Source organism: Salipiger sp. ABN3_019 (assembly GCF_056158605.1).
Map to the genome: position 1 here is coordinate 792,084 of NZ_JBSWTP010000010.1, position 55,634 is coordinate 847,717.

Annotated in this window: 52 protein-coding genes and 1 pseudogene (2 of these 53 cut by a window edge); 18 read left to right on the top strand and 35 right to left on the bottom strand. The window is 65.0% G+C overall.

Annotated features, from left to right (window positions below; translation table 11 throughout):
* From ACXAD2_RS25705 to glpD, 10 genes are all read right to left on the bottom strand, one after another.
* Window positions 1–1,708, bottom strand: the 5' portion of a protein-coding gene (locus ACXAD2_RS25705; protein ID WP_475176941.1) for a FepA family TonB-dependent siderophore receptor. The gene continues 563 nt to the left of window position 1, outside the view; 1,708 of the gene's 2,271 nt are visible here — the first part of the coding sequence; its start codon is at window positions 1,706–1,708; its stop codon lies off the left edge, out of view.
* A 199-nt stretch (window positions 1,709–1,907) separates the two neighbouring features.
* Complete coding sequence (gene glpK, locus ACXAD2_RS25710; protein WP_475176944.1) at window positions 1,908–3,437, bottom strand: glycerol kinase GlpK; 1,530 nt, start codon at window positions 3,435–3,437, stop codon at window positions 1,908–1,910.
* Between the two features lie 366 nt (window positions 3,438–3,803).
* Complete coding sequence (locus ACXAD2_RS25715; RefSeq protein WP_475176948.1) at window positions 3,804–5,507, bottom strand: ABC transporter substrate-binding protein; 1,704 nt, start codon at window positions 5,505–5,507, stop codon at window positions 3,804–3,806.
* Window positions 5,508–5,598: 91 nt separating this feature from the next.
* Window positions 5,599–6,087: a class I SAM-dependent methyltransferase gene (locus tag ACXAD2_RS25720; RefSeq protein ID WP_475176951.1), complete on the bottom strand. Its 489-nt coding sequence runs from the start codon at window positions 6,085–6,087 to the stop codon at window positions 5,599–5,601.
* A 333-nt stretch (window positions 6,088–6,420) separates the two neighbouring features.
* The gene (locus ACXAD2_RS25725) at window positions 6,421–6,693 is read right to left on the bottom strand and encodes a DUF2160 domain-containing protein (protein ID WP_475176955.1); all 273 of its coding nucleotides are present in this window, start codon (window positions 6,691–6,693) and stop codon (window positions 6,421–6,423) included.
* A 12-nt stretch (window positions 6,694–6,705) separates the two neighbouring features.
* The gene (locus tag ACXAD2_RS25730; RefSeq protein ID WP_475176959.1) at window positions 6,706–7,557 is read right to left on the bottom strand and encodes a carbohydrate ABC transporter permease; all 852 of its coding nucleotides are present in this window, start codon (window positions 7,555–7,557) and stop codon (window positions 6,706–6,708) included.
* A gap of 219 nt (window positions 7,558–7,776) precedes the next feature.
* Window positions 7,777–8,646: a carbohydrate ABC transporter permease gene (locus ACXAD2_RS25735; protein ID WP_475176962.1), complete on the bottom strand. Its 870-nt coding sequence runs from the start codon at window positions 8,644–8,646 to the stop codon at window positions 7,777–7,779.
* Window positions 8,646–9,728 carry an ABC transporter ATP-binding protein gene (locus ACXAD2_RS25740; protein WP_066110059.1) on the bottom strand — a complete coding sequence of 361 codons (1,083 nt, stop codon included), beginning with the start codon at window positions 9,726–9,728 and terminating at the stop codon, window positions 8,646–8,648. The genes ACXAD2_RS25735 and ACXAD2_RS25740 overlap by 1 nt, the downstream gene beginning before the upstream one ends.
* Window positions 9,729–9,740: 12 nt before the next feature.
* The gene (locus ACXAD2_RS25745; RefSeq protein WP_475176972.1) at window positions 9,741–10,829 is read right to left on the bottom strand and encodes an ABC transporter ATP-binding protein; all 1,089 of its coding nucleotides are present in this window, start codon (window positions 10,827–10,829) and stop codon (window positions 9,741–9,743) included.
* A 36-nt stretch (window positions 10,830–10,865) separates the two neighbouring features.
* Entirely contained in the window at window positions 10,866–12,461 is a 1,596-nt protein-coding gene (gene glpD, locus ACXAD2_RS25750) for a glycerol-3-phosphate dehydrogenase (RefSeq protein ID WP_475176977.1), read from the bottom strand.
* Window positions 12,462–12,696: 235 nt separating this feature from the next.
* Here glpD and ACXAD2_RS25755 point away from each other — a divergent pair, with 235 nt between their 5' ends.
* Window positions 12,697–13,458: a DeoR/GlpR family DNA-binding transcription regulator gene (locus tag ACXAD2_RS25755; protein ID WP_475176980.1), complete on the top strand. Its 762-nt coding sequence runs from the start codon at window positions 12,697–12,699 to the stop codon at window positions 13,456–13,458.
* Between the two features lie 83 nt (window positions 13,459–13,541).
* On the opposite strand, the gene ACXAD2_RS25760 is transcribed toward ACXAD2_RS25755, so the two are convergent.
* The 4 genes from ACXAD2_RS25760 to ACXAD2_RS25775 form a co-directional block, all read right to left on the bottom strand.
* On the bottom strand, window positions 13,542–15,950 hold the full coding sequence (locus ACXAD2_RS25760; protein ID WP_475176983.1) for a membrane-bound PQQ-dependent dehydrogenase, glucose/quinate/shikimate family: 2,409 nt from the start codon (window positions 15,948–15,950) through the stop codon (window positions 13,542–13,544).
* Between the two features lie 243 nt (window positions 15,951–16,193).
* Window positions 16,194–17,279, bottom strand: coding sequence for an ABC transporter substrate-binding protein (locus ACXAD2_RS25765; RefSeq protein WP_475176987.1), 1,086 nt, complete (start codon window positions 17,277–17,279; stop codon window positions 16,194–16,196).
* On the bottom strand, window positions 17,276–18,685 hold the full coding sequence (locus ACXAD2_RS25770; protein ID WP_475176991.1) for a sensor histidine kinase N-terminal domain-containing protein: 1,410 nt from the start codon (window positions 18,683–18,685) through the stop codon (window positions 17,276–17,278). The genes ACXAD2_RS25765 and ACXAD2_RS25770 overlap by 4 nt, the downstream gene beginning before the upstream one ends.
* A complete protein-coding gene (locus ACXAD2_RS25775; protein ID WP_224904757.1) occupies window positions 18,678–19,349 on the bottom strand; it encodes a response regulator transcription factor in 672 nt (223 codons plus the stop codon). Before ACXAD2_RS25775 ends, ACXAD2_RS25770 begins: the two co-directional genes overlap by 8 nt.
* A gap of 192 nt (window positions 19,350–19,541) precedes the next feature.
* Here ACXAD2_RS25775 and ACXAD2_RS25780 point away from each other — a divergent pair, with 192 nt between their 5' ends.
* The 3 genes from ACXAD2_RS25780 to ACXAD2_RS25790 all read left to right on the top strand — a co-directional run bounded on the left by ACXAD2_RS25780 (window position 19,542) and on the right by ACXAD2_RS25790 (window position 22,604).
* Window positions 19,542–20,531, top strand: a complete 990-nt coding sequence (locus tag ACXAD2_RS25780) for a Bug family tripartite tricarboxylate transporter substrate binding protein (protein WP_066110485.1) — start codon at window positions 19,542–19,544, stop codon at window positions 20,529–20,531.
* 89 nt (window positions 20,532–20,620) lie between these two features.
* Window positions 20,621–21,052, top strand: coding sequence for a tripartite tricarboxylate transporter TctB family protein (locus ACXAD2_RS25785; RefSeq protein ID WP_066110075.1), 432 nt, complete (start codon window positions 20,621–20,623; stop codon window positions 21,050–21,052).
* A 13-nt stretch (window positions 21,053–21,065) separates the two neighbouring features.
* Window positions 21,066–22,604, top strand: coding sequence for a tripartite tricarboxylate transporter permease (locus tag ACXAD2_RS25790; RefSeq protein ID WP_475177003.1), 1,539 nt, complete (start codon window positions 21,066–21,068; stop codon window positions 22,602–22,604).
* 81 nt (window positions 22,605–22,685) lie between these two features.
* Here the strand turns inward: ACXAD2_RS25790 and ACXAD2_RS25795 are convergent, their stop codons facing one another.
* Complete coding sequence (locus tag ACXAD2_RS25795; protein ID WP_475177005.1) at window positions 22,686–23,819, bottom strand: alanine racemase; 1,134 nt, start codon at window positions 23,817–23,819, stop codon at window positions 22,686–22,688.
* Between the two features lie 235 nt (window positions 23,820–24,054).
* On the opposite strand from ACXAD2_RS25795, the gene ACXAD2_RS25800 reads away from it, so the two are divergent.
* The 4 genes and pseudogenes from ACXAD2_RS25800 (at window position 24,055) to ACXAD2_RS25815 (ending at window position 27,821) form a co-directional block, all read left to right on the top strand.
* The gene (locus ACXAD2_RS25800) at window positions 24,055–25,023 is read left to right on the top strand and encodes a TRAP transporter substrate-binding protein (protein WP_475177007.1); all 969 of its coding nucleotides are present in this window, start codon (window positions 24,055–24,057) and stop codon (window positions 25,021–25,023) included.
* A gap of 150 nt (window positions 25,024–25,173) precedes the next feature.
* A pseudogene (locus ACXAD2_RS25805) lies at window positions 25,174–25,614 on the top strand (TRAP transporter small permease); the annotation flags it as partial.
* Between the two features lie 141 nt (window positions 25,615–25,755).
* Complete coding sequence (locus ACXAD2_RS25810) at window positions 25,756–27,081, top strand: TRAP transporter large permease (protein ID WP_475178406.1); 1,326 nt, start codon at window positions 25,756–25,758, stop codon at window positions 27,079–27,081.
* A 50-nt stretch (window positions 27,082–27,131) separates the two neighbouring features.
* Entirely contained in the window at window positions 27,132–27,821 is a 690-nt protein-coding gene (locus ACXAD2_RS25815) for an aspartate/glutamate racemase family protein (protein WP_475177010.1), read from the top strand.
* A gap of 2 nt (window positions 27,822–27,823) precedes the next feature.
* Here ACXAD2_RS25815 and ACXAD2_RS25820 read toward each other — a convergent pair whose 3' ends face one another.
* Window positions 27,824–28,537, bottom strand: coding sequence for a TetR/AcrR family transcriptional regulator (locus tag ACXAD2_RS25820; protein ID WP_475177011.1), 714 nt, complete (start codon window positions 28,535–28,537; stop codon window positions 27,824–27,826).
* Window positions 28,538–28,668: 131 nt separating this feature from the next.
* On the opposite strand from ACXAD2_RS25820, the gene ACXAD2_RS25825 reads away from it, so the two are divergent.
* The 5 genes from ACXAD2_RS25825 to ACXAD2_RS25845 all read left to right on the top strand — a co-directional run bounded on the left by ACXAD2_RS25825 (window position 28,669) and on the right by ACXAD2_RS25845 (window position 34,417).
* The gene (locus ACXAD2_RS25825; RefSeq protein WP_066110085.1) at window positions 28,669–29,571 is read left to right on the top strand and encodes a shikimate dehydrogenase; all 903 of its coding nucleotides are present in this window, start codon (window positions 28,669–28,671) and stop codon (window positions 29,569–29,571) included.
* An 11-nt stretch (window positions 29,572–29,582) separates the two neighbouring features.
* Window positions 29,583–30,593 (top strand): DctP family TRAP transporter solute-binding subunit, encoded by a 1,011-nt coding sequence (locus ACXAD2_RS25830; RefSeq protein WP_066110087.1) that lies wholly within the window; start codon window positions 29,583–29,585, stop codon window positions 30,591–30,593.
* A gap of 114 nt (window positions 30,594–30,707) precedes the next feature.
* A complete protein-coding gene (locus tag ACXAD2_RS25835; protein WP_475177018.1) occupies window positions 30,708–31,235 on the top strand; it encodes a TRAP transporter small permease in 528 nt (175 codons plus the stop codon).
* Between the two features lie 4 nt (window positions 31,236–31,239).
* Window positions 31,240–32,514, top strand: coding sequence for a TRAP transporter large permease (locus tag ACXAD2_RS25840; RefSeq protein WP_475177019.1), 1,275 nt, complete (start codon window positions 31,240–31,242; stop codon window positions 32,512–32,514).
* Between the two features lie 13 nt (window positions 32,515–32,527).
* Window positions 32,528–34,417: a bifunctional sugar phosphate isomerase/epimerase/4-hydroxyphenylpyruvate dioxygenase family protein gene (locus tag ACXAD2_RS25845; RefSeq protein ID WP_475177022.1), complete on the top strand. Its 1,890-nt coding sequence runs from the start codon at window positions 32,528–32,530 to the stop codon at window positions 34,415–34,417.
* A gap of 78 nt (window positions 34,418–34,495) precedes the next feature.
* On the opposite strand, the gene ACXAD2_RS25850 is transcribed toward ACXAD2_RS25845, so the two are convergent.
* The 7 genes from ACXAD2_RS25850 to ACXAD2_RS25880 form a co-directional block, all read right to left on the bottom strand.
* Complete coding sequence (locus ACXAD2_RS25850; protein ID WP_475177024.1) at window positions 34,496–35,398, bottom strand: nucleoside hydrolase; 903 nt, start codon at window positions 35,396–35,398, stop codon at window positions 34,496–34,498.
* 114 nt (window positions 35,399–35,512) lie between these two features.
* On the bottom strand, window positions 35,513–37,000 hold the full coding sequence (locus tag ACXAD2_RS25855; protein ID WP_475177026.1) for a class I adenylate-forming enzyme family protein: 1,488 nt from the start codon (window positions 36,998–37,000) through the stop codon (window positions 35,513–35,515).
* A gap of 7 nt (window positions 37,001–37,007) precedes the next feature.
* The gene (locus ACXAD2_RS25860; protein WP_475177029.1) at window positions 37,008–37,421 is read right to left on the bottom strand and encodes a DUF3830 family protein; all 414 of its coding nucleotides are present in this window, start codon (window positions 37,419–37,421) and stop codon (window positions 37,008–37,010) included.
* 20 nt (window positions 37,422–37,441) lie between these two features.
* Window positions 37,442–38,728, bottom strand: a complete 1,287-nt coding sequence (locus ACXAD2_RS25865; RefSeq protein ID WP_475177031.1) for a TRAP transporter large permease — start codon at window positions 38,726–38,728, stop codon at window positions 37,442–37,444.
* Window positions 38,728–39,240 (bottom strand): TRAP transporter small permease, encoded by a 513-nt coding sequence (locus ACXAD2_RS25870; RefSeq protein ID WP_475177033.1) that lies wholly within the window; start codon window positions 39,238–39,240, stop codon window positions 38,728–38,730. The genes ACXAD2_RS25865 and ACXAD2_RS25870 overlap by 1 nt, the downstream gene beginning before the upstream one ends.
* Window positions 39,241–39,323: 83 nt before the next feature.
* Window positions 39,324–40,301, bottom strand: coding sequence for a TRAP transporter substrate-binding protein (locus ACXAD2_RS25875; RefSeq protein ID WP_475177036.1), 978 nt, complete (start codon window positions 40,299–40,301; stop codon window positions 39,324–39,326).
* A gap of 65 nt (window positions 40,302–40,366) precedes the next feature.
* Window positions 40,367–41,245, bottom strand: a complete 879-nt coding sequence (locus ACXAD2_RS25880) for a dihydrodipicolinate synthase family protein (protein ID WP_475177038.1) — start codon at window positions 41,243–41,245, stop codon at window positions 40,367–40,369.
* 143 nt (window positions 41,246–41,388) lie between these two features.
* Between ACXAD2_RS25880 and ACXAD2_RS25885 the strand changes: the two genes are divergently transcribed.
* The 4 genes from ACXAD2_RS25885 (at window position 41,389) to ACXAD2_RS25900 (ending at window position 44,089) form a co-directional block, all read left to right on the top strand.
* Complete coding sequence (locus ACXAD2_RS25885) at window positions 41,389–41,754, top strand: tautomerase family protein (RefSeq protein ID WP_475177040.1); 366 nt, start codon at window positions 41,389–41,391, stop codon at window positions 41,752–41,754.
* A gap of 66 nt (window positions 41,755–41,820) precedes the next feature.
* A complete protein-coding gene (locus tag ACXAD2_RS25890; protein ID WP_475177042.1) occupies window positions 41,821–42,963 on the top strand; it encodes an acyl-CoA dehydrogenase family protein in 1,143 nt (380 codons plus the stop codon).
* Window positions 42,960–43,403, top strand: a complete 444-nt coding sequence (locus ACXAD2_RS25895) for a MaoC family dehydratase (RefSeq protein WP_164180498.1) — start codon at window positions 42,960–42,962, stop codon at window positions 43,401–43,403. The genes ACXAD2_RS25890 and ACXAD2_RS25895 overlap by 4 nt, the downstream gene beginning before the upstream one ends.
* Window positions 43,404–43,417: 14 nt before the next feature.
* Window positions 43,418–44,089: a GntR family transcriptional regulator gene (locus ACXAD2_RS25900; RefSeq protein ID WP_066110114.1), complete on the top strand. Its 672-nt coding sequence runs from the start codon at window positions 43,418–43,420 to the stop codon at window positions 44,087–44,089.
* A gap of 60 nt (window positions 44,090–44,149) precedes the next feature.
* On the opposite strand, the gene ACXAD2_RS25905 is transcribed toward ACXAD2_RS25900, so the two are convergent.
* The 5 genes from ACXAD2_RS25905 to ACXAD2_RS25925 all read right to left on the bottom strand — a co-directional run bounded on the left by ACXAD2_RS25905 (window position 44,150) and on the right by ACXAD2_RS25925 (window position 49,377).
* Window positions 44,150–44,737: an outer membrane protein gene (locus tag ACXAD2_RS25905; RefSeq protein WP_224904787.1), complete on the bottom strand. Its 588-nt coding sequence runs from the start codon at window positions 44,735–44,737 to the stop codon at window positions 44,150–44,152.
* 267 nt (window positions 44,738–45,004) lie between these two features.
* Window positions 45,005–46,414 carry a dihydropyrimidinase gene (gene hydA, locus ACXAD2_RS25910; RefSeq protein ID WP_475177045.1) on the bottom strand — a complete coding sequence of 470 codons (1,410 nt, stop codon included), beginning with the start codon at window positions 46,412–46,414 and terminating at the stop codon, window positions 45,005–45,007.
* Window positions 46,415–46,490: 76 nt separating this feature from the next.
* Window positions 46,491–47,453, bottom strand: a complete 963-nt coding sequence (locus ACXAD2_RS25915; protein WP_475177047.1) for a TRAP transporter substrate-binding protein — start codon at window positions 47,451–47,453, stop codon at window positions 46,491–46,493.
* A 56-nt stretch (window positions 47,454–47,509) separates the two neighbouring features.
* Entirely contained in the window at window positions 47,510–48,787 is a 1,278-nt protein-coding gene (locus ACXAD2_RS25920; protein ID WP_164180504.1) for a TRAP transporter large permease, read from the bottom strand.
* Complete coding sequence (locus ACXAD2_RS25925; protein ID WP_475177050.1) at window positions 48,784–49,377, bottom strand: TRAP transporter small permease; 594 nt, start codon at window positions 49,375–49,377, stop codon at window positions 48,784–48,786. The genes ACXAD2_RS25920 and ACXAD2_RS25925 overlap by 4 nt, the downstream gene beginning before the upstream one ends.
* Window positions 49,378–49,643: 266 nt before the next feature.
* Here ACXAD2_RS25925 and ACXAD2_RS25930 point away from each other — a divergent pair, with 266 nt between their 5' ends.
* The gene (locus ACXAD2_RS25930) at window positions 49,644–50,381 is read left to right on the top strand and encodes an HpcH/HpaI aldolase family protein (protein WP_475177052.1); all 738 of its coding nucleotides are present in this window, start codon (window positions 49,644–49,646) and stop codon (window positions 50,379–50,381) included.
* 20 nt (window positions 50,382–50,401) lie between these two features.
* On the opposite strand, the gene ACXAD2_RS25935 is transcribed toward ACXAD2_RS25930, so the two are convergent.
* The 7 genes from ACXAD2_RS25935 to ACXAD2_RS25965 all read right to left on the bottom strand — a co-directional run.
* Window positions 50,402–51,331, bottom strand: coding sequence for a LysR family transcriptional regulator (locus tag ACXAD2_RS25935; protein WP_235952970.1), 930 nt, complete (start codon window positions 51,329–51,331; stop codon window positions 50,402–50,404).
* Window positions 51,332–51,428: 97 nt separating this feature from the next.
* Complete coding sequence (locus ACXAD2_RS25940) at window positions 51,429–51,716, bottom strand: EthD domain-containing protein (RefSeq protein WP_066110124.1); 288 nt, start codon at window positions 51,714–51,716, stop codon at window positions 51,429–51,431.
* Window positions 51,713–52,636, bottom strand: a complete 924-nt coding sequence (locus ACXAD2_RS25945; protein WP_475177055.1) for a dihydrodipicolinate synthase family protein — start codon at window positions 52,634–52,636, stop codon at window positions 51,713–51,715. Before ACXAD2_RS25945 ends, ACXAD2_RS25940 begins: the two co-directional genes overlap by 4 nt.
* Window positions 52,636–53,565, bottom strand: a complete 930-nt coding sequence (locus tag ACXAD2_RS25950; RefSeq protein ID WP_475177057.1) for a dihydrodipicolinate synthase family protein — start codon at window positions 53,563–53,565, stop codon at window positions 52,636–52,638. Before ACXAD2_RS25950 ends, ACXAD2_RS25945 begins: the two co-directional genes overlap by 1 nt.
* Window positions 53,562–53,996: a MaoC family dehydratase gene (locus ACXAD2_RS25955; RefSeq protein ID WP_475177060.1), complete on the bottom strand. Its 435-nt coding sequence runs from the start codon at window positions 53,994–53,996 to the stop codon at window positions 53,562–53,564. The genes ACXAD2_RS25950 and ACXAD2_RS25955 overlap by 4 nt, the downstream gene beginning before the upstream one ends.
* 2 nt (window positions 53,997–53,998) lie before the next feature.
* A complete protein-coding gene (locus ACXAD2_RS25960; protein ID WP_475177062.1) occupies window positions 53,999–54,397 on the bottom strand; it encodes a MaoC family dehydratase in 399 nt (132 codons plus the stop codon).
* Between the two features lie 78 nt (window positions 54,398–54,475).
* Window positions 54,476–55,634, bottom strand: partial view of an acyl-CoA dehydrogenase family protein gene (locus ACXAD2_RS25965; RefSeq protein ID WP_475177064.1) — the 3' portion only. 2 nt of this gene lie beyond the right edge of the window; only the last 1,159 of its 1,161 coding nucleotides appear in the window; only part of the start codon is in view: it crosses the right edge, with 1 base visible at window position 55,634; it ends in the stop codon at window positions 54,476–54,478.

The following is a 55,634-nucleotide window of genomic DNA, read 5'->3' on the forward strand; positions in this document are numbered from 1 at the left end:
TGTCGCGGTAGTCGTTGTGGAAATAGGTCAGCGTGGCGTTCATCCCGTTCATGCCGGTGTACTGAATACCGATTTCCTTGTTGATCGAGGTCTCGGGCTTCAGGTCCGGGTTCGACAGCACGTAGCACGGCCCGTCGCGGTAATAGGGATAGGGGCAGCCATTGCCCGAGGTTACATAGACGTAGTTGTCGGCCAGTTGGTAGAGCGTCGGCGATTTGAACGCTTTGGCCACGCCGCCTTTGATCGTCCAAGCGGAGTTGATCGCATAAGAGGCATTGAGCCCGCCCGACCAGTTGTAGCCAAAGGTGTCGGCGTAATCGAGGCGGACCGAGGGGGTCAGCGTCAGCTTGTCGGTCCACTCGATGTTGTCTTCGAGGTAGAGGCCTAGCGTCGCCTGCTCGGTGAGCTCGTCGCCGCTGGCCGGATCGAAGTCGTCGGATTCAACCGTGGCAAACGAGTTGTAGCCGCTGAGGTCCAGCGTCTCATAGCGCGCCTCGGCCCCCAGCGTCAGCGCCGACGGGCGGCCCAGCGTGCTGTGGTTGAGGTAGCTTTCATGTTTCGCCGAGAGGGCGTTCAGGGTCACGATGTCCCAGTCGCTCTGCGAGTTGATCGCGCCCTCGCTGCCGCCCGCGCCGCCTTCGGAGAGGCGCTCGTTGATCGTGCGCTCGAACTGCAGATAGCTCATCGTCTCACCCCAGCCGTAGCTGCCGTTGTGGGTGACGCCGAAGGTGTAACGCTCCATGGAGTTGGTCTCGGAGCCATCCTCGGCCAGTTCGTTCACGTCCTCGCGCGAGTTGTTGCCGATGCCATTGCCGAGCAGCGTGTCGCCCGCATAGATGTTGCCCTGACGCGACCAGCCCAGATCGACGTCGAAACGGTTGATGTCGCTGGGCTCCCAGCTGAGGCGCAGCGAGGCGTCCTTGTTGATCACGCCCTCGTTGCCGGAGTTGGAATAGCAGCTTTCCTCGCCGGTATCCTCATCCGTCGAGCACTCGGCTTCGGCCTCGTTGATGTCGGTCTCGTCGCCATCGGTCTTGTTGTAGCTGGTCGAAAAGCGCAGGCCGAGCGTGTCGGTCAGACGCTTTGCCCAGAGCAGGTTGTAGCGCTGGGTCATGCCCTCGCTGCTGCTTTCGGGCACATCGAAGAAGGTGCTGAGCTGCAGCAGATCTTCGTCGGGCTGCTTGGTGATGATGTTCACCACGCCGCCCGCCGCGCCCGAGCCGTAGCGGGCCGCCGCCGGGCCGCGGATCACCTCGATGCTTTCGACCATTTCGGCGGGCACCCAGTTGGTGTCGCCGCGGGTGTCGCGCTCGCCCGAGCGGCCCTGCTTGACCGAGGTGCGCGACAGCACCGGCTTGCCGTCGATCAGGATCAGCACGTTTTCGGGGCCCATGCCGCGGATGTCGACCTGCCGCTGGTTGCCGCGCTGGCCCGACGGCGAGGTGCCGCTGAGGTTGACGCCGGGCATCTTGCGGATGATCTCGGCCACATCGTTGACGACCGGCTGCTTCTGCAGGTCTTCCTCGGTGATGGTCGAGGTGCCCAAGGCCTGTTTGATCTGTTCTTCGGCGGTCAGAACGATTGTGCCAAGCTCATACTCGGCCTCGTCGCCGAGGGTGAAATCCTGCGCCAGCGCCGGGGTCAGCGGGACGGCGGACAGAAGAAAGACGGCTGTGCCAGAGGCCAGCCGCGCACGTACGGATGCCATAAGCGATCCTCTCCACGCGTTAAAATGTTGCGGATTTTAGGGGGACTGCTCGCGGCTAGCTGGCCACTGCGAAGAACCACGTTCCTTGCAGAGCCTCAATCGTGGCGCTGCGGTGGCGCCACGGCGTGTTACAATTACGCAACATAAAGCCGCCCCAGAGAATGCCTCCGGGGCGGGAAACCAGAACTGGTCGGCGGACTTATTCGGCGGGTGCCGTCCCCTCGCCCGGTGCGCCGAAATCCATGGTCGCCGCGACCGCGCGCCGCCATGCGGCGTATTTGCGATCGCGCAGCGCCGCCTCCATCTGCGGCTCGAACCGCGCCTCGCGCGCCCACGCCTCCGCGAAGGCTTCCATCCCCGGCATCAGCCCCGCCTTTTGCCCGGCCAGCCACGCGGCGCCCATGGCCGTGGTCTCAAGCACCGTGGGCCGTTCCACCGGCGCGTCGAGAATATCCGACAGATACTGCATGCCCCAGTCCGACGCGCTGAGCCCGCCGTCGACGCGCAGCGCCGCCATCTCCACATCGCCATGCGCCGCGCTCCAGTCGGCCTTCATCGCCTCGATCAGATCGCGGGTCTGATAGCCGACGCTTTCCAGCGCGGCGCGGGCGAACTCGGCGGGGCCCGAGTTGCGGGTGAGCCCGTAGATCGCGCCGCGGCAGTCGGCATTCCAATAAGGCGCGCCAAGGCCAGTGAAGGCGGGCACCAGCACAAGCTCCTGCGCCGGGTCTGCCGCCTCGGCCAAGGGCTGGCTTTCGGCGGCATGGCGGATCACCTGCAGCCCGTCGCGCAGCCATTGGATCACCGCGCCAGCCACGAAGATCGAGCCTTCGAGCGCATAGGTGGTCTTGCCGCCGATGCGATAGGCGATGGTGGTCAGCAGCCGGTTTTGCGAGACCACAGGCGTGTCGCCGGTGTTGAGCAAGGCAAAACAGCCGGTGCCATAGGTGGATTTGACCATGCCGGGCTGAAAGCACGCCTGCCCGATCGTCGCCGCCTGCTGATCGCCCGCAATACCGAGGATCGGGATCGGGCGCCCGAAGAGATCGGCGCGGCACTCGCCGAAGTTCGCGTCGCAATCGCGCACCTCGGGCAGCATCTTGGTGGGAATGTTTAGCCGCTTGCAGATCGCCTCGGACCAGCGGCCCTCGCGGATGTTGTAGAGCATGGTGCGGGCGGCGTTGGTGGCGTCGGTGGCATGCACCGCGCCGCCGGTCAGTTTCCACACCAGCCAGCTGTCGACCGTACCAAAGAGCAGCTCGCCCTTCTCGGCCCGTTCGCGCGCGCCTTCCACTCGGTCGAGGATCCACGCCAGTTTGGTCGCCGAGAAATAGGGGTCGAGCAGCAGGCCGGTTTTTTCGGTGACCGTCTCTTCAAAGCCCTCGTCGCGCAGCTTGCGGCACATCTCGGAGGTGCGGCGGTCCTGCCAGACGATGGCGTTGTGGATCGGCTTGCCGGTGTCCTTTTCCCACACCAGCGTGGTCTCGCGCTGGTTGGTGATGCCGATGGCCGCGATGTCATCCGCGCCGACGCCCGCTTTCTCGACCACCGCGCGGCAGGTGGCGGCGGTGGTGGACCACAGGTCGAGCGGATCATGTTCGACCCAGCCGCTTTGCGGGAAATGCTGCGGGAACTCCTCCTGTGCCGAGGCGGTGACCTGCAGCTTGTCGTCAAACAGGATCGCGCGGGTCGAGGTGGTGCCTTGGTCGATGGCGAGGATGAGGGTCATGGGGTCTGCTGGCCTTTTGTCTGCGTCTGTCCGTGACTTCGTTGGTGAGTGCCGGGTGCGTCCTGAGCCGGGCGGGCGCCTGCCCGTGGGGTGGCGCATCGTCTTCTGGGGTCTTCCTTTTATCCCGGCCAGGTCCGGACGACACCCGAGCGCCGCGCACCGGTGCAAAAGCGCCAGCCCGCCGGGACGGGCAGGCGCTCGCCCGGCGGCCTTCGGCCTTGATTCCGGGCGGGTCCGCGGCGTCGATGCACGAGCATGTCCTCCAAATCAGTCTCTTACCGAACTCGTATCGGCGATGGCGCCGCGGCGCCATGGCGAAGACGAGAAGAAGGGGGCGGGCATAGCCCCGCCCCCTTCACATCTAGGTCACTGCCACGAGGCGACGAGTTCGTCGTAGGACACCGTCTTGGGCTCCTCACGCTCGTTCTCGATCTTCGGCTTCGGCGAGCCTTCCATCGAGAGCCACTCTTCGGCGTCCTTCTCCTCGTTCATCACCGGGCCCAGATCTCCCTGAATACCGGCGCGCTCGAGGCGCTCCATCACCCGCTCCATGTCAGAGCAGAGGCTGTCGAGGGCTTCCTGCGCGGGCTTCGCACCGGACATGGCGTCGCCGATGTTCTGCCACCACAGCTGCGCCAGCTTGGGATAGTCCGGCACGTTGGTGCCCGTGGGCGACCAGCGCACGCGGTCCGGCGAGCGGTAGAACTCGACGAGGCCGCCCAGCTTCGGCGCGCGCTCGGTGAAGCTCTCGTCCTGGATCGAGCTTTCGCGGATGAAGGTCAGGCCAACGTGGCTCTTCTTCACGTCCACGGTCTTGGAGGTGACGAACTGCGCATAGAGCCATGCGGCCTTGGCGCGGTCTTCGGGGGTGGACTTCATCAGCGTCCACGAGCCCACGTCCTGATAGCCGACCTTCATGCCGTCTTCCCAGTAGACGCCATGCGGCGACGGGGCGAGACGCCACTTGGGCGTGCCATCCTCGTTCATCACCGGCAGGCCGGGCTCGACCAGCGACGCGACGAAAGTGGTGTACATGAACATCTGCTGCGCGATGTTGCCCTGCGCCGGAACCGGCCCCGCCTCGGAGAAGGTCATGCCCATGGCCGAGGGCGGCGAGTATTTGTTGAGCCACTCGATCGCCTTGTCGACGGCATAGACCGCCGCCGGGCTGTTGGCCGCGCCGCCGCGCGACATGCAGGCGCCCACGGGCTGCGAGTTCTCGTTCACCCGGATGCCCCATTCGTCGACCGGCAGGCCGTTCGGCTCGCCCTTGTCGCCCATGCCGGCCATCGACATCCACGCGTCGGTGTAGCGCCAGCCAAGCGAGGGGTCCTTCTTGCCGTAGTCCATCGAGCCGAAGATGTCCTGCCCGTCGATGTTCCGGCCGGTGAAGAACTCGGCGATGTCCTCATAGGCTGACCAGTTGACCGGCACCCCCAGCTCGTAGCCATATTTCTCTTCGAACTCGGCCATGATCTCGGGATCGGTGAACCAGTCGTAGCGGAACCAGTAGAGGTTGGCGAACTGCTGGTCGGGCAGCTGGTAGAGCTTGCCGTCCGGAGCGGTGGTGAACTGGGTGCCGATGAAATCCTCGAGATCGAGCGTCGGGCTGGTCACCTCGGCACCCTCGTTCTCCATCCAGTCGGTGAGGTTGCGCACCTGCTGATAGCGCCAATGGGTGCCGATCAGGTCGCTGTCGTTGACATAGGCATCATAGATGTTCTCGCCCGACTGCATCTGCGTCTGCAGCTTCTCGACCACGTCGCCTTCGCCGATGAGGTCATGGGTGATCTTGATACCGGTGATCTTCTCGAAGGCCGGGGCAAGCACCTGGCTTTCGTATTCATGCGTGGTGATCGTCTCCGAGACCACCTTGATCTCCATGCCCTGGAACGGCTGGGCCGCGTCGACGAACCACTGCATTTCGGCTTCCTGATCCTCGCGCGAGATCGCCGACAGATCGCCGATCTCCGCATCGAGGAAGGCTGTGGCCGCCTCCATGTCGGCAAAGGCCGGCCCGCTCAGCAGGCCAAGCGCCAACGCCATGGCTGTCGTTGTCTTAAGGTTCATGGTTTCCTCCCTTTGGTATAAATCCGCCCGCCCCCTGGTTTCCTCCGGGGCGAGGCGAATAGCGTGGCGGCGCGTCGTCTGTGCCGCCGTATCAGTGCCTTCGTCGAAGCCGTGCGCAAAGCACCGCGGGCACGCCGGGCGCGGCGCGCGGCCGTGCCTCGCGGATGCTGCCGTAGACATTGTGGTCGTCACGGATCGCGAAGATATGGGCTTGGTCGACCTCGCAGAGGTCGAACTTCTCGAGCACCCGCTCGTCGAGCATATGCGGCTCGGTAACAGTAGGCTCGTGGTCGATCTCGACGATGAGCAGCAGATCGCCGCCCGGGGCGAGCACGCGTTGGCACTCCACGATACTCTCGTCGAGTTCCTCTACGTGATCGAGTGCGTTGAACACGGATACCACGTCGAAGCTGCAGTCCGGGAAAGGCAAATCCTCGGAACCACCGGCGACATATTCCATGTGCTGCGCGGCGCGGTTGAGCGCTAGGTACTTGTCGGCCAGCGGATCGAGGCCGACGCGGCGCGCTGCGCCCTCGGCCCATTCCAAGCTGCCAAGCGGACCGCAGCCGATATCCAGCATGCGCTTGCCGTCGTAATAGCTCCGGTCGCATCCAAAAAGGATGGTGAAATATCTCTCGAAATGACCGTTGTAGAATTTGCCGTTGGATTTCTGGAGGACCTTTCTCCAATAAATCAGCTCAGCGGCCTCTTTGAACCTGGTTTTAACAGAAGCAGGCGCCCGCGATAATATCGCTCCAGCTGAATGGTAGAGGACTCTCTTCATGAGTATCCCTTTCGAAATATGAAAATACTGCGGAATATAAGGTGTGCGAATATTGCAGGATGTATTCATATCAGAATTTTCCATCTACCGACAGACAGTCGAGCTTCATAGTGGCTCTATCGACCAGAATTAAACCCAGCGGAATACCGAGAGAGCGTAGATCAGGCAGACGACAAGCGCCGCCGGCTGCGCCTGGCCGACAAGGCCGAGCCAGGCGAGATTGATGAAGGCCGAGCCCAGCAGCGTGATGAAGAGCCGATCCCCGCGCGTGGTCTCGATGCCCAGAACGCCGTGCCGCGGCGTCTCGGGGAAGCGGATCGCCAGCACGGTGAAGATCACCAGCAGCGCCGCGATGGTCAGAAAGAAGGCCGCAGTGGGCCATGTCCATGCCATCCAGTCCATTGCGCTCTCCTCTCAGACGCGGCCCAGGGCAAAGCCCTTGGCGATGTAGTTGCGGACGAACCAGATCACCAGCGCGCCCGGAATGATGGTAAGCACCCCCGCCGCCGCCAACACGCCCCAGTCGAGTCCCGAGGCCGAAACGGTGCGGGTCATGGTGGCTGCGATGGGTTTCGCGTCCACCGTGGTCAGCGTGCGCGAGAGCAGCAGCTCGACCCAAGAGAACATGAAGCAGAAGAAGGCGGCGACGCCGATGCCCGACGAGATCAGCGGCATGAAGATCTTCACGAAGAAGGCGCCAAAGCTGTAGCCATCGATATAGGCGGTCTCGTCGATCTCCTTGGGCACGCCGCGCATGAAGCCTTCGAGGATCCAGACCGCCAGCGGCACGTTAAAGAGGCAATGCGCCAGCGCCACGGCGATATGCGTGTCGAAGAGGCCAATCGAGCTGTAGAGCTGGAAGAACGGCAGCGCGAAGACCGCGGGCGGCGCCATCCGGTTGGTGAGCAGCCAGAAGAACAGATGCTTGTCGCCGATGAAGTGATAACGCGAGAACGCATAGGCTGCCGGCAGCGCCACGGTGAGCGAGATCACCGTGTTCATCACCACATAGATCAGCGAGTTGATGTAGCCGGTGTACCAGCTCGGATCGGTGAGGATCGTGGCGTAATTGGCGAAGGTCAGATCGCGCGGCCAGAGCGTGAAGTCTCCGAGGATCTCGGTGTTGGTCTTCAAACTCATGTTCAGCAGCCAGTAGATCGGCAGCAGCAGGAACAGCAGATAGAGCGCCATGACGATGGTGCTGCCCTTCACGCGCGGCATGCTGCGCGCGCGGCTGGCGGCGGGGGTGAAGGTTGCGTCGCTCATGCGGGGCTCCTTGCTGCGCCCGGAGCAAAGGCCGAAGGCCGCCGGGCGAGCGCCTGCCCGTCCCGGCGGGCTGGCGCTTTGTCATTGTTGCGCGCGAGGTCGAGGTCATCCGGATTTGGCCGGGATAAAGCGCCGACCTCGAAAGTTGTGGCGCCATCCCACAGGCAGGCGCTCGCCCGGCTTGCACCCTGTGGCCTGTTTCGAAGGGTCATGCTCATCTCACATCCCCTTTTTGTCGAGGTTGGTCATCACGGTGTAGAACACCCATGAAATCAGCAGTATCACGAGGAAGTACATGATCGAGAAGGCCGCCGCGGGACCAAGGTCGAACTGCCCCAGCGCCATCTTGACCAGATCGATCGACAGCAGCGTGGTGGCATTGCCGGGACCGCCGCCGGTGACCACGAAGGGCTCGGTATAGATCATGAAACTGTCCATGAAGCGCAGCAGGATGGCGATCATCAGCACCCCCGCCATCTTCGGAAGCTCGATGTAGCGGAACACCTTCCAGCGGCTGGCCTGATCGATCTTCGCGGCCTGATAATAGGCGTCGGGGATGGATTTGAGACCGGCATAGGCCAGCAGCGCCACCAGCGAGGTCCAGTGCCAGACGTCCATGACGACAATGGTGATCCATGCCGCAAGCGGGCTTTGCGTGTAGTTGTAGTCGATCCCGAGGGTTTCGAGCGTCCGGCCCAGAAGGCCGATATCGACGCGGCCAAAGACCTGCCAGATGGTGCCGACCACGTTCCAAGGGATCAGCAGCGGCAGCGACATGAGCACGAGGCAGAAGGACGCCCAGAAGCCGGACTTCGGCATGTTGAGCGCGACGAAAATGCCCAGAGGCACTTCGATGGCGAGGATGATGCCCGAGAACATCAGCTGCCGGCCGAGCGCATTCCACATGCGTTCGGAATGCAGCATCTCTTCGAACCACTCGAGGCCGGCCCAGAAGAACTGGTTGTTGCCGAAGGTGTCCTGCACCGAATAGTTCACCACGGTCATCAGCGGGATCACCGCCGAGAAGGCGACCAGCAGCAGCACCGGAAGCACCAGCAGCCACGCCTTGTTGTTGAAGGTCTTGGTCATCAGGCCGCCTCCCCCTGCGGTGCCACGCGCCAGTCGTCGCGGTAGACGTTGACATGCGCCGGATCAAAGCTGACCCGGTTCATGTCGGGGCTGACGCGCTCGTCCTCGCCGGCGATGATGTTGATGTCATGGCCGAAAAACTCGGCGCGGATGATCTTGTGGCGGCCCGCATCCTCGACCCGGCGCACTTTGACCGGCAGCCCCTCGGTCTGGCTGAGCCGCGCAAACTCGGGGCGCACGCCGATCTCGACCTTGCCGTCCATCGCGCGATAGCCCGCGCCGAGGTCGAAATCCGAGCCGTTGATATAGGCGCGGCTGCCCTCGACCTTGGCCGGGATGACGTTCATCCCCGGCGAGCCGATGAAATAGCCGACGAAGGTGTGCTCGGGCCGCTCGAAGAGTTCCTCGGGCGTGCCGATCTGCACCACGCGCCCGTCGTACATCACCACCACCTTGTCGGCGAAGGTCAGCGCCTCGGTCTGGTCGTGGGTGACGTAGATCATCGTGTGGCCGAAATCGCGGTGCAGCTTCTTGAGCTGGGTGCGCAATTCCCACTTCATATGCGGGTCGATCACCGTCAGCGGCTCATCAAAGAGCAGCGCGTTGACGTCCTTGCGCACCATGCCGCGCCCGAGGCTGATCTTCTGCTTGGCGTCGGCGGTGAGCCCGCTGCACTTGCGGCGCAGCTGGTCCTCCATGCCGATCATCCGGGCGATCTCCTGCACGCGCTCGGCGACATAGCTCTCATCGCGGCCACGGTTGCGCAGCGGGAAGGCGAGATTGTCGCGCACGGTCATCGTGTCGTAGACGACGGGAAACTGGAACACCTGCGCGATGTTGCGCTCTGCGGTGGGGGCGTGGGTCATGTCCTGACCGTCGAACAGCACCCTGCCCTGCGACGGCGTAAGCAGGCCCGAGATGATGTTGAGCAGCGTGGACTTGCCGCAGCCCGAGGATCCGAGCAGCGCATAGGCGCCGCCGTCGTCCCAATCATGGGTCATTTCCTTCAGCGCAAAATCCGCCTCCGAGCCGGGGTTCGGCAGGTAGCTGTGCGCGAGGTTGTCGAGCGTGATTTTTGCCATTCTCGCCCCTCCTCAGGCAGCCAGCGCATAGGCGGCGGGGGCAACAAGCTCGCCCTCCTCGCCAAAGACGTAAACGTGGCGCGGGTCGAGCCAGACATCGAGCGGCGCTCCGAGGTCCAGATCGTGCACGCCATGCACCAGCCCCACCCAGCGCGCGCCATGATGGTCGAGATGCACGAAGGTCTCGGATCCGGTCAGCTCGGTCACCTGCAGCGTGGTGGTGAAGCGCAGCGCGTCGGGCGCGTGCTGCAGGATCTCCAGATGGTTGGGACGGAACCCGGCGGTGTAGCGCCCGTCCGGCAGCTCGGAAAGCTTGCCAGCGGCGGGCGCGCTCTGGCCATCGCCGAACATCAGCCTCTCGCCGGTCTTGGAGATCTGCAGGAAGTTCATCGGCGGGTCGCTGAACACGCGCGCCGTGGTGGCATCGGCAGGCTGGCGGTAGACCTCGGGGGTCGGGCCGAACTGAGTGACGCGCCCTTCCCACAGCGTGGCGGTATTGCCGCCGAGCAGCAGCGCCTCTTCGGGTTCGGTGGTCGCGTAGACGAAGATCGAGCCGGAAGCCTCGAAAATCTTTGGGATTTCCACCCTCAGCTCTTCGCGCAGTTTGTAATCAAGGTTGGCCAGCGGCTCATCGAGCAGCACCAGACCCGCGTTCTTTACCAGCGCCCGCGCCAGTGCGCAGCGCTGCTGCTGCCCGCCCGAAAGCTCCAGCGGCTTGCGCGTCAGCATCGGCGTCAGCTTCATCAGCTCGGCGCTTTCGCGCACGCGCCGGTCGATCTCGGCCTTGCCCACGCCCATCAGCTTCATCGGCGAGGCGATGTTGTCGTAGACGGTCATCGACGGGTAGTTGATGAACTGCTGGTAGACCATCGCCACCTTGCGGTCCTGAACCCGCATGCCGGTGACGTCCTTGCCCTCCCAGAAAATGCGCCCGGTGGTCGGCGCATCCAGCCCCGCCATCAATCGCATCAGCGTCGTCTTGCCCGAGAGCGTCGGGCCAAGCAGCACGTTCATCGTGCCGTTCTCGAGCGTCAGATCCGTCGGGGCAATATGCACCTGCCCCTCGACGTTCTTTGAAACGCCCTTCAATTCCAGCGACATAAGGTCCTCCTCCCCGCGCCGTATGTCTCCGCCGTGCTATTCGGCGGCGTCGGCCCTTTCGCGGCGGGATGTCATCCAGCCGTCCAGTGCCGAGATCTCCTCCTCGCTCAGGCGCAGCCCGAGCTTGGTGCGTCGCCACACCACATCTTCGGCCGTGCGGGCAAACTCATGCCGCATGAGCCAGATCACTTCCGCCTCTGTGAGCGTCGCGCCGAAATCCCTCCCAAGATCCTCCGCGCCTTTTGCCTCTCCCAACAGTTCCTCTGCCTCGGTGCCATAGGCGCGCACGAGACGCAGCGCCCAAGTGTCACTGAGGAATGGATATTTGCCGCGCAATCCTTGCACCAGCGCCGCGACGCCGTCGACCGGGAAATCGCCCCCTGCGAGCGGAACCCCAGCGGTCCATGCGCCCTTGCTCAGCGAGATATGCTCGCCGATCTTTTCCAGCGCGCTCTCGGCCAGGCGGCGGTAGGTGGTGATCTTGCCGCCAAAGACGTTGAGCACCGGCGCGCCATCCTTGGCGTCGACCTTCAGCGTATAGTCGCGGGTCGCCGCCGTGGCACTCGAAGCGCCGTCGTCATAGAGCGGGCGCACGCCGGAATAGGTCCAGACCACATCGTCCTTCGAGATCGACTTGGCGAAATAGCGGTTGGCGAAATCGATCAGGTAGTCGCGCTCTTCCGGCGTGCAGACCGGGCGCTGCGCCGGATCCTTGTGCTCGGAGTTGGTGGTGCCGATCAGGGTGAAATCGCGCTCATAGGGGATGGCGAAGATGATCCGCCCGTCGGTGCCCTGAAAGAAATAGCACTTGTCATGATCATAGAGCTTGCGCGTGACGATATGGCTGCCGCGCACCAGCCGCACGCCTTCGCGCGACGGCAGATCAATCTTGTCATGGATGATGTCGCCGACCCACGGCCCGCCCGCATTGATCAGCATCTTGGCATAATGTGTGGCGGTCTTGCCGGTCTCGGTGTCCTCGGTCTCGACCAGCCACAGATCGCCCTCGCGCTGCGCGTGGGTCACCTTGGTGCGGGTCATGATCTTGGCGCCGCGCGCCTCGGCGTCGCGGGCATTGAGCGCCACGAGACGGGAATCCTCGACCCAGCAATCGGAATACTCATAGGCGCGCTCGAACCGCTCTTGCAGCGGCGCGCCCTCTTTCGTGCCCTTGAGCGACAGCGTGGAGGTGCCCGGCAGGATCTTTCGCCCGCCGAGGTTGTCGTACATGAACAGACCCATGCGGATCAGCCACGCCGGGCGCCGCCCCTTCATCCAAGGCATGACCTTGCTCAGCATTTTCGAGATCGGCGTCTCGCTCTCGAAGCGCATGTCGGGGTGGTAGGGCAGCACGAAACGCATTGGCCAGCTGATGTGGGGCATGGCGCGCAGCAGCACCTCGCGCTCGATCAGCGCCTCGCGGACAAGCCGCACCTCAAGATATTCAAGATAGCGCAGGCCGCCGTGGAACAGCTTGGTCGACGAGGACGAGGTGGCAGACGCCAGATCGCCCATTTCCGCCAGCACCACCGAGGCGCCCCGCCCCGCAGCGTCGCGCGCGATGCCGCAGCCGTTGATGCCGCCGCCGATCACGAAGAGATCGCTGGGGGATGTGCTTTGGCCGTCGGTCACGAGAGTCTCCTGCTGGTTGGCGGCAGGCTAAACCCGGAGCGCGCATTGACGCAAGTCAAATGTTTTCGTTTTCGTTCGGATTTCTCGCCCCTCGAAATTTCCCCGCAAGACACCATGTTTTCATGGAAGTTTTTCCTCTACCTTCGCATGTGCAGCATAATTTGTGCTGGAAAACCTCTGCGTTTGCGCGTTTCTATGGGTCCAATCCGCGAAAAGCGAAAGAAACCGAACACGCATGTCTCAATCCTTCCGCCACCCCGAGATTCTCGAGATCGCCCGCCGCGACGGCAAGGTCACCGTCGAGGGGCTGGCGCAGCATTTCGGCGTGACGCTGCAGACCATCCGCCGCGACCTTACCGAGCTGGCCGACGCCGGGCGGCTCGAGCGGGTGCATGGCGGCGCGGTGCTGCCGTCGGGCACGATGAACATCGGCTACGAGGAACGGCGCCATCTCAATATGGACGCCAAGACCGGCATCGCCCGCGCCTGCGCCGAGCGCATCCCGCATGGCATCTCGCTGTTTCTCAACATCGGGACCAGCACCGAGGCGGTGGCGCGCGAGCTTTTGCACCACAAGGGGCTGATGGTGGTCACCAACAATATGAACGTCGCCACGATCCTCGCCGCCAATCCCGATTGCGACGTGCTGCTCACCGGCGGCAGCCTGCGCCGCACCGATGGCGGGCTGATTGGTACGCTGGCGACCGAGAGCATCCGGCAGTTCAAGTTCGATCTTGCGGTGATTGGCTGCTCGGCGCTGGATCTGGAGGGCGACATCCTCGATTTCGACATTCAGGAGGTCGGCGTGAGCCGCGCCATCCTGCGCCAGTCGCGGCGGACCTTCCTTGTTGCGGATCACTCGAAGTTCAAGCGCAGCGCCCCGGCGCGGATCGCCTCGCTGTCCGAGATCGACATGTTCGTCACCGACAGGCCGCTTGAGCCGAGCTTGGCCGAGGCCTGCGCCGGATGGGGCTGCGACGTGGTGGTGGCGCGCTGATCCGCCACAATAGGACCTGCCGCAAAAGAAAACGCCGGCCGAGGAGGCTCCCCGGCCGGCGCGTGTTCAGCTGTTGAGGCGGATCAGCCCTGCGGCAGCGCGTAGGCGATCAGATAGTCGCCGCGATCCGGGGACTGACGGGCACCGCCAGCCGAGATCACGATGTACTGCCGCCCGTCCTTCTGGCTGACGTAAGAGATCGGCGTGCCCTGCGAGCCGACGGGCATGCGGGCCTTCCAGACCTCCTTGCCGGTCGCGCTGTCGAAGGCCCGCAGGTAGTAGTCCTGCGTCGCCGCGAAGAACACGAGCCCGCCTTGGGTGCTCAGCGAGCCGCCGATGGTGGGCATGCCCACGGGCATCGGCAGGTGCATCTTCATGCCAAAGAGCACGGTGTCCTGAACGGTGCCGAGCGGCGCTTCCCATGCGACCTGTTGGGTGTCCATGTCGATCGCGGTGAGGGTGCCGAACGGCGGCTCCTGACAGGGGATGCCAAGCGGCGACAGGAAGCGGTTCTTGTTCACCGAATAGGGCGTGCCCTTGAGCGGCACGCCGCCCATCACGGTGTTGACCGCTTCGGAGCCGTTGGAGGCCGCCGCCTCGGGGTCTTGCTCCATCATGTGCACCCAGAGGCCGAGACGCATGTCGTTGACGAAAACGGTGTTGGCCGTCGGGTCATACGACAGACCACCCCAGTTCATCCCGCCAAGCGAGCCGGGGAACGACAGCGAGTAGTCGGTGTCCGGCGCGGTGAACAGGCCCTCGTAGCGGTAGCCCTTGAAGATCACCCGGCACATCAGCTGATCGAAGGGGGTCGCGCCCCACATGTCGGCTTCGGTCAGATGCGGCGCACCGATCTGCGGCATGCCCACCGATTTCGGCTGGGTCAGCGCGTATTTCTCGCCGGGAATGGTCGCGGGTTTCACCGGGACTTCCTCGACATCGGTTAGCGGCTCGCCGGTGACGCGGTCCAGCACGAAGATCTGCCCCGCCTTGGTGCCGAAGACCAGCGCGGGCGTGCCCTTGAAGTCGATGAGCGTCGGCTGCATCGGCACGTCAAAGTCCCACAGGTCGTGGTGCACGGTCTGATAGACCCACTTCTCGTCGCCGGTGGTGGCGTCGAGCGCGAGGATCGAGGCGCCGTACTTCTCGTCTTCCGGGGTGCGGTCCACGCCCCAGAGGTCGATGGCGGCGTTGCCGACCGGCATGAACACGGTGTTGGAGGCCGCGTCATAGGTCATCGGCGCCCAGACGTTCGGGGTCGAACGGGTGTAGGCATTGCCGTCCGCAGGGGCGTCACGATCCTCGGGGTTGCCCGGATCGAAGGCCCATTTCATCTCGCCGGTGATCACGTCAAAGCCGCGCATCACGCCGCCCGGCATGTCGAGCGCCACGTTGTCGGCCACGCGGCCACCCACGACGACGGTCGAGCCCGCGAGCGTCGGCGGCGAGGTCAGCGAATAAAGCGGCGATTGCGCCGCGCCGAGGCCTTCCTTGAGGTCGACCATGCCGGCATCGCCAAAGTCCGCGCAGAGTTCGCCGGTTTCGGCGTCGAGCGCCACGAGCACTGCGTCGATGGTGTTCATGAAGATGCGGCGCTGGCAGGCGGCGTCATCAGACAGGTCCACCGGGGTGACCGGGGTCGCGTTCGGCAGCGTCGGCTGCGGAAGCGGGGCTGCGGCGTCGAAATAGGCCAGACCGCGGCAGCGCACCCAAGTGCGTGTCTCGGTCGGGAAGTCATGGCGCCAGTTCTCGGTGCCCGAGGTTGCGTCGATCGAAATCACCGTGTTGTTCGGCGTGCAGAAGAACAGATCATCGCCCACCTGCAGCGGGGTGCCCTGATCTTCGGCGCCACCGCCACCGGGGCTGACCGGCGTGTCACCGGTTTGGAAGGTCCATGCGACCTCAAGCTCGTTCACGTTCTCCGGGGTGATCTGGTCGAGCGCGGCAAAGCGGTTCTCGTCCCCGTTGGCGCCATAGCTGGACCAGTCCTGCGCGGCATCGGCAGGTGCGGGCGTCTCGCCAGCGGCAACCGTGCTGTTCAGCTGGCCGTGCGGCTGGAACATGCCCCAGCCCATGCCAAGCACGGCAATCAGGGCCACCGCGGCGACGCCGAGCCATGTGCCGGTCATCGGTTTGCGGCCCGCGCGCTTCAGCGTCAGCGGGTGCAGCGCGATGATCGCGACAAAGGCGCAGAGGAAGGTGAAGATCCGGGCGTGCAGAGCCCAGAAATCGAGACCGGCTTCCCAGAAGGCCCAGAACACAGTGAGCACGAAGGCGACGGTGTAGATCACCGCGCCCGCAGGAGCGCCGCGCGCGATCTGGATGCCCGAAACGAGCAGCGCGAGGCCCATGAGGAGGTAATACCAGCTGCCGCCGCGCGCGATGAGCATCACGCCGCCGCCAGCCAGTCCGAGACCCGCGAGCGCAACCAGCGCGCCCAGTAGGATCATCAGCCACACCAGTGGCCGTGACAGGGAGGAGGATTGTGTCATTTTCTTTCCCGTTCAGAGGGTTGGAACACCATCCGAGCCGGAAATTTCGCCCTGCCCCCTCCTCCCCTGGGCAACGCGCGACTCAAATGGACTGTTTCGTTAATTCCACCCGCGACAAGTGGACGCAAGGGCAGTTTTGCACTTTCTTGGTGCAAGAATGCACAGCGCAAACACGGCTACGCTGAATAGGTGGGCAGAAAATATATGTATTGAGGGGGTTACGCCGTCCGGCGCCCATACCCCTCAGGGGCCAAATCCCGGCCCCTCGGTGTCGGGCGCAAAGGCTTCGTCCCACAGAGAAAACAGCCGTGCCCGCGTGCTGCCGTCCAGTGCCAGCAAGAGCGGCGGTGCCAGCGCGATCAGGCGCCGGGCGCTGGGAAGCAGGCTGGTTTCATCCGGGTCGCTTGGGGTGATCAGCCCAAGCTCTGACAGCATCGCCTGCGCCTCGGCGGTCAGCAAAAACTCGAGCAGCCGCTCGCCGCCTTCCACATGCGGTGCGTTCTTGGGGATCATGTAACTGCGCGAGACGATGAGCGTGTAGTCCTCGGGCAGGATCACCCCCACTCTGCCCCCATCGCCGTCGCGCGCGGCAGCGGCGGCATAGGACCCCAGCACATTGTAGGCGATGAGATACCGCCCCTTGGCCACGCCGTCGATGATTGCCGCCGAACAGCAGGTGGCGATGGCACCGACGCGGGAGAAAGCTTCGAGCATCGCGCCGAACGTGGTCGCCTCGAGGCTGTCGGCATGGGCAAAGAGATAGCCAAGCCCCGAGGCCTCGATGTCATAGGTGGCGATCTTGCCACGCAGCAGGTCGGGCCGGTTGCGCATCAGGTCGAGCAATTCGAAACGGCTGCGCGGCACGTCTGATCCGCGAATGGCGCCCGCGTTGTAGATGATCACCGCGGGCTCTTCGGTGATGCCCCAAAGCTCGTCACGCCAACGGCGCGAGGCGGGCAGCGCATCCGTGCGCGGCGACTGGTAGCGATGCGCGCAGGCGGCGTTGACCAGCCATGTCATCTGATGGGCGCCCGAGGAAAACACGGCGTCAGCCGCAGGGGCCGCCCCTTCGCAGGCAGCGCGGCTGTTGTCGAAAAGATTGTTCGAACCCCATTGCTCATAGCGCACCGACAGATCCGGATTTCGCGCGGTAAAGCGCTCGATCACCGGGCGGATGATCGACAGATCGGTGGTCGAGCGCAGGACTAGCTCGGTGGGTGCGCTGCCGACGACGTCGATCCGCTCCTGCGCGGCGGCGGCCAGTGGCACGACAAGGGGCGCCACCAGCGCGATCAGCGCCAGAGCGAGGCGAGACAGCAAAGCGATCACGGGGCCTCCTCCTCGCTGGGCGGCTCTGCCGGAAGCAGCAGAGAGATGCGAAAGCCGTACTCGGGATGCTCGAGCGCAATCCGCCCGCCAAAGGCCGCGGCCACGGCGCTGACGATCGCCAGCCCCAGTCCGGCGCTGTCCTCGCGGGAACTGCTGCTGCGCTCGAAACGCTGGCCAAGCCGGGCGGCCACCTCGGGCGTGGGCCCGGCGCCGCTGTCCTGCACCCAAAGCGCGGCCTCGGTCCCGCGCAGCTCGGCGCCGACGGCGATGGGCGGGGTGCCGTGCTTGAGCGCATTGGCCAGAAGGTTCTTGGCCGCCTCTCCCACCGAAAACGCATCGGCGCGCACCATCACCGGCTCTTCGCCGATCTCCAGCCGCAGGTCCGCCCCCGGCGCGAGCAGCGCGTGGTCGGAACGCTCCATCAGGTCCAGCGCCACCTCGCGTAGATCGAGCGGCGTGCGCGGCGCGCTTTCGGTGCGGTGAATGACCAGCGCGCGCGACAGAAGCTGATCAAGCAATGCCCCCAGCGACCGGGTGCGGGTGAGCAGCCGCGCCAGTGCCCGCTGGCGCGCGGCTTCATCCTCCAGATCTTGAATCAACTCGGCCTGCACACGGATCGCCGCCACCGGCGTGCGAAGCTGATGCGCCGCGTCCGAGATCAGGTTGCGCATCCCCTCCATCTGCCGGTCGAGCCGTCCCATGAAGCGGTTCATCGAGTCCAGCATCACCGTCAGTTCCCGCGGCAGCCGGTCGGTGGGCACCGGGGTCAGATCATAGGGATCGCGCTGCAGCAGATCCTCGGACAGCGCCTCCAGCGGGCGCATCGCCGAGCGGGTCACCACCCAAGACATCACCAAAAGCGCCAGCCCGGCCAGCAGCATAGGCAGCAAAGCGTCGAGCGTCAGGTCAAGCGCCATCGCCTGCCGCGCCCGCAGGGTCTGACCCACGGTGACGGAGATGCCACCAGAAAAATCGCGCTCGGCAAAGCGCCGGGTGAGACGGACGAAGCGCGCCTCCTCGCCATTCAGCCGGGCATCGAAGAACTCGGGCGCCCCGCCGCTGCGCCGCCCCTGCGGCGCGATCAGCGTCTCATCGAGCCCGGTGATCAACTCCTCGCCCGGACCGCGCACCGAGTAGTGGATGCGATCCTCGGGCGCCTGCGCCAGCAATTCAAAGGCCGAGACGGGCAGGTCGACCAAAGGCGTGCCGCTCTGAATGCGGATCGAGGCGGCGATGTCCTGCGCTGCGCCAAGCAGGATCCGGTCGTAGGATTGCCGTGCCGCCAGCCGCCCGTTGTAAAGCGTCGAGGCCGCCACCAGCAGCCCGCCGACCAGCAGGATCAGCACCACCGCCCCAAGCACCCGCGCCGACAGGCTGGACGGCAGCCGCGCCGCGCCCTCAGCCATCGAGGCCGATCCGGTAGCCCACGCCGCGCTGCGTGACGATGCCGACACCGCTGCCCGCGAGCTTTTTGCGCAGACGGGCGATGTAAAGCTCGATCGCATTCACCCCGACGTCGGCATCGCCGAACCCATAGAGGGAATCGTAAAGGCGGCTCTTCCCCAGATAATTTCCCTGATGCCGGAGCAGCACTCCAAGCAAAGCGGCCTCGCGTCCGGTCAGATCGAGCCGCTTGCCCTCCAGCGTGGCGCTTTGCCCTGCCGGGGAAAAGGCCAGCGGGCCAAGCACGATCTCGGAGCCCTTCTGGTCCGCTTCGCGCCGAACCAAGGCGCGCAGCCGCGCCTCAAGCTCGCGCTGGTCGAAAGGTTTGCCAAGATAGTCGTCCGCGCCAAGGTCGAGCGCGCTCACCCGGTCGTCCACCGAGACCAGCGCGGTCAGCATCAGTACCGGCGTGCGGTCGCCCGCGGAGCGCATGTCGCGCAGCAGCCGCAGCCCCGATCCGTCGGGCAGATTGATGTCGAGCACCATCGCGTCATAGCTCTGCACGGCGCGGAAATCTTCAGCCGCTTCAAGGCAATCAGCCACGTCGCACACGATGCCGGACTGCGCGAGCCGTGTACTGACCCCCTCGGCAAGATCGCTGGCATCCTCGACCATCAGAACACGCATGGCACTGGTACTCCTCTTCGCTGACGAAGCGCTCGTGCGCGCTAACAGGTCTCTGACAGGTTCGCGACAGCTTCGTGGCTTAGAGACACGTCTTAACCCGCAACCGGGGAGGCTGCAAAGCGCAGTCGGGTTCTGCGGGGAACTGACGGGGTCGTGTTCGGTATGCGCGGCGCCGACCATGAGGAGGATACCATGTTTATCAATGCAACCCGCGGCCTCATTGCCGCGACCGTTCTGGGTGTTTCCGCCCTTGCCGCTCAGGCGCAGGACTATACCCCCGAGAACCCCGAGTGCATCGCACCGGCGAACCCCGGCGGCGGCTGGGACTTCACCTGCCGTCAGGTCGGCAAATCCATGCAGGACCTCGGGTTGATCTCGAAGACCATGCAGGTGGTCAACCTCGCAGGCGGCGGCGGCGGCGTGGCCTTTGCCGAAGTGGTCAACAAGCGCGGCGACGACAACGATCTGATCGTTGCGGCCAGCTCGGCCACCGCGACCCGTCTGGCGCAGGGTGCCTATCCGGGCAACACCACCGATCAGGTGCGCTGGCTGGCGTCGATCGGCGCGGACTACGGCGTGCTTGCGGTGTCCGCTGACAGCGAGATCGAGACGCTTCCGCAACTGCTCGACATGATCAAAGCAGACCCGCGGTCGGTTTCCGTGGCGGGCGGCTCGGCCGTTGGCGGCTGGGACCACCTGAAGGTGCTGATCGCCGCGTCCGCCTATGGCATCGAAGACGTGCGCAAGGTGAAATACGTGGCCTTCGACGGCGGCGGCGAGGCGGTGACCCAACTGCTCGCAGGCTCGGTGCAGGCCTTCACCGGTGACGCATCCGAAGCCAAGGGCTTTGTCGACTCCGGCGACATCAAGGTCATCGCCGTGCTTGCGCCCGAGCGTCTGGAAGGCGACTTCGCCGATTTCCCGACCGCCAAGGAACAGGGCGTCGACGCCATCGGTGCCAACTGGCGCGGTTTCTACGCCCCCGAGGGCATGAGCGACGAAGCCTACAACGCTTGGGTTTCGAAGATCGGTGATCTCTATGCCTCCGACGAGTGGAAAGAGATCATGTCGGCCAATGGCCTCGCCCCGCTCGACCTGCAGGGCGAAGAGTTCGAGCAGTTCGTCTCGGACAGCGTGAGCGAGATCCAGAACATCTCGCGCGAGATCGGCATCATTAAGTGACCTGATCCCACGCTTGGCGCGGCGGGCCCTTTCCTCCCAGAGGGCCCGCCGCCTCCAATTATCCTTTCACGCAAACCAAGGGGGATCCCATGAGTGACCGCATCTTCGGCCTCTTCGGCCTGGCGCTCGCCATCTTCTTTGCCTGGGCGGCGCTGCAGATCGAGGAAAGCTTCCTCTCTGACGAAGTCGGCCCCAAGGCCTTCCCGCTGATCATCGCCACCATCCTCGGCATCTCGTCCATCTTCATCGCGCTGAAACCGGACGCTGAACCGCAGTGGCCCGCCCTGCCCCGTCTCGTCGAGATCCTCGCCGCTGTGGTGGTGATGATCCTCTACGCCGAGTTCCTGCCGATCGCAGGGTTCGTCATCGCCACCGCCGTTGCCGCCGCCTATCTGACGTGGCGCCTTGGCAGCGCGCCGCTGCAGTCGCTGCTGATCGGCGTGCTGACCTCTGTCGGCATCTACGTTGTCTTCCATCTGGCGCTGGGGCTGTCGCTCGCCCGCGGCCCGCTGGGCTTCTGAGGAGAGGGCCGAAATGGACGTTTTCGCAAGTCTCGGCGACGGTTTTGCCGTTGCCTTCACCCTGCAGAACCTCGGCCTCGCGCTGCTGGGCTGCTTTCTGGGCACCATCATGGGCGCGCTGCCGGGCCTCGGTCCGTCGAACGGCGTCGCCATCCTGATCCCGCTCGCCTTCACGCTCGGGCTTGGCCCGACGCCGTCGCTGATCCTGCTGACCTCGGTCTATTACGGCGCCATGTACGGCGGGCGGATCAGTTCGATCCTGCTTGGCATTCCCGGTGACGAGCCGGCGATGATGACCGTGCTCGACGGCCACCCGATGGCCAAGAAGGGCATGGCCGGCGAGGCGCTCTCGCTGTCGGGCATCGCCTCTTTCGTCGGGGCGTTCTTTGCCACATGGGGCCTGATCTTCCTCGCGCCGCAGCTGGTGAAGATCGCGCTGCTGTTCGGACCGGCGGAATATTTCGCCCTCTTCGCGCTGGCCTTCGCCACGCTTGGCGGCGTGTCGTCGACCAATCAGGCGAAATCGGCCTTCGCCGCCATGCTCGGCCTTGGCCTTGCGATGATCGGCGTCGACACCCAGACCGGCGTGCCGCGCTTCACCTTCGGCGAAGTGCACCTCTATGACGGTCTCGATTTCCTCGTGGCCATCGTCGGCCTCTTCGCTCTGTCGGAAGTCTTCATCTTCCTCGAGCACCGCCACGGCAGCGCCGATGCGTCCTCGACCCAGCTGAAGCTGGGCCGCCTCACCCCGCCGATGTCGATGATCAAGAAATGCACCCCCACCATGCTGCGCACTTCGGTGCTGGGCTTCATCGCGGGCGTTCTGCCCGGCGCGGGGGCGTCGCTGGGCTCGTTCATCTCCTACTCGATGGAAAAGCGGCTGGTGGACAAGGAAGGCACTTTTGGCACCGGGGATCCGCGCGGCGTCGCCGCCCCCGAGGCGGGCAACAACGCCGCCGCCGGTGGCGCGCTGGTGCCGATGCTGGCGCTGGGTGTGCCGGGCTCGGGCACCACGGCGGTTCTGCTGGCCGTGCTGCTGTCGCTCAACATCACCCCCGGCCCGCTGCTGTTTGCCCAGAACCCCGATGTGGTCTGGGGCCTGATCGCCGCGCTCTTCATCGCCAACATCATGCTGCTGGCGCTGAACATCCCGATGGTGGGCATCTTCACCCGCGTGCTGATGGTGCCGCCGCGCATCCTGATGCCGATCGTCGCCATGGTCAGCTTTGTCGGCATCTACGGCATCTCGGGCTCGAGCTTCGATCTGCTGATCATGATCGGCTTTGGCGTGATGGGCTGGGTGCTGCGCAAGCTCGACGTGCCGCTGGTGCCGATCATCCTCGGCACGCTGCTTGGCAACACGATGGAGAACAACCTGCGCCGCGCGATCACCATCGACAACGGCGATTGGTTCACCCTGATCGACAGCCCGCTGTCGATCGCGCTCTGGTCCATCGCGATCCTCGGCTTCATCATGCCGCTGATCGTGGGCCGCGTGGTGCGCGCCAAGATGCACCGCCGCCGGGACGAAGAAGGCGTGCTGAGCGACTGACCCCTCGCCCTCTGCTCAGCACTCCACGGCCCCCGCTTCGGCGGGGGCCTTTTTCATTTGACCAATGGCGCTCGGACCGGCTTACCAGCCGCCGAACCGCGCCCAGCTTTGCAGCGGGCCGGGGCACGCAGGGATCACCGAATAGCCGCCGTGCTGCGCCGCGGTGGCGCAGGCATGGTTGGGCAGGATGCGCAGCAGCGTGCCCACCGGCAGATCGGGAATGGGGCCGGCCGCGCCGTCGCGGCGCGCAATGATGCCATGTTCCTGATTGGCCGCCGTGACGATCAGCTCGGGGATCACCCGCCCCTCGGCGTCGCACACAATGCCATAGCCCTGATCCACCGACTGCGCCGCCGTGCCGCGATCGCGTGACATCGCCATCCAGCCTGCATCGATCAGCACCCAGCCCTTGTCGGGCTGATGGCCGATCACCGACGCCAGCACCGACAGTGCGATATCATCGGTCGTGCACACGCCGATGCCCGCCATCACCAGATCGAAGAACATATAGACCCCGGCGCGCAGTTCGGTGACCCCGGTGAGGTCTTGCGCCGCATGGGCGGTGGGCGTCGAGCCTACGCTGACGATCGGGCAGGCCATCCCCGCCGCGCGCAGCGCCTCTGCAGCCGCCACGGTGGCGGCGCGCTCGCGCTCGGCAAACTCGGCATGCGCTTCTGCACCCGACACGCCATAGCTTTCGCCCGCGTGGGTCACCACGCCGCGCAGCGCGCCTGCATCCGCCAGAATGCGCGCAATCTCGAGCAGGCCCGGGTCTTCCGCCGAGAGCCCGCCGCGATGGCCGTCGCTGTCGATCTCGATCAGCGCCGGGAAGCCCGCCTCGGCCACTGCCCGCGCCTGCGCCGCGCTGTCGAGGATCACCACCAGATCGCAGCCCCGCGCGCGCAGCGCCTGCACGCGCGGCAGCTTTCCGGGCGCGATCCCAACCGCATAGAGGATATCGTTGTACCCGGCGGCGGCGAAAACCTCGGCTTCGGCCAGCGTCGAGACGGTGATCGGCCCCGGAGTGCCGCCGCTCATCCGCTCGGCCACCTCCAGCGATTTCGCGGTCTTCATATGCGGGCGCAGGGCAACACCCAGATCCGCCGCGTGCTGCGAAAGCCGCGCGAGATTGCGCAGCATCTTCGCCTCGTCAAGGATCAGCGCCGGCGTCGTGAGCCCTTCGAAAATGGCGGGATGTGTGGACATGGGCGACATGGGCGGCTCTCCTTGCGTTCTGGCCTGTGACGGCTTTGCGCGCTTTTACCCGTTTCGCCGGGTTTTGACAGGCACCCGTCCGCGCGCAGCATTTGCATAGGAACGATGCGGCAACTCCCGATGCAGCGTTCCAATGGCGAAAAACTTCTGCAAACCTCGTTGCAAATGACTCGCCGATCAACATTGATGGCGGGACAGAACAATAAAAACCAATGCAACCACAGAGAGGTACACCATGAAGTTCACCGCAGCCGCGTTCCTGACGCTGACCACCGCGCTCGCAGGCGCCGCCTCGGCCGAGACCTGGGACATGCCGATGGCCTACCCGGCCAGCAACTACCACACCGAGAACGCCCAGATCTTCGCCGACGCCGTCAAAGAGTGCACCGGCGGCGAGCTGGAGATCGTGATCCACGCGGGCGGCTCGCTGTTCAAGGGGGACGAGATCAAGCGCGCCGTGCAACTGGGCGAAGCCCAGATCGGCGAGCGTCTTCTGTCGGCCCATGCCAACGAAGACCCGGTTTTCGCCTACAACTCGATCCCCTTCCTCGCCACCTCCTTCGAGGCGTCCGAAAAGCTGCGCGCCGCCGCAGAGCCGACGCTTGCCAAGGTGCTCGAAGCGCAGAACATCGTGCCGCTCTATTCGGTGCCGTGGCCGCCGCAGGGTCTGTATTTCTCCAAGCCGGTCACCACGCCCGAAGAGATGGAAGGCGTGAAGTTCCGGGCCTACAACTCGATCACCGCGGAAGTCGCCGAACTCGCGGGCATGGTGCCGACGCAGGTTGAAGCCGCCGATCTCAAGCAGGCGCTGGCCACCGGCGTCGTCTCGGCGATGATCTCCTCGGGCGCCACCGGCGTGGACGAAAGCGTCTGGGAAGACATGACCAACTTCTACGACGTGAAGGCTTGGCTGCCGCGCAACACGGTCTTTGCCAACAAGGATGCGCTTGACGGACTGTCGGACGAAGCCCGCACCTGCGTGATGGACGAGGCCGAAGCCGCCCAGACCCGCGGCGCCGAGAAGGCAGCCGAACTGGCAGGCGGGTTCGTCAAGACGCTGGCCGACAACGGCATGGACGTGAACCCGCCCGCCGAGGCGATCACCGCCAAGCTGCAGGAGATCGGCAAGACCATGACCGCCGAGTGGAAAGAGAACGCGGGCGAGAACGGCACCGCGATCATCGACGCCTACGACGCCGAGTAAGGACAAGGCAACGCTGATACGGGGCGTCCCGGTCTTGCCGGGGCGCCCCTGCGCCATCCGCACCCGCGGTGTGGTGCCGGTGTTGCGGGCCCCGATATGACCTCTCAAGAGACCCTAGAACAAGACCAAGAGACCACAGGAGGGCAGCCCATGCGCCGCATCTTGGACGGCATTTATGCCACGTCAGGCTATGGCGCCGCGCTGGCGCTGATCGCCATCCTCTGCCTTGTCGTGGCGCAGATGGTCACCCGCTGGCTCGGCATCCTGCTGCCCGGCGGCGCCAATTACGCGGGCTACGCCATGGCCGCGGCCTCTTTCCTCGCGCTGGCCGACACCTTCCGCCGCAACGAGCATATCCGCGTCGGCATGCTGGTCGAACGCGGCGGCGCTTGGCGGCGCTGCATCGAGATCTGGTGCTATACCGCCGCCGCCGTGGTGGCGCTCTTCTTTGCGTGGTACGCGGTTCAGACGCCGATCCTCAGCCACAAGATCAACGACGTCAGCCAAGGGCAGGACGGCACGCCGCTGTGGATCCCGCAAATCGTCATGGCGGTGGGCGCGGTGCTGCTGGCCGTTGCGGTGATCGACAGCCTGATCGGCATTCTCTTCACCCCCAGCATGGGCGTCGACGCGCCGCGCGAGCCGCTTCTGCGCGACGCGCTCGGCTCGGTCAAAGCGCGGCTGATGCTTTTTGCAGCCTGCGCGCTGGTGCTCTATGCCGCCGTCCACCTGATGACCGGCTTCGACCGCGACGCGGTAGGGCTCAAGATCGGCGTCTTCCTCTTCGTGCTGTTCTTCCTGCTGGGCTCGGGCCTCTGGGTCGGGCTGGCGCTGATGGGGGTCGCCTATATGGGGATGATCGGCTTCACCCCGCGCAACCCCGGCAGTTCCATGAGCATCACCGTCTGGACCTCGGCCTCGAGTTGGACGCTGACCTCGTTGCCGCTGTTCATATGGATGGGCGAAATCCTTTATCGCACAAGGCTTTCCGAGGACATGTTCAAGGGGCTCGCGCCGTGGCTTTCGCGCTTTCCGGGGGGCTTGCTGCACTCCAACGTGGTGGGCTGCACGGTCTTCGCGGCGGTCTCGGGCTCCTCTGCCGCCACGCTGACCACGGTTGGCAAGATGTCGATCCCCGAGCTGCGCAAGCGCGGCTACCCAGAGTTCATGATCGTCGGCACGCTGGCGGGCGCCGCGACGCTGGGTCTGATGATTCCGCCCTCGCTGACGCTGATCGTCTACGGCGTGACGGTGAAGCAGAGCGTCACCGGCCTCTTCATGGCGGGCGTCTTTCCAGGGCTGGTGCTGGCGACGATGTTTATGGCCTATATCGCGATCTGGTCAGTGGTCCGCCGCGATCAGGCGCCCGATCCCGAGCCCGCGATGTCGTTTGGCGAGAAACTCCGTGCCTCGACCCTGCTGATCCCGGTGATCGCGCTGATCATGGTCGTCATCGGCTCCATGTATCTTGGCATCGCCACGGCGACCGAGGCCGCAGCCTTCGGGGTGATCGGCGCGCTGGTGTTGGCGCTGCTGCAGGGCTCGCTCAGCTGGCAGGCGTTCCGCGAGAGCCTCTTTGGCGCCACCCGCACCTCGGCGATGATCGCGCTGATCCTGATGGGCGCGAGCTTCCTGACGCTGGCCATGGGCTTTACCGGCGTGCCGCGCGCGCTGGCCGGGATGATCGCCGCGTGGGATCTCTCGCCGGTGGCGCTGATCGCCGCGCTGACGGTGTTCTATATCATCATCGGCATGTTCCTTGACGGGATCTCGGCGGTGGTGCTGACCATGGCGATCATCGAGCCGATGATCCGCGCCGCCGGGATCGACCTGATCTGGTTCGGCATCTTCATCGTGGTGGTGGTCGAGATGGCGCAGATCACCCCGCCGGTGGGCTTCAACCTTTTCGTGCTGCAGGGGATGACCCGCCACGACATGAGCTACATCGCCCGCACCGCGCTGCCGATGTTCCTGATCATGGTGCTGATGGTCGGCGTGCTGGTGGCCTTCCCCGGCCTTGCCACATGGCTGCCAGAAACGGTACAGGCCGCGCAGTGATCCCACGGGGGCCGGTGCGCCGGCCCCCGACCAACCGACAGGCTTCGCACATGACGCCCTTCATCGGCATCCTCAGCCTCGACACGCAGTTCCCGCGCATCCTTGGCGACGCGGGCAATCCAGCCAGCTACCACCTGCCTGCCCGCGTGCGCGTCGTGCCCGGGGCGGGCAGCCCGGATATCGTACGCAGCGGACGCCCGGCACCGCAGCTGGTGGATGCCTTCCGGGAGGCTGCCGAAGAGCTGGTCGCGGAAGAGGCCTGCCTGATCACCTCCACCTGCGGCTTCCTGATCTCGGTGCAGCGAGAGATCGCCGCCGCGCTGCCCGTGCCAGTGGTGCTCTCGGGGCTGTGCCTGCTGCCGATGGTGCGGCAGATGACCGGCGGGCGCCCGATCGGCGTGCTGACCGCGTCCGCCGCCGCGCTGGGGACGGAGGCGATCCGCGCCGCCGGAGCCGCGCCCGAGGAGGTGCGGATCGCGGGCCTTCAGGACAGTGCCCTTTTCGCCCAGACCTTCCTTGCCGCGAAGGACAGCCAGAACGCCAGCTTCGACCGGGCGCAGATGCAGGCCGAGGTCTGCGCCGCGGCAGAGGCGCTGATCGCCCGCGCGCCCGAAATCGCGGCCATCGTTCTGGAATGCGGAAACCTGCCGCCCTACGCGGACGCGATCCGCCGCGTCACCCGGCGGCCGGTGTTTTCGATCCTCGACGCGGCACGGCTGGTGGCGCCTGCGCCCGCCTGAGCTCAGCCCGCGCTTTCCGAGCCACCCGGCGTTGCGGGACAAAGGCTGTCGATCCGCGAGGGATCCTTCAGCACCGCCGCCAGAATGCCGCGCACCGCCGAGCGGCGCAGCAGCGCCTGCCCCTCCTCGGTGAAGAGCGCCGGACCGAAGTTGGTCGAGAAAGTCGCCTGGTTCGCCACGTTGAAAAAGCTCATCGCGCTGATCTGCCAATGCAGCGCCACCGGCGAGATGTCCGGCAGGAACAGCCCCGCCGCGCAGCCCGCGCGGCAGATCTTCTCGACTACGCCAATCGCCCGTTCGTTCTTTGCCGCCAGCGCCTGCATCTTCTTCATGTGGCGCGCTTCGTGGATGTTCTCGATCATCACGAGGCGGATGAACTCGGGATTGCGGCGGTGGTGGTCGAAGGTGAACTCCAAGAGCGCCTTCAGCGCCGCATCCGGTGGCAGCCCTTCGAGATCAAGCTCCGCCTCGCCCCCACGCACCTCGGCATAGCACTCTTCCAGCACCGCCTCGTAGAGCGATTCCTTGTCCCCGAAATAATAGAAGATCATCCGCTTCGAGGTCGTCGTCTGTGCGGCGATGTCCTCAATTCGTGTCCCCGTAAGCCCACGGCGGGCGAACTCGCTGCGCGCCACGCGCAGGATGTCGGCCTTCACCGCTTCGGGATTCTGTTTCCAGCCCCGTGACTTTGCTCGATTTTCCGCAGGCCTCCCCATGCGTCCTCCTCACGTCCTCTTGAACGTTATCCTACATTTTTAACCCGCCGGTTCAATTCACTTGACAATTTAACTGCCGAGTACAATGCTGCGACAACTTGTCAGACACGCGAAGTTGGGGGGAGGCCGCTTTGGAGAACGCGCAAACAAGAGAAGACAGTTTGCTTGCCGGCCTGATCGGTCAGGGCATCGCGCTGTCGCGCACCCCGCTGATGCAGATGCAGGAAGCGCGCGCACAAGGTCTTTTCACCACCTATAAAAAGCTCGACATGGACGCGCCCCAGCGCAAGGACATGACGCTGGCGCAGATGGTCTCTGCCGCCGAGGCCGCAGGCTTTGACGGGCTGAACATCACCTATCCCTATAAGATCGACGTGATCGACCTGCTCGACGAGTTGTCGGAGAACGCCCGCGCCGTGGGCGCGGTGAACACCGTCGTCTTCGAGAACGGCAAGCGGACCGGCCACAACACCGACATGTGGGGCTTTGCTGAAAGCTTCCGCCGGGGCCTCGACGGCGCTGATACACGCCACGCGTTGCTGCTTGGTGCAGGTGGCGCAGGTGTGGCCGTGGCCCATGCGCTGGCAGATTGCGGCGTCGAGACGCTGTCGATCTTCGACACCGATCCGGCACGGGCCGAAGGGCTTGCCAAGCTGGTCGCCAGCAACCGTCCCGGCACCAAGACGCAGGCGGTCAGCGATATCGCCGCGCTCTTTGCCGAAGGCCGTCCGAACGGTGTGGTCAACTGCACGCCAATGGGCATGGCCAAGCTGCCGGGCATGGCAATCGACGAAGACCTTATCGAAGCCGATCTGTGGGTCGCGGATATCGTGTATTTTCCGCTCGAGACCCAGCTTATCGCGACCGCGCGCGCCAAGGGCTGCCGCGTCCTGCCCGGCTCGGGCATGGCGGTGTTCCAAGCGGTGCGCGCCTTCGAACTCTTTACCGGTCGGCCCGCCGATCCGGTTCGCATGAAGGCGACGTTCGACGCCTTCGACCAGCCCGCGCAAGACGCGGGCAACACGAAACGCTGAGGGAGGAATTCATGCGTTCTATCACCAAGTCTCTGCTTGCCGTCACCGCACTCTGCGGCAGCCTCGCTGCAACCACCGCAGGCGCTCAGACCCTGCGCGTCGCGCACGTGGATCCTGACGAGTGGACCGGCTCGAAGAAAGGCGCCGCGGCGCAGATCTTCAAGAACATCGTCGAGGGCGAGTCGGACATGACCGTCGAGCTGTTCCCGGCGGGCGCGCTCGGCAACGAAGACGAACTGGTCGCGCAGGTGCAGGACAACCTGACCCAGGTCGCGCTGGTTTCCGGCGCAATGTCGAAGGTCTGCCCGGCCGCTTCGGTGCTGGACATCCCCTACACCTTCTCCTCGGCCACCGTCGCATGGGACGTGCTGGACGGCGAGTTTGGCGACGCGCTGGCGCAGCACTGCCTCGAAGAGACCGGCCTGCGCACGCTGGCCTACGGCGAGACCGGCTTCCGCAATTTCACCAACAACACCCGCGAGATCAAATCGCCCGCGGATATGGAAGGTCTGAAGTTCCGCGTGCAGCCGATCCCGCTGTATGTGGAGATGGTGAAGGGTCTTGGCGGTGAGCCGACCCCGATCGCATGGACCGAACTGCCGAACGCGCTGTCGACCGGCGTGGTCGACGGTCAGGAAAATCCGGTTGGCGTGATCTACAACAACGGCCTGCACAAGCTGCAGAAATACATGACCCTCGACGGTCACGTTTACGCCGCCGATTTCATCGTGATCTCGGACGAGTTCTACGACATGCTTGAGCCCGCGCAGCAAGAAGTGGTCGCCAAGGCCGCGCGCATCGCCGGCAATATGGGCCGCGCCATCCAGCAGTGGAACACCGCGCAGGGCGTCGGTGCCGTGCAGGAAGAAGGCATGGAAGTCTACGCGCCGACCGCCGACGAGATTGCAGCCTTTGCAGAAAAGGCGCAACCTGCGGTCGTCGAATACCTCCGCGGCGAACTGGGCGACGATGCCGAGTGGATCGACCGTCTGCAGACCGCCGTCTCGGAAGTCTCGCAGTAATCTGCGACCCCATTGGCCGGGCCGCATGAATGCGGCCCGGCTTTTCTTTACGGCCTGCCCCGCAGGTCCGCCTTTTGGCCCGTGCGCTCGGGCCTTGTCTTCGGAGGAGCCACGATGGATCGTCTCACCCGTGCCGCCCGATGGGTTTTTGCCTTCGGCGCCGGCCTCAGCATGGCGCTGGTCTTTCTCATCATTTTCGTCAACTCGATCCGGCGCTACGCCGTTGGCCGCTCGGTTCCGTGGGGCGAGGAGCTGCCGATCTACCTGACGATCTACGGCGTGATGTTCGGCCTTGCGCTGGCCTATCTGAGCGACAGCCACATCCGCTTCACCGTAATTTCCGACATGCTGCCCAAGCGCGTGCGCCACTGGGTGTTCACCGCTGCCGACGTCATGGGCATCGCCGCGGGCATCGGGCTGGCCTACGCGGGCCACGTCTTTGCGCTGCGCCGCGGCGGCGTCAACTCCTCGGGGCTGAAAGCGACCGCGGACGCGCTGGCGCAAAGCACCGGCATCGAGGCGCTGGTCTGGCTCGGCAAGGTCGGCCCTTACCAATATGCCGTTGCGTTCGGCGGGGCGATCCTCGCCATCGCGGCCACCCTGAAACTGATCCAGCGGCTGACCGGCCGCACGGAGGTCTGAGCCAATGGTCTATCTCATCCTGATCGGCGGCCTGCTGGCCGGTGCCCCTATCGCCATCGCGATCATCGCGGCGCTGCTTTATTTCATGGCCACCGGCGAGGCGCCCTACACGCTGCGCATCGTGCCCACCGAGATCTACAAGGGTCTCAACTCTTTCCCGCTGCTGGCCATTCCGCTCTTCGTTCTGGCCGGCGAGCTGATGAACGAAAGCGGCATCACTGGCCGTATCATCGCTTTTGCCAACGTGCTGGTGGGCCGCATGCGCGCCGGTCTTGCACTGGTGAACATCTGGGCCTCGGTGATTTTCGCGGGCCTTTCCGGCTCGGCTGTGGCCGACACCTCGGCGATTGGCCGGGTGTTCATCCCCGAGATGGAAAAGCACGGCTATGACCGCAGCTTCGCCGCCGCGCTGACCGCCGCCTCTTCGGTGATCGGCCCGATCATCCCGCCGTCGATCCCGGTGATCATCTACGCGCTGATCGTGTCGGGCGTGTCGGTTCCGGCGCTGTTCCTTGCGGGCGTGATCCCCGGCATCCTGCTGGCGGTGTTCCTGTCGGCCTACGTCATGCTGACCGTGAAGGTCGACAAGGGCGACCAGACCGGGGATCTGGGCGGGCCGTCGAACGGACAGGCGCTGCTGCAGGGCATCCTGCCGCTGTTGATGCCGGTGCTGGTGGTGGGCTCGATCCTGCTGGGCATCGTGACCCCGACCGAGGCCGCGAGCTTTGCCGTGGGCTACGCGCTGATCCTCGGCCTTTTCGTCTACCGCAACATCCGCCTCTCGGCCCTGCCCCGGATCTTCTCGGGCGCCATGCGCGACAGCGCGGTGATCCTGATCATCATCGCCGCCGTTTCGGCAGCCAACTGGCTGCTCACCTACAACCGCGTGCCGAACATGCTGACCGACTGGGTGCTGACCAATGTCGACAGCAAGACGGCGTTCCTGCTGGCGGTGATCGTGCTCTTCCTCTTCGTGGGCCTGTTCCTCGAAGGTATCGCGGCGATGCTGGTGCTGGTGCCGATCCTGCACCCGATCGCCGTGTCGATGGGCGTCGATCCGACCCACTTCGGCATTCTGGTCATCTTCAACCTGATGATCGGCCTGATCACCCCGCCGCTTGGCCTGTGTCTCTTCGTTGCCGAAGGGGTCGCCAATGTGGGCATGGCGCGTCTTATCCGCTCGATCATGCCGTTCTTCTTTGTCGAGGTGCTGGTCCTGTTCATCCTGACCTTCGTGCCCGAAACGGTGATCTGGCTGCCGCGCGTGCTCGGCTATTAAGGAGGGACGACCCATGAAGACCGCGATCGCCACCGTCTCGATCTCGGGCACCCTGCCCGAGAAACTCGAGGCCATCGCTGCCGCCGGGTTCGACGGGGTGGAAATCTTCGAGCAGGATTTCATCGCCCATGACGGCGGCGCCCGCGAGGTCGGCCGGATGATCCGCGACCACGGGCTGGAGATCCCGCTGTTCCAGCCCTTCCGCGACTTCGAGTGCCTGCCCGAGCCGCTGCGCTCGAAAGCCTTCGACCGCGCCAAGCGCAAGTTCGACGTGATGCAGGAACTGGGCACCGACCTGATCCTGATCTGCTCGTCCGTGCACCCGCGCTCGCTGGGCGGCATCCAGCGTGCGGCGAATGACCTTGCCGAGCTTGGCGAGATCGCCAAAGAGCGCGGCATCCGCCTTGGCTATGAGGCGCTGGCATGGGGCCGCCACATCAACGATCACCGCGACGCATGGGAGATCGTGCGGCAGGCCGACCATTCCAACGTCGGCATCATCCTCGACAGTTTCCACACGCTGGGCCGCAAGCTTGACCCGGAATCGATCCGCGCGATCCCCGGCGAGAAGATCTTCTTCGTGCAGCTGGCTGATGCGCCGGCGATCGAGATGGACCTGCTCTATTGGTCGCGCCACTTCCGCAACATGCCCGGTGAGGGCGATCTGGAAGTCAGACGCTTCATGCAGGCGGTGATGGCGGCGGGCTACACGGGACCGATCAGCCTCGAGATCTTCAACGACCAGTTCCGCGGCAGCAACGCGCGTGCCACGGCGCAGGACGGCTATCGCTCGCTGATCGCGCTGATGGACGATGTGCGCCGCGCCGAGCCCGAGACCAAGATCGACATGCCCGCCATCCCGCCGCGCGTGCGCGCCGAAGATGTGAGCTTTGTCGAGTTTGCCGCCCGCGACGGCGAGGTCGAGACGCTGACCGACATGCTGCGCACCTTGGGTTTCCGCAACGCCGCCAAGCACCGCAACAAGGCGATCACGCTCTGGCAACAGGGCGACGTGCGGATCGTGGTGAACTCGGAAACCGAAGGCCATGCGGCGCATGTCTGGAACACGCGCGGCCTGTCGGTCTGCGACATCGGCCTGCAGGTGTCCTCGGCCCATGACACGGTAGAGCGCGCCACCGCGCTTGGCTCGCCGACCTTCTCGCAGCCCACCGGGCCGGGCGAGCTGGCAATCCCGGCGATCCGCGGGCTGGGCGGTTCGGTGATGCATTTCATCGACGGCACCAGCGGCCTTGGCGAGGTCTGGGACGTGGAGTTCGAAGCCACCGGCGAGGCCAAGGCGCCCGGCGCGGGCCTGACCCATGTGGATCACCTCGCGCAGACCATGTCGTATGAGGACATGCTGAGCTGGACGCTGTTCTACAGCACGCTCTTCGACATGGAAAAATCGCCTATGGTCGATGTCATCGACCCCGATGGTCTGGTGCGCAGCCAGGTGGTGGAAAGCGCCGCGGGTCGGCTGAAGATCACGCTCAATGGCGCCGAGACCCATCGCACCTTGGCCGGGCGTTTCCTTGCCTCGACCTTCGGGGCGTCGGTGCAGCATATCGCGCTTTCGACCGACGACATCTTCGCCTCGGTCGCGCAGATGCAAAAGCTGGGCTTCCAGCCGCTGCCGATCCCCGGCAACTACTACGACGATCTGGCGGCGCGTTTCGATATGCCCGACGGGCTGCTCGAGCGTCTGCGGGCGGGCAACATCCTCTATGACCGAGAGGGCGAGGCAGAGTTCTTCCAAGTCTACAGCCGTGCCTTCGCGGGTGGCATGTTCTTTGAGATCGTGCAGCGCGGCCCGGGCTACAAGGGCTTTGGCGGGCCCAACGCCCCCTTCCGCATCGCCGCACAAAAGCGCCTCGGGCCGAGCAAGGGCATCCCGCAGTCCTGAGCCACCACAAAGCAAGAAACCAAACGCCCGCCGGTTCCATCCGGCGGGCGTTCGCGTTGCAGCGCTGAGCCTTAGGCGTCAGCCGCCGAAGGTCTCCATGAACAGCCGCTTCACCTCGACCGGATCGCAGGACAGCGCGATCTCCACCTCGGGTCGCCCGGTGCAGCGCAGCGTGTTGCCGATCTCGGGGCCGTCCAGCGTCACCTGCAGGGGCGCGCGTTCGGTGCCGACGATCTGCGGCATGATGCAGGCCATCACCGCCAGCGGATCATGCAGCCCGCAGCCTTCGACGCCGACCGAGCGGTAGAAATCCAGATAGAAATGGCTCATCTCGCGCAGGAAGGCGCCATGCTCGGGGTCGCGCCGTTCCAGTTCGGCGAAATCCTCGGCCCGCAGCAGCACCTGCATCGTCACATCGAGCCCGACCATGCAGATGTTCGCCCCGCTCTGCAGCACGGTGTCGAGCGCATGCGGGTCGTGATAGGTATTGGCCTCTGCGTGGGGCGAGATATTGCCGGGCGCATCCAGCGCCCCGCCCATAAAGACGATGCGCTTTACGTTCTGGGCAAACTCGGGATCGAGGCGGATCGCGTCGGCGATATTGGTGATCGGGCCGATCGGGCAGAGCACAAGCTCGCCCTTATGCTCGCGCGCCATACGCACGAGGAACTCTGCCGCGCTCTCGTCCAGCTTTGCGCCCTTGGGCGTCATCTCGGGCAGGCTGCCAAAGCCCTCGGGGCCGTGCACGTGATGGCTCGGCGTCGCAGGCGGCAATTCCAGCGCCTTGGCCGCGCCTTCAGCCACTGGGACGTCGAGCCCCGCGCGCTCGACCAGATAAAGCGCATTGCGCGTCGCCTGCGCGACGGTGACATTGCCAAAGACGGTGGTCAGCCCCAGCAGGTCGATCTGCGGATGCGCGGCGGCGTAGAGGATGGCAAGGGCGTCGTCGACGCCGGGGTCGGTATCGATGATGAGTTTCATGCGTCGGTCCAAGGTCATGGGCGCCGGAACGCGTCTCCACATCCCGGCGAAATCCATACCGCTCTACCCCGCGGCACGGCGCAGGGGAACCGGGAAAACGGGCGTGCCACTGTCTCAGGCGGCGGCGTATTCAGCCCGCAGCGCCTTGCGGCGGATCTTGCCAAAGCCGTCGCGGGGCAGCACCTCGCAGATGTGGAAGCGTTTCGGCACTTCCTGCGGGCCGAGGTGCTGGTGGCAGAAGGCGCGCAGCGCCGCCTCGTCGAGGGCGCTGCCCTCCTTGGGCACGACGCAGGCGAGCACCTTCTGGCCCCACTCCCGGTCGTCCACGCCAAAGACCACCGCGTCACCCACCTGAGGCGCGCGCAGCAGCACGGCCTCGACGGTCTCGGGATGGACCTTCACGCCGCCAGTGTTGATCACATCATCGCGCCGCCCGCCGAGGTAGAGATAGCCCTCCTCATCCAGCCAGCCGACATCGCCGATGCTCTGAAAACCGTCGGCGTCTCGTTCGGGGGCCGGGGCGTCCGGGCCGGTGTAATGGCTGCGGCCTGACAGGTCATCGGGGCGCATGAAGATCTCGCCCGGCGCGCCCGCCGGCTGCAGCTGCCCATCGGCGCCGTAAATGCGGATCTCCGTCTCGAAGCCGCGCCCGACCGAGCCCTGATGGGTCAGCCACTCGGCGCCGGTGATGGTGGTCTGGCCGGTGTTCTCGCCCGAGCCGTACATCTCTGTCACGCGCTCCGGCCCCAGAACCTCAATCCACGCCTGTTTGAGCCAACCCGCGCAGGGCGCGCCGGTGTGATAGAGCGCGTGCAGGCTGGCAAGGGTCGCGCCGCTGTCCTCCAGCCGGTCATACATGCGCACCATCATCGTCGGCACCAGCATGGCAAAGCCCACCTCATGGGTGTCGATGGCCTGCAGGGCGCGAACCGCATCAAAGCGTTCCATGAGCACCAGCCGGTTGCCCTCGAAAAGGCCGTTCTGCGCCCATGTGAAGGGCGCGTTATGCGACATGGCCCCGCAGACAAGCTGCGTCTGATCGCAGCGGAACCCCAGACGCGGCGCCACCCGTCCCCAGCTGGCGCCGGGCACACGGGTGAAGGGGCGGTCGTCGCACATCATCTTGGGCAGGCCGGTGGAGCCGCCCGAAAGCACGATCTTGCCCGGCAGCGGGATGCGATCCTCGACCGGCGTGGCGGGCAGGCTCGTCGCCAGCGCCTCGAAATTGTCCAGCGAGATATCCCCCAGCCCCTCAGGCTGCCCGATCACCAGCGCCGCGCCGCTGCGCGCTTTCATGGTGGCGGCGGTCTCGGGCCGGATGCCGGGATCGAGCACCATGGTCGTCGCGCCCACGCGCCAGACCGCGACGGCCAGCGCCAGATGGGCGGGGATATTGCCTAGGGCAAAGGCGACCACATCACCCTGCCCCACGCCGCGTGCGATCAGCGCGCGGGCGAACCCGTCGGCCATGGCATTGAGCCCCGACCAGCTCAGCGATTGCGCCTCGCCGCGCGCGGGCAGAAAGCACACCGCTTCGGCATCGCCGCGCGCGGCGGCCAGTTGGCGCAGCCGCGCGCCATAGCTGATCGGGGATTGGGTCATGGATGCCTCAGACTTCCTCGAAGTGGATGTCCTGCGCCCCGTCCCACAGAACCTTGGGGCCGATCTCGGCCAGCTTGTCGAGGTTCGAGGTCAGGGTGATGAAATGGTTGCCGGCAAGCTGCCCCATCTTCGAGGCGAAATGCACGCCGCCATAGGCCAGCAGGATCTCGGTTTCCGAAATGCCGCCCGGATAGAGGATGAACTGCCCCGGCGCCGGATAGCTGGTGTGGTTTTCATACTCGACGCCGAAATCGGTCTCGCCGAGCGGGATCCACACGCCTTCGCCACTCCAGCGCACGTGCACCACCTTGCTGGTATAAGGCATCTGCGCGCGGAAGGCGGCGACGGTCTTGGGCGCGGCATCTTCCTCGAAGCGCGCGTCAAATTCGATGCCCGCGATGGTGACTTTGAGTTTGGTCATGGGATGGTCCTTGAAAGAAATCAGTCGATGAGCCCGAAGAGCCGCGGCAGGAACAGCGACAGGTCGGGAATGAAGGTCACCGCGATCAGCATGGCAAAGAGCCCGGCGAGCGGCCAGCCGAGGCGGCGCGACACCTGCAGCACCGTGCGGCCCGCGACGCTGGACGACACGAAGAGCGACACGCCGTAGGGCGGCGTCACCGTGCCGATGGCGCAGTTGAGGATCACCAGCAGCGAGAAATGCAGCGGGTCGACGCCCATCTGCGCCGCGATCGGCGAGAGCACCGGCACGATGATCAGGATCGCCGCGATGGTCTCGAGGAACATGCCCACGAAGAGGAACAGCAGATTGGCGATGATCAGGAAGATCACCTGGCTGCTCGACACGCTGGCAATCCAGTTGCCGAGGATCTGCGGCACATTGGCATTGGCGATGAGCCACGAGAAGACGCTGGCGGTGCCGATGATCAGCATGACTGCCGCCGACAGCGAGGCCGTGCGCAGGATCAGCCCCGGCAGCGCCGAGAGCTTCAGGTCGCGGTAGACGAAGGCCCCGACGAGCAGCCCGTAGAAGCCCGAGACCGCGGCAGCCTCGGTCGGGGTGAAGATGCCCCCGAGGATACCGCCGAGGATCAGCACCGGCATCCCGGCGGCGGGCAGCGCGGCCCAGCCGGTGCGGCCAAGGCGCGCCATGGTGAAAGGCTCGGCGTCGCGGTAGGTTTCGCCGCCCTTCTTGGCTTGGAAGTAAGCGATGAGCATCAGCATCACGATGCACATCAGCCCCGGCAGCACGCCCGACACGAAGAGTGCGCCGATCGACACGTTGGACACCACGGCGAGGATCACCATGGTCAGGCTTGGCGGGATGACCTGCGCGATGGATTCGGCGCAGGCGATGAGCGCCGCGCCGAAGTCTACGTCATAGCCCCGGCGGCGCAGCTGCGGCTGCATGATCGCCGAGATCGCGGCGGTGTCAGCCGAGCCAGACCCCGAGATCGCCGCAAGACCGGCGGCCGCCACGCAGCTCACCTGATAGAGGCTGCCGACCACCCAGCCGATCAGCGCCGAGGCAAAATCCACGATGCGGCGCGAGATGCCGCCCGCGTCCATGATCACCCCGGCAAAGACGAAGAAGGGAATGGCCATCAGGGTGAAGGAGTTGAGCCCCGCAAAGACGCGCTGGCTGACGATGGCGACGGGCACATCCGTGGTGGTGACCAGCGCCAGCACGGCAGAGGCGCCCAGCACAAAGACCACCGGAACACCGAGGGCGAGAAGAAAGACGAAGGCGGCAGCAATAACGATCATCAGAGCGCCTCCTCGGCGTCGGGTTCGGGCGGCGGGAAGGGATTGTCCCAGCGCTGGATGACCGAAAGCAGCAGCTCCAGCACCATGTAGCCCGCGCCGAACGGCAGGCAGAGATAGACGTATTTCATCGGCATGCGCAGCGCGGGCGAGCTTTGGAAGCTGCCCATCTTCAGCAGGGGCAGGCTGCCCCATGCGAGCGCCGCCAGAAAGGCGGTGATGACCAGCGCGATGGCGATCAGCGCGACGCGTGCCATCGGCAGCGGCAGCTGCGCGGGCAGCATGTCGATCGCCACGTGCTGGCCCTTGGCCACCGCCACGCCCGCCCCCATCAGCACCAGCCAAATCTGGCTGAAGGTGGCGATCTCGGTGGCCTGCGCGATCGAGTAGTTGAAGACATAGCGCCCGCCGACCTGCACCAGCACCGAGATCATCATCACCGTGAAGAGCAGGATCACCATGCCCGAGACGACACGGCGCAGGGCGAGGCAGAGGCGTTCGAGAAGTGCGAACATGGGCGGGCTTTCTTGCGGCAGTCAGAGGAGAGGCCCGGCCACGGGAAGGACGTGGCCGGGCAGTTGGGTCGAGCTCGGGGAGCTTACTCGACCGATTTCACCAGATCGAAGATCTTCTTCTGGGCGTCGCTTTCGAGGTACTTCTGCTGCACCGGAGCGGCCGCTTCGCGGAAGGCTTCGACGTCGGGGTGGGTGATGTTCACGCCGACTTTCTCGAGATCACCGAAGCGGGCGTTGTCGGAGGCGAGATAGGCAGCGCGCTCGGCTTTGCCGGCTGCGAGGCCCGCTTCGTCGAGGGCTTTTTGGGTGTCTGCGTCCAGCGCCTCATAGGCGGCCTTGCCCATGATCACCGGCGCAACCAGTTCCAGCCAGCCCACCACGGCCCAATCGGGTGCGACCTCATAGAACTTCTGCGAGTAGAAGTTGGTGTTGGCCGCTTCCGCACCGTCGACCACGCCGGTCTCGATGGCACCGTAAAGCTCGGTGTAGGCGATCGGGGTGGCATTGGCACCAAAGGCGTTGAACGTGTCCACATGGGCCGGGTTCTGCATGGTGCGGATCTTCAGGCCTGCCATGTCGTCGAGCGACTCGATCGGCTTTTTGGTCATGATGTGACGGGTGCCCGCCGAGAAGACCGACAGCAGGTGAAAGCCCTGCGCGTCCAGCGCCGAACCGATGGCGTCCAGCACTTCGGGATCACTCAGGGCGCGGTCCATCTGCTCGGCATCGTCAAACAGGAACGGCAGCGAGAAAACCGACAGGTCGGGTACGAAGTTGGCCAGCGTCGAGTTGGCGGTCACGGCGATGTCCACGGTGCCCATCTGGGTGCCTTGGATGCTTTCCATTTCGTCGCCGAGCGTGGCGTTGTCATAAACCTCGATGGTTGCCTTGCCGCCCGACTTCTCTTCGAGGATCTCGGCCATCTTGCGCATGCCGACGCCATAGGGCTCGTCGGCGTTGGCGTTGTGGCTGGCCTTGAGGGTGATCTCCTGCGCGAAGGCCGGGGCGGAGACGAGCGTGGCGCCAAGCGCGACGCAGAGGGCAAGGTTGGTGAGTTTCATCTGTTTATTCCCTGATGGGTTTCTCTCTGTTGGGGCGGAAATTTTCCCCCGGCATGGGGCCGGGATCAGGCCTCCGCCAGCAGCCCCAGATCGGTCATGATGGTTTCCAGCTCGGCGCGCTTGGTCTGCGGCAGAGGCAGGCGCGGCGGGCGCGGGTCGCCCATGGGGCGGCCGATCATCTGCATCGCGGCCTTGGTGGCCGAGACATAGAGGTCACCTGCCAGTGCGTTGATCAGCGGCAGGCTTTTGACATAGAGATCGCGGCCCTCTCCGGAGCCGTCGACCGTCCGCTCGAAGGTCTGCGCCGAAAGCTTCGGTGCGATGTTGGACATCACCGAGCTGTAGCCCTCGGCGCCTGCCAGATAGCTTTCCCAAGGATAATAGCCGGCAAAGACCGTCATCCGGCCCTTGCAGGCCTCCAGAAGCTCGGTCACCCGGTGCACGTTCTTCGACGTGTCCTTGATGTAGGAGATGTTGTCGACTTCCGAGAGCCGCCCGACCAGCGCTGCGCTGAGATCGACGTTGGCGGTGAACGGGTTGTTGTAGAGCATCACCGGGATCGACAGCGCCTCGGCGACGCGGGTGAAATGCACCACCAGTTCCTCGTCGGTGGGCGAGGAGTAATAGGGCGGCACCAGCATCACGCCATCAGCGCCCAGCAGTTCGGCTTCGCGGCTCAGCGACACCGCCTCGTCGGTCCATTCGGCGGCGGTGCCGATCAGCACCGGCACCCGGCCCGCGGCCTGCTGGATCACCGCCTCGGCGACCGCGGTGCGCTCTTCGCGGGTGAGCGACAGAAACTCGCCGGTGCTGCCCAGCGGGATGAGCCCGTGCACGCCTTCCTCGATCTGCCAGTCGACATAAGAGCGCAGCGCATCGAGATCGACGCGGCCCTGCGCGTCGAACGGTGTGACGCAGACGGTGTAGCTGCCCTTGAAGGTCATTGCGGTCCTTTCCGACTTCCTTGGCTCGGCAGCGGGTCGCCGATCCAAACCTCTTGCAGCCACGTTCAATCTGATCAGATAATGAGTCAACTCACAGAGCCAACACCGCGCCCCTCGGCGCCGCTTCCCCAAGGAGACTGACCATGCCCTTCATCGAAATCATCGACCGCGACGCGACCGAGGAAATACGGGAGGTTGCGACGAAAGACATGACTGATGGTCTCTGCCAGGCCTTCGGGATCAAGCCGGAAATCGTCACCTGCTATTATTTTTCGGCACCTCACTATTCCTACGGACATGCTGGAAAATATGGCAAAAATGCTGAAAACTTCCGCATCTTCATAAAAGTACACGCCTTCCCCCGGCCCCAAGACGCCAAGGAAATCGCCGCGCAAGCGATCACCGAGGCGGTGGCGAGTGCCTATGGGGCGAGCCCGAAGGACGTGATCGTCTACTTTTTCGACCGCAGCCCCACCGACGCCTTCCACGCCGGGAAAGCCTCGGCTTGACCGGGCGGCATCCGGCTGTGTAGCTGATGATCAGATCAAATCTAAATCTTAATAACGGAGATCACATTGGATCAGTTCTATACTGAAGAGCAGCGCATGGTGCGCGAGACCGCGCGCCGCCTCTCGGATGACGTGGTCGCCCCCGCCGCTGCCGCCATCGACCGCGACGACGAGTTTCCCCGCCCGATCTACGAAGCGCTGGCCGAGCAAGGGCTTTTCGGCGTCGCGCTGCGCGAGGAAGCGGGCGGCGTCGGGCTTGATGCCATGGCTGCCTGCATCGTCATGGAAGAGATCGCGCGCGGCTCGGGCGCGGTCGGCAATGCCTTCGCGATCCCGGTCGAAGCGGCGCTGTTTCTCGACCACCACGGCTCGGAGCAGCACAAGGCGCTGATTCCCGGCATCCTCGAGGTCAAGGTGATTCCGGCCACCGCGGTGACCGAACCCGACCACGGCTCGGATGTGGCGGCGATGAAGACCACCGCCCGCCGCGACGGTGATGAATATGTCATCAAAGGCACCAAGGCGTGGGTCACTTTCGGGCAGGTCGCCGATGTGATCATGGTCTTTGCCAAGACCGATCCCGACGCCGGGCATCGCGGCATTTCGTGCATTCTGGTGGAAACCGACCGCCCCGGCGTGATCCGTGGCAAATCCGAGGAACTGCTCGGGATGCATGGGCTCGCCGAATGCATGGTCAGCTTCGACGAGGTGCGGGTGCCGGTCACCAATCTGATCGGGCCGGAGCATGGCGCCTTCAAGATGGCGATGGAGAACTTCAACTTCTCGCGCCTGATGATGTCGTCCATGGCGCTTGGCATGGCGCAGGCGGCGATGGAGGATGCCATCGCCTACGCCGGAGACCGCAAGCAGTTCGGCAAGCCGATCTTCGAGCATCAGGCCGTGCAATTCATGATCGCCGACATGGCCAAGGACATCGCCGCCGCCCGACTGCTGATCCACAATGCCGCGAAACTCTATGACGCGGGCAAGCCGATCGCGCTGGAAGCGGCGCAGGCCAAGCTCTTCACCACCGACATGGCGCAGGTGCACATCTCGAACGCGCTGCAGATCCACGGCGGCAACGGCTACTCGCGAGAGTTCCGGGTCGAGCGCCTGTTCCGCGACGTGCGCCTGAGCCAGATCTACGAGGGCACCAACCAGATCCAGCGCATGATCATCGCGCGGCAAGTGCAGAAAGCCTACGCATGAACCTCTTCTACGAAGACGTCGAGATCGGCCGGACCTATACCACCGGCACGCATGAGATCACCGTGGCGGATATCGCCGATTTCTGCCGCCTGACGCGCGACCACCACCCGCTGCACACCGACGAGGCCTATGCCAAAGAAGCTGGCTTCCCCGGCATCATCGCCCATGGGCTCTATGGTCTTGCGCTAATGGAAGGGCTGAAGACCGAGCTCAAGCTTTATGAGGAGACATCCATCGCCTCGCTTGGCTGGAACGATGTGCGTTTCAAGCATCCCATCGTGGCCGGCGACACGGTCTATGTAGAGATGGATTTCACCGCCAAACGCGAGAGCGGCTCGCGCCCTGCCGGAATTATCACCGAAGCGGTGCGGCTGATGCGCGATGACGGCACGTTGCTGATCGATGCCGAGCATATCAGCTTGATCCGCAAGAGCCCCTGACAGAAGGTCACGCCATGCCCAACGAAGCGCTTGCCCTCGACACCGCACAGAACTCTGTGGATCAGGCCACCCGCCTGATCCGCGAGGATATTCTCTCGGGGCGCATCGCTCCCGGCGAGCGGCTGAAGACCGCGGAACTGGCCAAGCGGCTGGGGTTTTCGACCATGCCGCTGCGCGAGGCGCTGCGCAAGCTCGAGGGCGAAGGGCTGGTCGAGATCGAGCCCAATCGCGGCGCCACCGTGCGCCAGCTTGACCGCGCCTATATCACCGATCTTTTCGAGCTGAATACCGAGCTGCGCATCTTCGCCGTGCGGCGCGGCATGATGGCCCTCACCTTGGAGCGGATCCGCGAGCTTGAGGCGCTGGCCGCCGAATACCGCGCGCATCTCGAGGCCGGTGAGGACATTGAGGCGATCGACACCAACCGCCGGTTCAACGCCCGGCTGGTGGAGTTTGGCGGCAATCGCGAGGCGCTGCGGGTCTTCCTGCGCGGCTGGGACACGATCTTTGCCTTCCGCCGCGGCTATGGCTACGGCACCGGGCGGCGGCGGGTCATGGCCGAAGAGATGCAACTGCTGATCGACGCGCTGCGCAGGCAGGATGCCACCACCGCCGAAGCGATCCTGCGGATGCAGAACGCGGCGATGATGGAAGACCTCGTCTCGCGGATCGCGCCCGAAGGCTGACCGCTTTTACCTCTTAAGGCAGGGAATTGGCCCGGGCGGTGTCGCCCGGGCGCTTGCGCATCAGTAGCGGTAGTTCAGCGAGATATTCAGCTGTGTCGTGTCGAGGCTCAGGTCGGACTCATCGAAGTCGTCGAACTCGCTGTAGACAAGCTCGGCGCCGATGGTCCACGTGTCCGACACGAATGTCTCGGACCCGAACCCGATGAAGTAGCCGTCGGAATCGCCCACATCCAGCGAGCCGCCGTCATGCGAGGCGCGGGCATAGCCGCCGGTGCCGTAGATCATCGTGTTGCCCGCATCATAGCCCGCACGGGCGCCAATGCGCAGAATGCCGGTCAACTCGCCAGCTTGGCCGAATTCCGCGCCGATCCAGTCATACTGGACACCGCCGCCAACGACCCATGATCCCATGTCATAGTCATAATAGGCCTTGAGCCCGTAAGCGCCGGTCTCTTCGTAGTCGTCATCCGCATCGCTGGTGTCGAACGCACCATAGCCAAGCTGGATACCGACCGAACCGCCGGTCCAATCGCGGGTCATCGGCACCGGCACAGGCACCGGAGTGTAGACGGGCGCGGGCTCGATGCTGCCTGCAAATACCGGAGCGGCAGCCAATGCGGCCAAAAGCGCGGTGCATGCGAATTTCATGATCTCTGCTCCAATTTCAAATTTTTCGAAAACTTTTTGCGGCCCCGACGAGGGGCGTGTGAGCAGAGTAATCCCGGCGGCGAAATCATCCCATACGTGTGTCCGCAGGAAGCCAATTGTCAGTGACGCAAGAAGCACGGTTTCGGGCTCTCTTGCGCTGCCCACAAGCGACATTCAGCCTATAGGTGTGCTGTTTGAGCGATATTCAGCCGTGCCAGTCCCACACGCACGAAGAAGGGCGCGCATCACACGCGCCCCCTGCCCCAATCAAGCACCGAAGGCTTGGCTCGTGCCGCGTTCGAGGTAGACGCCCGCGTCGCGCGCGCCGGTCACTTCGCCCTCTTCAAAGATCGTTTTGCCGCGCAGGATGGTGCGCACCGGCCAGCCCGTCACGTCGAGCCCTTCGAAGGGCGTGTAGTCGCAGTCATGGTGCATCAGCGATTGCGAGATGGTCACCTCGCGCGCCGGATCCCACAGGGTGATGTCGGCGTCCGCGCCCACCGCGATGGTGCCCTTGCGCGGGTAGAGCCCAAAGAGCTTGGCAGGGTTGGTCGCGGTCAGCGCCACGAAACGCTCGATCGGGATGCGGCCCTTCGAGACCCCTTCGGAAAAGAGGATCGGCAGCCGCGTCTCGATGCCGGGAATGCCGTTGGGCACCCAGCGGAACGAGGTGCGCGCGCCCTCTACGTCCTTGCCCTTGTCATCCTCGAAGCGGAACGGGCAATGATCGGACGAGAAGATATCGAAGGTGCCGTCGCGCAGCCCTTCCCAGATCGCCTTTTGGCTGTCGGTGTCGCGGGGCGGCGGCGAGCAGACGTATTTCGCCCCCTCGAAATCCATGTTGAGCCCTTTGAGGTCGTCGGCGGTGAGCGTGATGTACTGCGGGCAGGTCTCGGCCCAGATGTTCATGCCCCGCCGCTTGGCCCATTGGATCTGCTCCATCGGATCGCGGCCAGAGACGTGGACGATGGTGATCGGCACATCGGTCAGTTCGGCGTGGCTGATCGCGCGGTGGGTGGCCTCGCGCTCGACCGACTGCGGACGGCTTTCGGCATGGTAATAGGGCGCGGTCTTGCCTGCCTCTTCCAGCCGCTTGGCCATGTAGCGGATCGCATCGTAGCCCTCGGCATGGACCATGACCATGGCCTTCTCGCGCCGCGCCACATCGAAGACGTCGAGCAATTGCGCGTCATTCAGCACCATGTCGTCATAGGTCATGAAGACCTTGAACGAGGTATAGCCCGCCTTGACCAGCGCCGGCAGTTCTTGCCCCAGCACCTGCGGCGTCGGATCGGTGATGATCAGATGGAACGAGGTGTCGACGTAGCATTTGCCCTCGGCAGCCTCGTGATAGGCCTGCACCGCTTCGCGCAGCGACTGGCCCTTCTGCTGCAGGGCAAAAGGCATGACGGTGGTGTTGCCGCCCGCCGCCGCCGAGCGCGTGCCGCTCTCAAAGCCGTCAGCCATGACCACGCCGCCGCCCTGATGCTGCTCGAGATGCACATGCGCGTCGATGCCGCCCGGAAGCGCCAAAAGCCCCGCGGCGTCGATCTCTTCGCGCGCGGGGCCGACGTCTTCGGCGATGGTGACGATGCGCCCGTCCCTTATGCCGATCTCCGCTCTGATGCGGTCGGCGGCGGTGACGATCTCGGCGTTGCGGATGGCGGTATCGAGCATGCTTCGGTCTTTCCTCAAATTCGGATCGGACCCGCGGCGGATAGGGAGGGAGACGCCGCGGGCCCGAGGGGCCTGCTTACTTGGTCAGCGCTTCGAACAGCGCTTTCTGACCTTCGGTGGTAAGCTGGCTTTCGTAAAGCGGCTGCGACGCTTCGATGAAGGGCGCGGTGTCCGGCTTGGTGATGGTCACCCCGTGCTCTTTGAAGCTGTCGAGCAGCGGCTGCTCTTGATCGACAACATACTGGCGCTGCCACGCGGCGGCTTCCGAACCGGCGTCCATCAGCGCGGTCTGAATGTTCTCGGGAAGCGCGTCGAAGGCGTCTTTCTTCATGGTCACCGGCGCGGTCATGTTGAGCCAGCCGACCAGCGCGAAATCGGGTGCGACTTCGTAGAACTTCATGCCGTCATAGCCGGTGGAGGCCCCTTCGGCCCCGTCAACCACGCCCGACTGCAGCGCGCCGTAAAGCTCCGAATAGGACATCGGCGTGGGGTTGGCGCCATAGGCGCGGAAGGCCTCGACATGCACCGGGTTCTGCATGGTGCGGATTTTCATGCCAGCGAGGTCATCCATGCTCTCGATCGGCTTGGAAGTCATCAGGTGGCGGATGCCCGAGGAGAAGACGGCGAGCAGCTGGAAGCCCGAGCCATTGGCCGAGGTTTCCATCATGTCCCAATTGGCGTCGACTTTTTCGCCAAGCGCGGGGATCGAGGGGAAGAGGAACGGCAGATCGAAAACCTTATAGTCCTCGACGTAGTTCGACAGCATAGCGTTAGAGGTCATGCCCATGTCGAGCGAGCCGAGCATCACCCCCTCGACGGTCTGCTGCTCGTCGCCAAGCTGGCCACCGGCATAGATCTCCAGCGTGGCGGCGCCGTCGGTCTTTTCTTCCAGCAGTTCCTTCATCTTCTGCAGGCCCATATCCTGCACCTCGCCCGCGGCGTTGGTGTGGGCGACCTTGAAGGTGTAATCGGCGGCAAAGGCAGGCGCCGCGGCGAATGCGGCCAGCGCCGCGATTGTGGTGAGAACCTTGTTGGACATTGCTGTTTTCTCTTTCTTTTTTGGTCGGTGAGTGGTGGTAGGGCAGCGCCCCTCGGTCACAGCAGGACCGAGGGAAGCCAGAGGGAGACGGCGGGCACGAAAGTGACCAGCAGCAGCGCCACGAGCATGCAGCCAAGCGGCAGCCAGACCTTGCGCGAGACCTGCTCGATGCGCCGTCCCGCAACGGTGGAGGCGACGTAAAGGCAGATGCCATAGGGCGGCGTGATCAGCCCGATCGAGAGGTTCAGCGCGGTGATCACCCCGAACTGCACCGGGTTGATGCCGTAGCTTTGCGCCATGGGGAGCAGGATCGGCAGCAGGATCAGCACCGCCGAAATGCTCTCCATGAACATGCCGACGACGAGCAGCAGCAGGTTCACGATCAGCAGAAAGACGATGGGGTTGTCGGTCACCCCGGTCAGCCAGTCCTTGAGCATCGCCGGGAAGCCCTGCGTCGCGATGATCCACGTAAAGACCGAAGCGGTGGAGATGATGATCAGCACCGTCGCCGAAAGACTGATCGCCTTGAGGAAGATGCGCGGCAGATCGCGCGGCTTCAGCTCGCGATAGATGAACATGGTGACGATCAGCGTGGTGAAGAGCGCCACGCAGGCCGCCTCGGTGGCGGTGAAGATGCCACCGACGATGCCGCCGATGATCACGATGGGCACCAGCAGGCCGGGGGCCGCGTCGATGAACCCGGCGCGCAGGCGCTTGAAAGTGAACGCTTCCTGATCGCGGTAGGCGTCGCCGCCGCGCTTGGCGTAAAGCCAGCAGCCGACCATCAGACCGATCATCACCAGCAGGCCCGGCACGATGCCACCAAGGAACATGGCCCCGATCGACTGGTTGGCGGTGATGGCGATGACGATCATCACGATCGACGGCGGGATGATCGAGGCGAGCGAGCCCGAGGCCGCAATCACCGCCGAAGCAAGGTCGATGTCATAGCGCCGCTTGCGCATCTCCGGGGTCATCACCGCGCTGATCGCAGCGGTGTCCGCCGAGCCAGAGCCCGAGATCGCCGCGAGACCGGTGCCGGTGACGATCGACACCATGTAGAGCGAGCCGGTGATCCATCCCACCAGCGCACTGGCGAGGTTGACGAAGCGCCGCGCGATGCCGCCCGCCTCCATCAGCAAACCCGAGGCCACGAAGAAGGGGATCGCCATCAGGGTGAAGGAACTGATGCCGCCGTAGACCCGCTGCGCCACGATCGAGATCGGCGCAGTGGTGGTCAGCTCGATCGCCAGCAGGGCCGCGATGCCGAGCGCCAGAACGATGGGCGTGCCCGAGATGAGAAGTACGAGGAAGCCGCCGCCTGCCCAGATCATGCTGCTGCCTCCGCGTCCTGCGCCTGTTCGGCGCTCTGGTCAGCACGGCCCGGGTGCAGCACCTTGGGCAGCGAGGTCACGGCAAATTCGATCAGGAAGTAGCCAAAGCCCACCGGCAGCGCCATGTAGGGGATCGCCATGGGAATGCGCAGCGCCGGGGATTTCACCACAAAGCCGATGGCCAGCATCGACAGCGAGCCCACCACAACCACGCCGAGGAACCACAGCCCCAGCAGCAGGCTCGCGCCATTGCACAGGCGCTGCACCGGCAGCGGTGCCTTGCGGATCAGCACATCGACCCCGACGTGCTGGTTGTAGCGCATGGCGATCCCGGCCCCCAGAAGCGTCAGCCAGACCTGCGCGAAGGTGGCGGTCTCTTCGCTCCAGGCGATCGAGTAGTTGAAGAAGTAGCGGCCGATGATCTGTGCGGCGATGGCGCAGGCCATATAGGCCAGCAGCAGCAGCGCCACCCCATCGACCAACCGGCGCAGCAGGGTCAGGCAAAATTGCAGAAATCTGATCAGGTTCGGGGTCGGCGCGCTTTGCTGCGCGCCTGCCGTTCCGCCGTTGCTGGTCGTCCGATCGTGCATGGACGCACCTCCTTTTGTCTCGGTGGTGCCGCGGGTATCCAAGGGCGGACCCAGCGTCACCGTCGCCGGTTTTCATAGGAGGTTACCGCCAAGCGGACGGCACGGAAGCTATCGGACTATAAATATCGTGATAGGAAGTATTTAACGCGCCGCTTTTTCTAATATTCCGCAGAAATTCGATCTAGCCTCCAGATGACACAAAAATGCGCAGATCAAAAATCGGTCTAAATATGAGTTTCAGATCAAATATGATGCAGGATGAAAACATGGCAACCCCGAAGTTCGGCCTCGCCTTCTGTCTTCTGGGCCGCGCCGAGGCGGTTCTTCTGGCCCGCGGCGCGGGATTCGATTTTGCGGTGATCGACATGGAGCACGGTCCGCTCGGCATGAGCGAGCTTGGGCAGGCCGCGGCGGCGGGCATCGCGGCGGGTCTGCCGGTGTTCGGGCGGGTCACCGGCCCCGGCTCGCAGGATATCGCGCGGGTGCTGGACTGCGGCGCAAGCGGCGTGATCGTGCCGCATGTGGACAGCGTCTCGGACGCCCGCCGCATCGCCGAGGCCTGTCGCTTCGCACCGCGTGGCACGCGTGCGCTGCCCGGCCCCCTGCCCGCGCTGGACTATCGCGTGGTGCCCGCGGCAGCGCTGACCGAGGAAGCCGAAAGAGGGGTCAAAGTCATCGCGATGATCGAAAGCGCCGCGGCGCTGGCCGCGGTCGAGGACATCGCCGCCGTGCCCGGCATCGACATGCTGATGATCGGCAGCAACGATCTGGCCGATGGCATCGGGCGGCGCGGTCAGCTGGATCACCCTCATGTGGCCGAAGCCTTCGCGAGGATCGCAGCGGCAGCGACGGGCAACGGTTGCGCTTTTGGTGTGATGGGGCTGCCGCTGGCATTGCTGCAGAGCCACGCGCTGGATCTGGGGGCGAGCCATATCGTCGCCACCAATGAGACCAATCTGATTTCCGAAGGAGGCGCCGCGCTGCTGCGCCAGATACGCGGCTAAGGTCGGAGGCCCAGTCCGGCTCAGACCTGAGCCGGGCGCTGGCTTTCCGCCCTGACCTCGGCGAGCCGCAGTGCCACACGCTCGCGGAACGCCTTGATGAAGCGCTGGGTCTGGCGCGAGGGCGTCTTGGTCTTCAGCATGGCCGCCGAAAGACCAAAGCTCAGTTCAGCGGCATAGGGGCGCACCACCAGACCGGGCCGCATGGCGCTATGGGCCGACAGTTCGTCAATCAGCGCCACGCCCCAGCCTTCGCGGACAACACGGGCGGCGGCGTTCATGAAGCGGGTCTCGATCGTCGGGCGGTAGTCGAGCCCCTGCGCGCGGAAACTGTCGGCCAGCATGAGCCCGATGCGGTTGGCCACCTGCGGGCCGACCATCGGGCGCTCGGCCAGATCCTTGGGGCTCACCGCGTCGAGCTTCGCCAGCGGATCACTTTCGTCGCAGAGCACCACTGCGCGGAGCTCGTCCACTTTTTCATAGGTCAGCGCCTGCCGCTCGTAGGGCGAGAGCATGAAGGCTACGTCGGCCACCCCGTTCTCGACCACCTGCAGCACGCTGTCGAGCAGCCGGGTCTCGAGCGAGACCTGAATGCGCGGGTAATCACGCGCATAATCGGCGATCACCCGCGGCAGCACCCCTTCGCTCAGCTCAGCGGTAGAGGCGATGCGGATGCGCCCGATCCGCCCCATCCGCAGATCCGCCGCGCGCTGGTTCACCGCGTCGCGCAGCAGGAACAGCGGCTCGGACTCTTCAAGCAGGATCAGCGCCTCTTCGGTGGGTGAAAGGCGGTTGCTGACCCGCTCGAAGAGCGGAAAGCCCAGCACGGTTTCGATGTGCCGGATGGTGTTCGAGATCGAGGGCTGGGACATGCCGAGGCGCTCCGCGGCGCCGACGGTGGTACGATACTGCACCACGGCGCGGAGAATTTCGAGCTGACGAAGGTTCAGCATGTCGCCGATGGGATACCCCTGTCGTTGCTTTGCCTTTGCCGGTTTCCCTTGTGCTGGCTTTGCCAGTCCCGGCTTTCCCAGTCCCATTCGGGCCGCCTCAGCTTTGCGTCAGACGGATGCGGTGAAAGTTGCGCACCTTGTCAGTGAACGGCCCGAAGCCTTTGATAGCATTGAATTCGGGCGTTTCATAGGCCTCGGGTCCGGTGATCGTGTAGATCGCCACATGGCGCGGTCCGCCCTCGATGCATTTCTCGCGGCGCGCGTCCAGCCAGCCGGGGCAAGCAAGAATGTCAGGCAGATGGGTCTTTTCGTACCATTCGTCGAAGGCGGCCTCATCCTCGGGGTCGATGTCGACAAAGACGATATGGGTTTGCAGTTGGGTCACAGGATCAGCTCCAGACAGGGACGAAGGGCGGTCATCAGCGCGGCAAGCTCCGAAGGCTCGATGCGCGGCGTGGGGGCGCGGCAGGCCGGGCTGTCGATGCGCCCCAGTTCGGCAAGGCAGGCCTTGAGGCGCGCGGCGGCCAGATGGCCGGGCGCGGCATAGACCAGCTTGGCCAGTCCAAAGAGCGCCTCGTGGATCAGCCGCGCCTCGTCGATCTCGCCAGCGCGGACATGGGCGTCGAGCCCGGTGATCAGTTCCGGCACCAGCGCCGCGAGGCTGACCGCCGAGCCGTCGCTGCCCAGCATGAAACAGGGAAAGAGATGCTCGTCGCCCGAGGCCATGACGGCCACATCGGGGCGCATCTCGCGGGCGATGCGGCGGGTGACCTCATAGGCTTTGGTCTCCCAGCTGCCTTCCTTGATGCCCACCACGCTGTCGATCTCGAGCAGCTGGCGCAGCACGTCCGGCGTGTAGGCCAGCTTGAACGAGCCCACCGAGCCCTGAAACAGGTAGACCGGCGCGCCGGTCGCCTCGGCGATGCCGCGGTGATGCGCGACGATGGCGCGCGGATCGGCCCCCAGCGCCCAAGAGAACGGCGCGAAGACCATGATCGCATCGGCCCCGGCGCGCAGCGCGGCCTGCGCATCGGCGGCGGCGGTGGCGGTGGTCTCGGCGCTGACCGCGGCGAGGATGCGGCGCTTGCCGGCCACCTCGCGCGCGATGCGCACCACCTCGGCCTGCTCGGCGCGGGTCATGTGGATGCCCTCGCCCGCATGGCCGTTGAGCAGCAGACCCGCCTGCCCCGGATCGGACAGCACGGTCTGGAAGTGCCGCTCGAGGCTGGCGCGATCGAGCGCGCCCTCCTCGGTCATCGGGCAGATCGTCGCCGCGTAGAGAGCGCCATGCGCCGCCGCACTCATCACAGCACCTCGGCGGCGACCAGCGCCTTGCGCACACCCTCGCGGACGGCCTCGGACTGCGGCAGCAGCGGCAGACGCGGCGCAGCGTTCTTGATCACGCCCAGCATCTGCAGCCCGTCCTTCATGCGGGTGTGCATGTCGATCACCGGCGCCGGGCCGTAGATCGCCCGCACCACCGGATAGAGCCGGTCGTTGGCGGCGCGCATCTTCGCCAGATCCATCTCTTCCGACGCCTGCCACAGATCGGCCAGCAGGCCGGGCACGAGGCTGGCGAGGCCCGACAGGATACCGTCGCCACCAAGAGCGACCTGCGCAAAGAACCAGTGGAAGTTCGACGGCAGGATCGCGGTGTCGGGGCCTGCGGCCTTCACCGCGCGGCGGTTCTCGTCATAGGCCAGCAGCGTCGCCGAGCCTTCCTTGATCGCGATGACCTCGGGGATCTGCGCGATCTCGGCCAGCACTGGGGTCGCGAGGCCAAAGCCCGAGCCGATGGGGAACTGGAAGTGCGACAGCGGCATCTGGATCTCGCGCGCCAGAAGCTCATACATCTTCACCGCCGCCGATGTGTTGGCATTGCCGCCGCCAAGCGCCTCGGGCGGGAAAATCACCGCCACATCGGCCCCCGCCTCGCGCAGCATCTCGGCTTGACGCAGCGCGTCGGGGATGCCGGTCGGCACGATGCCCGCAAGCAACGGCTGGTCCTTGTGGATCTGGTCACGGGTGCGTTTGATCACCTCGACCTTCTCGGCGTCGGTGAGCGCGGTGGCCTCGCCCGCGTGGCCGTTGACGAAGACACAATCGGTGGTCTCGGGCTTGGCGCAATGGTCGAGCACGGCACAATAGCCGTCCCAGTCGATCGCGCCCGCCTCGTCAAAGGGCAGCACAGTGGCGACGGTGATGCCGCGAAGATCCTTACCGGTCAGGGTCATGCGATTACTCTCTTTCTCGGGAATTTCAGCGTGGCGTCGGCTTTCAGCACCTCGACGCCCTCTTCGTTTTTCGCGCTGGCCTGCCAGTCGACGGTGCGGTTCTCTTCGTCCTTGCCGGAGATCCAGATGTCGAAGGTGATCGTGTCGCCGTAGCGCACCGCGCCGGTGAACCAAAAGCTGTCGCGGATCGACACGCCCACGGTGCCCACCAGTTCGGCGGTCAGCACCGAGGTGCAGATGCCCGCCACCAGAATGCCGGGCGCCAGCCGTTCGCCGAAGCGGGTGGTCGAGGCATAGCCCTCGTCCACATGCACCGGGCCGAAATCGCCGGTGGCGGCGATATACATGGCGCCATCGGCCTCGGTGACGGTCTTGGAGACGGTGACGCGGTCGCCCACCCCCAGCTCGTCGATATTGCGGATGTCATACATGCTCAGGCCTCCAGCGGCACCATGCGCGCGCTGCCGGTGATCACCTCGTCACCCTCGACCAGAACCGACAGGCTGCAGGAGATGGCCTCGGGCGACGCCTCGGTGACGGTCGCGGTGGCGGCGAGCGAGCTGCCCACCGGGAAGGCGCGGGAGAAGGAGACCGAGAAGTCGCCGATGCGCCATGCGGGGCCTGCAAGGCGGCCAAGCGCAGTGGTCAGCAGGCCAGAGGCGGCCAGCTCGAAGACCGACATATCGGCAAGGCCCGCGCTCTTGGCATGGGCACGGTCAACATGGGTCTTGGTCATATTGCCGGTGATGCCGGTGAAAAAGCCCTGCTCGGCCACGGTCATCGTCTTGCGGAAGGTGATGGCGGCCCCGGTTTCGGGAAGGTCCTGTGTCATCGCTGTCTCGTCTGTTGCGCCGAGCCGGGGGCCAGCCCCCGGACCCCCGGCGTATTTGGGGAACAATGAAGGGGCGGCTCAGAGCGTCAGGCCGCGCTTGATCACCGAGCGGGCGATCAGCATGCGGTGCACTTCCGAGGTGCCGTCGTAGATGCGGGTGACGCGGGCGTCGCGGTAGATGCGCTCGAGCGGCAGCTCCTTGGTGAAGCCGTAGCCGCCAAAGACCTGAATGCCGCGGTCGGCGACGCGGCCGAGCATTTCCGAAGCCTGCACCTTGACCATCGACACTTTGTCGCGCGGGTCGAGGCCCTGATCGACTTCCCATGCGGTGTTGAGCACCATCATGCGGGTGGCAAAGATTTCCATGGCGCTGTCGGCGATCATCTGCTGCACCATCTGGAAGTCGCCGATCGGCTGGCCGAACTGCTGGCGGGTGGCGGCATGTTCGCGCATCATCTCGAGCACGCGGCTCGCCATACCCACGGCGCGCGCGCCGATGTGGCCGAGGCGGATGCCTCCGACATTGGCCATCATCACCTTGAAGCCGTTGCCGACCTCGCCCAGCACATTGCCCTTGGGGATGCGCACATCGTCGAAGTTGAGCTCGGCATGGCCGTAGCCGCGGTGGCCCATCATCTTCTGGTTCCGCGCCACGGTGAAGCCGGGGGTGCCCTTGTCGACGATCAGCAGGGTGATGCCGCCGCGGGCGCGCTTCTCGGCGTCGGTGACCGCCATGACGATCACGTAATCGGCGATATCGCCGTCGGAGATGAAATGCTTGGTGCCATTGAGCACCCATTCATCGCCGTCGAGATAGGCGTTGGTCTTGATCGCCGCCGCGTCCGAGCCGGCGCCCGGCTCGGTGATCGCCATGGCGCAGATCTTGTCGCCCTTGACGGTGGGATAGAGGTATTTGTCGCGCAGATCACCCTCGAAGGCCTCCAGCATCGGGTAGACCTGCCCGAAGATGCGCCGGATCAGCGCGTCGGAGGTCTGGCCGAGTTGCTCTTCGACAAGGCACATGTCCATCACGCCGAGGCCCGCGCCGCCGACCTCTTCGGACATGTTCATCGCGTAAAGCCCCAGCTCCTGCGCCTCGGCCTTAACTGCCGCCAGCTTTTCGGGCGGGATCTGCGCGGCCTCTTCCGTCTCCTGCTCGAGCGGCTGCACCTTTTCGCGCACGAAACGGCCCACCGCGTCGGTGATCATCTTCATCTCGTCGGAGATCGTGAAATCC

Excerpts from the sequence above, each read along its gene's own strand:
- glpK (WP_475176944.1), bottom strand. The coding sequence starts at position 3,437 with ATGACCCTCATCCTCGCCATCGACCAAGGCACCACCTCGACCCGCGCG.
- ACXAD2_RS25715 (WP_475176948.1), bottom strand. The coding sequence starts at position 5,507 with ATGAACCTTAAGACAACGACAGCCATGGCGTTGGCGCTTGGCCTGCTG.
- ACXAD2_RS25720 (WP_475176951.1), bottom strand. The coding sequence starts at position 6,087 with ATGCTGGATATCGGCTGCGGTCCGCTTGGCAGCTTGGAATGGGCCGAG.
- ACXAD2_RS25725 (WP_475176955.1), bottom strand. The coding sequence starts at position 6,693 with ATGGACTGGATGGCATGGACATGGCCCACTGCGGCCTTCTTTCTGACC.
- ACXAD2_RS25730 (WP_475176959.1), bottom strand. The coding sequence starts at position 7,557 with ATGAGCGACGCAACCTTCACCCCCGCCGCCAGCCGCGCGCGCAGCATG.
- ACXAD2_RS25735 (WP_475176962.1), bottom strand. The coding sequence starts at position 8,646 with ATGACCAAGACCTTCAACAACAAGGCGTGGCTGCTGGTGCTTCCGGTG.
- ACXAD2_RS25740 (WP_066110059.1), bottom strand. The coding sequence starts at position 9,728 with ATGGCAAAAATCACGCTCGACAACCTCGCGCACAGCTACCTGCCGAAC.
- ACXAD2_RS25745 (WP_475176972.1), bottom strand. The coding sequence starts at position 10,829 with ATGTCGCTGGAATTGAAGGGCGTTTCAAAGAACGTCGAGGGGCAGGTG.
- ACXAD2_RS25755 (WP_475176980.1), top strand. The coding sequence starts at position 12,697 with ATGTCTCAATCCTTCCGCCACCCCGAGATTCTCGAGATCGCCCGCCGC.
- ACXAD2_RS25760 (WP_475176983.1), bottom strand. The coding sequence starts at position 15,950 with ATGACACAATCCTCCTCCCTGTCACGGCCACTGGTGTGGCTGATGATC.
- ACXAD2_RS25770 (WP_475176991.1), bottom strand. The coding sequence starts at position 18,685 with ATGGCTGAGGGCGCGGCGCGGCTGCCGTCCAGCCTGTCGGCGCGGGTG.
- ACXAD2_RS25775 (WP_224904757.1), bottom strand. The coding sequence starts at position 19,349 with ATGCGTGTTCTGATGGTCGAGGATGCCAGCGATCTTGCCGAGGGGGTC.
- ACXAD2_RS25780 (WP_066110485.1), top strand. The coding sequence starts at position 19,542 with ATGTTTATCAATGCAACCCGCGGCCTCATTGCCGCGACCGTTCTGGGT.
- ACXAD2_RS25785 (WP_066110075.1), top strand. The coding sequence starts at position 20,621 with ATGAGTGACCGCATCTTCGGCCTCTTCGGCCTGGCGCTCGCCATCTTC.
- ACXAD2_RS25790 (WP_475177003.1), top strand. The coding sequence starts at position 21,066 with ATGGACGTTTTCGCAAGTCTCGGCGACGGTTTTGCCGTTGCCTTCACC.
- ACXAD2_RS25795 (WP_475177005.1), bottom strand. The coding sequence starts at position 23,819 with ATGTCGCCCATGTCCACACATCCCGCCATTTTCGAAGGGCTCACGACG.
- ACXAD2_RS25800 (WP_475177007.1), top strand. The coding sequence starts at position 24,055 with ATGAAGTTCACCGCAGCCGCGTTCCTGACGCTGACCACCGCGCTCGCA.
- ACXAD2_RS25810 (WP_475178406.1), top strand. The coding sequence starts at position 25,756 with ATGACCGGCTTCGACCGCGACGCGGTAGGGCTCAAGATCGGCGTCTTC.
- ACXAD2_RS25815 (WP_475177010.1), top strand. The coding sequence starts at position 27,132 with ATGACGCCCTTCATCGGCATCCTCAGCCTCGACACGCAGTTCCCGCGC.
- ACXAD2_RS25820 (WP_475177011.1), bottom strand. The coding sequence starts at position 28,537 with ATGGGGAGGCCTGCGGAAAATCGAGCAAAGTCACGGGGCTGGAAACAG.
- ACXAD2_RS25830 (WP_066110087.1), top strand. The coding sequence starts at position 29,583 with ATGCGTTCTATCACCAAGTCTCTGCTTGCCGTCACCGCACTCTGCGGC.
- ACXAD2_RS25835 (WP_475177018.1), top strand. The coding sequence starts at position 30,708 with ATGGATCGTCTCACCCGTGCCGCCCGATGGGTTTTTGCCTTCGGCGCC.
- ACXAD2_RS25840 (WP_475177019.1), top strand. The coding sequence starts at position 31,240 with ATGGTCTATCTCATCCTGATCGGCGGCCTGCTGGCCGGTGCCCCTATC.
- ACXAD2_RS25845 (WP_475177022.1), top strand. The coding sequence starts at position 32,528 with ATGAAGACCGCGATCGCCACCGTCTCGATCTCGGGCACCCTGCCCGAG.
- ACXAD2_RS25850 (WP_475177024.1), bottom strand. The coding sequence starts at position 35,398 with ATGAAACTCATCATCGATACCGACCCCGGCGTCGACGACGCCCTTGCC.
- ACXAD2_RS25855 (WP_475177026.1), bottom strand. The coding sequence starts at position 37,000 with ATGACCCAATCCCCGATCAGCTATGGCGCGCGGCTGCGCCAACTGGCC.
- ACXAD2_RS25860 (WP_475177029.1), bottom strand. The coding sequence starts at position 37,421 with ATGACCAAACTCAAAGTCACCATCGCGGGCATCGAATTTGACGCGCGC.
- ACXAD2_RS25865 (WP_475177031.1), bottom strand. The coding sequence starts at position 38,728 with ATGATCGTTATTGCTGCCGCCTTCGTCTTTCTTCTCGCCCTCGGTGTT.
- ACXAD2_RS25870 (WP_475177033.1), bottom strand. The coding sequence starts at position 39,240 with ATGTTCGCACTTCTCGAACGCCTCTGCCTCGCCCTGCGCCGTGTCGTC.
- ACXAD2_RS25875 (WP_475177036.1), bottom strand. The coding sequence starts at position 40,301 with ATGAAACTCACCAACCTTGCCCTCTGCGTCGCGCTTGGCGCCACGCTC.
- ACXAD2_RS25880 (WP_475177038.1), bottom strand. The coding sequence starts at position 41,245 with ATGACCTTCAAGGGCAGCTACACCGTCTGCGTCACACCGTTCGACGCG.
- ACXAD2_RS25885 (WP_475177040.1), top strand. The coding sequence starts at position 41,389 with ATGCCCTTCATCGAAATCATCGACCGCGACGCGACCGAGGAAATACGG.
- ACXAD2_RS25895 (WP_164180498.1), top strand. The coding sequence starts at position 42,960 with ATGAACCTCTTCTACGAAGACGTCGAGATCGGCCGGACCTATACCACC.
- ACXAD2_RS25900 (WP_066110114.1), top strand. The coding sequence starts at position 43,418 with ATGCCCAACGAAGCGCTTGCCCTCGACACCGCACAGAACTCTGTGGAT.
- ACXAD2_RS25905 (WP_224904787.1), bottom strand. The coding sequence starts at position 44,737 with ATGAAATTCGCATGCACCGCGCTTTTGGCCGCATTGGCTGCCGCTCCG.
- hydA (WP_475177045.1), bottom strand. The coding sequence starts at position 46,414 with ATGCTCGATACCGCCATCCGCAACGCCGAGATCGTCACCGCCGCCGAC.
- ACXAD2_RS25915 (WP_475177047.1), bottom strand. The coding sequence starts at position 47,453 with ATGTCCAACAAGGTTCTCACCACAATCGCGGCGCTGGCCGCATTCGCC.
- ACXAD2_RS25920 (WP_164180504.1), bottom strand. The coding sequence starts at position 48,787 with ATGATCTGGGCAGGCGGCGGCTTCCTCGTACTTCTCATCTCGGGCACG.
- ACXAD2_RS25925 (WP_475177050.1), bottom strand. The coding sequence starts at position 49,377 with ATGCACGATCGGACGACCAGCAACGGCGGAACGGCAGGCGCGCAGCAA.
- ACXAD2_RS25930 (WP_475177052.1), top strand. The coding sequence starts at position 49,644 with ATGGCAACCCCGAAGTTCGGCCTCGCCTTCTGTCTTCTGGGCCGCGCC.
- ACXAD2_RS25935 (WP_235952970.1), bottom strand. The coding sequence starts at position 51,331 with ATGCTGAACCTTCGTCAGCTCGAAATTCTCCGCGCCGTGGTGCAGTAT.
- ACXAD2_RS25945 (WP_475177055.1), bottom strand. The coding sequence starts at position 52,636 with ATGAGTGCGGCGGCGCATGGCGCTCTCTACGCGGCGACGATCTGCCCG.
- ACXAD2_RS25950 (WP_475177057.1), bottom strand. The coding sequence starts at position 53,565 with ATGACCCTGACCGGTAAGGATCTTCGCGGCATCACCGTCGCCACTGTG.
- ACXAD2_RS25955 (WP_475177060.1), bottom strand. The coding sequence starts at position 53,996 with ATGTATGACATCCGCAATATCGACGAGCTGGGGGTGGGCGACCGCGTC.
- ACXAD2_RS25960 (WP_475177062.1), bottom strand. The coding sequence starts at position 54,397 with ATGACACAGGACCTTCCCGAAACCGGGGCCGCCATCACCTTCCGCAAG.